The following is a 56,955-nucleotide window of genomic DNA, read 5'->3' as shown; positions in this document are numbered from 1 at the left end:
GCTGCGGAACATGGCGTCCACGAACAGCAGCGTGGCGGGCTTCTGGTCATTGGGCAGGTGGGTGTCGATGAGGCCGAAGGCCTCGCAGATGGCCTCCCCGGCGATAATGAGCGAGGCTCCCAGCAGAACCGGCAGCAGCGGGCGGAAGGAGTCCGAGAGGTACTCGAAGAAGGCGTCGACGAGGGCATTCTTGCCGCGGGTCTTCGCACGGGCCTCGGCCTTGACCTCGGCGTCGGTCTTCGCTCCGGAGCCGGAGGCTCCCCCCCCCGCCTTCATGGCCGGCAGGCTGTTGATCTGCTCGTAGACGCTGGCGACCGCTCCGCCGATGACGATCTGGTAGCGGTCGCCACCCTGCGGGACAGCGCCAAGAACACCGGGGATGGCCTCCACGGTCGCCTTGTCCACGACGGAGGCGTCGTGCAGTTCGAAACGGAGACGCGTCGCGCAGTGGGTGAAGCTGGTGATATTGCCAGGTCCACCGACCGCGGCGAGGATCGCCTCCGGGGTAGAGGTTGTTGTTGTCATCGAGGGCCTTTCGTAGGCCGCTGCACTCTCCGCGACGGTACGTAAGGAGCGCAGGACCAAGAGTTGGGACCGTCCCAGGCAGCTGGGACTAGCGAACAGGATAGCGCGTGGATCACAGCACGTGGTCAGATCGGGCGCCGGACCTGCGGTCGCGACCCCGTATCGGCCGCGCGGGGCGGCGGAGGAGCTGCGGGGCTCCACAGCCTTCACCTGTGACGGGCCGAAGAAACACACTCACAGGCGGTCAGCGGGGCGGGTGGCCGTGCCCCCACACTCGGATCAGGCGGCGACGGCGCCGCCGGCCGTAGCAGCAGCCGGAAGAGCCCGGCCGCACACTTCGAGGAGCCACCGCCATGACAGCGACGACAGAGACCATTCCCGACATCGACCGGATCAGCCAGATCGACCGGATCGACCAGGACCGACCCGACTGCGAGGCGGCCGACGTCGTCCCTGCCCCGGTCCCCCCGCCGGGGGAGGACCGCTGGGACCAGGAGGACGCGGGCCTGTACGGGCCGCGCGGCTGGAGCGTGCGGGCCGGCGTGTGGCACGAGCTCGCCCGCTGCCGCGACGACCTGCGCTCCACCGTCATCCCCGCCGAGTACGGCCACGGCCCGGAGGGCCTCATAGCCGCCGACGGCGCGCCCCAGGAGGACTACACGCCCTTCCACGACCTCGGCCCGCGCGTCGCGCGACGCCTCCTGGAGATCCTTCCGGCCGCCCAGCTCCAGGACCGCCAGAACCTCGCCCCCACCCTGGGCGCGCTCCTGCGGGCGTGCGCGCGGGCCGCAGGGCGCGTGCGCCTGTCCGGCTACGGCATCGGCCCGCAGCGCCCCGATGAGCGGGTCACCGTCGAGGGCCTGTGGATCGCGGATGCGGACCTGCTCGAGCTGGAGATCAGTGAGGCCCATGACGAGTACTGCGCGTGCCTCGCCCTGTGGGAGACCGTCCGGACCCGCTACGACCTGGACGCGGAGTCGGTACCCGATGAGGTCCGGTTCGTGCACCGGCACTGGGAGCACGGGCCCCTGGGGACCTGGCTCTGGTGGGACTGAGTCGGCGCCGGACGCCCCTCGGTGTGACCGATCACCGGGCGCTCCCCGCCGTCGGCGTGCGGGGGAGCGTCCCGGTGCCCGTACCATGGCGCGCGTGATCAACGTCCAGGACCTCACTATGCGCATCGGCGCCCGCCGGCTCGTCGCGGGAGCCACCTTCCAGGTGGGCAAGGGCATGCGCATCGGGCTGGTCGGGCGCAACGGGGCCGGCAAGACCACGATGACCAAGCTCCTGGCCGCCGCCTCGGTCTTCCAGGGCTCCGGCCAGGCCGTCGCCGACGCCGACGAGCGCCACGGCCTGGAGGCCGTCGAGCACGAGGGCACCATCGCCTGCAACGGCTCGGTCGGCTACCTGCCCCAGGACACCAAGGTCGGCGACCTCACCGAGATCGCCCGGGACAGGATCCTGTCCGCCCGCGGCATCGACGCCCTGCTCACCCGCATCCGCAGGGCCGAGGAGCGGATCGCCACCACCGAGGGGGCGGCCCAGGCCAAGGCCATGGACCGCTACGCGCGCCTGGACCACGAGTTCACCATGGCCGGCGGCTACGCCGCAGCCGGCGAGGCGGCCCGCATCGCCGCCGCGCTCGGCCTGCCCGACCGGGTGCTGGACCAGGCCATCGGCACGCTGTCGGGCGGCCAGCGCAGGCGCGTCGAGCTGGCCCGCATCCTGTTCCAGAAGCCCGACACGCTCCTGCTGGACGAGCCCACCAACCACCTCGACCACGACTCGGTCCTGTGGCTGCGCGACCACCTGCGCGCCTACTCCGGCGGCTTCATCGTCATCAGCCACGACGTCGACCTCCTGCGCGACACCGTCAACCAGGTCATGCACCTGGACGCCACCCGCGGCGTCCTGGACGTCTACCGCCTGGGCTGGGACGCCTACCTCAAGCAGCGCGCCGACGACGAGCACCGGCGTCGTCGAGAGCGCGCCAACGCCGAGAAGAAGGCCGCCGCCCTGCGCGCCCAGGGCGAGAAGATGCGGGCCAAGGCCACCAAGGCCGTGGCCGCCCAGCAGATGCTGAGGCGCGCCGACCGGCTCATGGAGGACCTGGAGGCCGAGCAGGTCGCCGACAAGGTCGCCCACCTGCGCTTCCCCGACCCCGCGCCGTGCGGCAGGACGCCGCTGCGCGCCACCGGGCTGTCCAAGGCCTACGGCTCCCTGGAGGTCTTCGCCGGCCTCGACCTGGCCGTCGACCGCGGCAGCCGCGTGGTCGTCCTGGGCCTCAACGGCGCTGGCAAGACGACCCTGCTGCGGCTCCTGGCCGGGGTCGAGGACCCCGACTCCGGGGAGGTCCTCAGCGGCCACGGCCTCAAGATCGGCTACTACGCCCAGGAGCACGAGACCATCGACACCGGGCGCACGGTCGTGGAGAACCTGCGCGCCGCCGCCCCCGGCATGAACGACACCGAGGTGCGCAGCGTGCTGGGCTCCTTCCTGTTCTCCGGGGCCGACGCCGACAAGCCGGCGCGCGTCCTGTCCGGCGGGGAGAAGACCCGCCTGGCGCTGGCCATCCTGGTGGTCTCCAGCGCCAACGTCCTGCTCCTGGACGAGCCCACCAACAACCTCGACCCGGCCAGCCGCGAGGAGATCCTGCGGGCGCTGGCGACCTTCGCCGGCGCCGTCGTCCTGGTCACCCACGACGAGGGCGCCGTCGAGGCGCTCGCGCCCGACCGGGTTCTCCTGCTGCCCGACGGCGACGAGGACCTGTGGAGCCCGGACTACCTCGAGCTGGTCACGCTCGCCTGACCGGGCCCGCCAGGGCCCGACACGCCCCTCCGGGAGGGAGCACGCCCGACCCGGGTGAGTGCCGTCACGCGGGCATCGCCGGGCGGACGACGTAGGGTGGGGGAACAAGACGTCCCACCGGGGCGTTCGGGACCATGAGTTCACATGAGCGCCCGATTGTCCCCTACGAGGAGAATGACATGGCAGAGACGACGCTGACCTCGACCGACACGACCGCCGAGGTCCCCGAGCACGAGGTCCTGCTCACCGAGACCGCCGCCGCCAAGGTCGCCAGCCTCCTGATCCAGGAGGGCCGCGACGACCTGCGCCTGCGCGTGGCCGTGCAGCCCGGCGGCTGCTCCGGGCTGGTCTACCAGCTCTACTTCGACGAGCGCCTGCTCGACGGCGACGCCGTCCGCTCCTTCTCGACCGGCGGCGGCGAGATGGACAGCGTGGAGGTCGTCGTGGACCGCATGAGCGTGCCCTACCTGTCGGGGGCCACCATCGACTTCGCCGACACGATCGAGAAGCAGGGCTTCACGATCGACAACCCCAACGCCGCCGGGACCTGCGCCTGCGGCGAGTCCTTCAGCTGACCCGCCCGCCAGAAGGAGCCCGCGCTCGCTGCCGGGAACGCGGCGCCTCCCACCGGGTGCCGGGCGCCCGCCGGCATCACCCACCCGCACCCAAGGAGACCCCGTGCGCCGCACCCCCTTCGTCGCCCTGACCTCGCTCATCCTCGCCGCTGCGCTCGCCCTCGCGGGCTGCACGGGGAGCCGGGCCGACTCAGAGATACTCCCCGGGGTCTCCGGTGACGCAGGCGCCCAGCCGACGCTCACCTGGAGCGGAAGCGACGCGCCCGCCGAGCTCACCGTGAAGACCCTGTCCGAGGGGCAGGGCGAGGAGGTCTCCGCCGACGACCTCGTCGCCGTGTCGTACACGGGCTGGCAGTGGGGCTCGGACCAGCCCTTCGACTCCTCCTACACCAGGGGCGTTCCCGCCCTGTTCCCGCTCTCCGGCGTCATCGACGGGTGGCGCCAGGGCCTTCCCGGGCACAGGGTCGGCGACCGGCTGGAGATGGCCATCCCCGCCGACCAGGCCTACGGCGACAACCCGGGCGAGGGCAAGCCCTCCGGGCCGCTCGTCTTCGTGGTCGAGATCAGGTACGCGGGCACGCTCGAGGAGATAGCGGCGGGGACCGCCGACGCGGCGCCCGAGGGCGGGCAGGCCGTGGCCGACCGGGGCGTGAGCGTGACCGGCGAGCTCGGCTCTGCGCCGTCCGTCGCGGTCGGCTCCGGCGCCGCCGAGCCGACCCAGACCGAGGTGATCGTCCTGGCCAGGGGCACGGGCGAGCCGATCACCAAGGACTCGACGCTGCTGGTCAACGTGGCCTTCTCATCCTGGGACGGCTCGGCCGGCGACTCCTCGTGGACCCGCAAGCAGCCTCAGCTCATCCCCATGTCCTCGGCCACCAACCTCGCCGGGCTCGTGGACGTGCCGGTGGGCTCGCGTGTCGTCGTCCTGGTTCCGGGGGGAGGCAAGGGCCAGAACGGCCAGCCGCTGCCCGCCTACGTCCACGTGATGGATATCGAGGCCGCCGTGTGAGCCCGGCCGTGTAGGCTCACGTGGGCCTCCGCGCGATCGCCCCGCAGCCGTGCGGCTGCGGGGCGATCCGCTGCGACGGGGCGGGCGGCGTCAGCGCACGATGAGGCCCTCGGCGCGGGCCACCGCCGCGGCCAGGCGCTCGGCCACGTCCTGCCAGTTGGCGATGCTCCAGACGGCCTTGACGTAGTCGGCCTTGACGTTGAGGTAGTCCAGGTAGAAGGCGTGCTCCCACATGTCGACCTGGAAGAGCGGGATAGTGCCGACCGGCACGTTGCCCTGCTGGTCGAAGAGCTGGAAGATGACGAGCCCGCCCGACACGGAGTCGTAGGCGAGCACCGCCCAGCCGGAGCCCTGGATGCCCAGGGCCGTGGCGGCGAAGTGCTTCTTGAAGGAGCCGAAGGAGCCGAAGGAGTCCTTGATGGCCTCGGCCAGGTCGCCCTCGGGCTCGCCGCCGGCGCCCGGGGCGAGGTTCTTCCAGAAGATCGAGTGGTTGATGTGGCCGCCCAGGTTGAAGGCCAGGTTCTTCTCCCACAGGTTCACTGCGGCGAAGTCGTCGGCGTCGCGGGCGGCCTGAAGCTTCTCCAGGGCGGCGTTGGCGCCGGCGACGTAGGCGGCGTGGTGCTTGTCGTGGTGGAGCTCCATGATCCGCCCGGAGATGTGGGGCTCAAGGGCTGCGTAGTCGTAGGGGAGCTCGGGGAGGGTGTACACGGCCATGGTAATGCCTTTCGTGGGTCGGTTCGTGGGTCGGTCGCGGTCCACTGCGCAGACGTTTCCATAGACAAGTACTGCAACAGTGTTCAGAATTCATTGTACAGACTGATCTCCGGCTCCAACAGGCGCTGTTCTGTGATTACACTGACCGTGGAACCGTCCCGCCCCATCATGGAGGACAGCATGGCCGACCAGGTCGCGACCGCCCGCCTCGAGCTCCTCGTCTTCTCCGACGACGCCGCGGTGCGCCGCCAGGTGAGGGAGGGGGTCGGCCGCCGCCCCGCCAAGGGCCTGCCGCTGGTGAGCTGGACGGAGGCCGCCACCGCCGAGGGTGTGCGCATGGCGCTGAAGGACCGGGCCAAGGAGGGCAGGGCCCCCTTCGACGCCCTGGTGCTCGACGCCGAGACGAAGAAGCTCGGCGGCATGGGGCTGGCCCACGAGCTGTTCACAGAGCTCGACAGACGCCCGCCGGTGGTTCTCCTGACCGCCCGCCCCCAGGACGACTGGCTCGCCGCCTGGTCCAAGGCCGAGGTCGTCGTGCCCCGTCCGCTCGATCCGATGGCCCTCCAGGAGGGCGTGACCAGGGCCCTTCAGGCGCGCCCCGGCACGGTCGTCCCCGCCGGCTGACCCGGCCCGACCGGGGCGGTTGCGCCAGGCGGGCCTCAGGTCGGCGTCCCGGACTGATCTCGACGCGGAGGTGAACCGATCTCGAGCCGGAACTCGACCGATCTCGGTACGGAATACGACCGATCTCGACGAGAGTCGCCTCAGGAGGAGTCGATGACCCGGCGGTACCGGGCGGCCGCACCGACAGGCCAGCTCAGGGCGGCGCAGACGTTCGGCCCCGTACCACTGACGCCGTCGGCGCCGTGCACCTCCACCAGGCGCGCTCCTGCCTCCAGTACCCAGTCCGACAGCAGCAGCGTCTCCTCCACGCTGGTGTCCGCCCCCACGCGCTCGGGCCGCTCCACCACCTGCGCCGTCGCCCGCAGCGTCTCGACGGCCGGGCGTGGATCGGCGCCCGCGGGCGTGGCCATACTGCCGGCCAGCCGCCCCCAGCGCACGGCCACCAGCTCCCAGCCGCCGCCCCGCCTGCGCCGCGCCGCGATCAGGTGCGGGCAGGCCAGCAGCGGGCGCGCCCGCTCCGCACGGCGCACCCCCAGCAAAAGGTGGCGCAGCCGGGCGGTCCACGCCCCGGCCTCCTCATAGCGCTCCTGGGCCGCGAGGGACGACACGCGCTCCAGCACCGGTGCGGCGACCAGATCCACCTGCCCCGACAGGGCGCGCACCGCGGTGGCGGCGTCGGCGGGCGCATCGTCGCGGGTGACCGCCCTCAGGCTTCCACCGTCCCAGGCGCGCAGCCGCAGCACCGACTCCGCCGCGCGTATTGCCTCCCGGGCGGCGGAGCGCGAGGGGAAGGGGCCGACGGCGGAGCCCACCTCGTCGGTCGGCAGCGCCGTCGTCGTCGCCAGGTGCGGCTCGGGGGAGTCCACCAGGCGGATCCAGGGCTGACGGCACGGCGCCCGGGAGCGGCGGTTCGCCGGAGGGTCGAGCTCGGCGATCAGCCGCAGCTCGCGCACCCGGGCCTCGACCTCGGTGGCCGTCTCAATGATCCGGACCCTCGCGGCGGCGTCGAGCATGCGCGCGACCGTCGTCCGCTTCTCCGCGGCGGTGAAGTAGGAGCGCACGCGGCGGCGCAGGTTGACCGCCGAGCCGACGTAGAGGACCTGACCGGCGGGAGAGAGGAACTGGTAGACGCCGCTGGCAGCGGGTAGGCCGTCGGCCATGCGGCTCTTGGCCCGGCGCCGCGGGGGCACCGGGTCGGCGGCGGTGGCCAGGTCCTCCAGGTGGGTGACGCCCAGCGGGGCCAGGGCCTCCAGGACGGCGTGCAGGACGTCGACGGTGGCGCGCGCGTCGTCCAGGGCGCGGTGCGTCGGCCTGGTGGGAGAGCCCACGAAGGACGCCAGCGTCCCCAGCCGGTGGTTGGGGACGTCCGAGCGCCCCCAGACCCTGCGCGCCAGGGCGAGGGTGTCCAGCACCAGCGGCTCCTCCCACCCCAGGGCCAGGGCGCGCGCCGCACCGCGCAGGTGGCCGACGTCGAAGCGCGCGTTGTGCGCCACCAGGACCGTCCCGGGAGCCGACAAGCCCGCCCACCGCAGGAAGGAGGCCATGGCCTCGCCCACCGGCGGGGCACCGGCCACCATCGCGTTGGTGATGCCCGTCAGGACCGTGATCTGCGCGGGAATGGCGGTGCCGGGATTGACCAGGGTGGAGAAGGCGCCGTCTGCCCCGTCAATGACGCCGCCCTGGACCCGTACTGCGCCGATCTCGGTGATCGCACGGGCGCCCGGTGCGCCGCCGGTGGTCTCCAGGTCGACCACGACGAAGGTCACCTCCCGCAGGGGCGTGCCCATGTCCTCGAAGGATGCCTGCAGTCCGGCGGGGGCGGCGGAGAGCGCCGGGGCGCCGGCCGGGGAAGGGCCGGATTCCTCACTCAGACGTCTCGCAGGTGCATGGTCGGCCACGGTGCGAGGCTAGACTTCATCACGGCGCCGATCCAGCCGTGCCCGTGCCTCCCCGCGCGGGCGGGGTGCGGATCCGGCGAGGAGCCCAGCCAGTCGCCGAGCACAGGAGGTCCCGTGGGGTACCGAGGCATCAAGACCGCTGTCGGGCCTGCGCTGGAGATGCTCTACCAGCCGTGGATCCGGGGGGAGGAGAACATCCCGGCCGAGGGTGCCGCGATCCTCGCCTCCAACCACCTGGCCGTCATCGACTCCTTCTTCCTGCCGCTGCTGGTGGACCGCGAGGTCGCCTTCATCGGCAAGTCCGACTACTTCACCGGCAAGGGCGTCAAGGGCTGGGTCGTCAAGAACTTCATGACGGCCGTGGGTACCATCCCGGTGGACCGCTCCGGCGGACAGGCCTCACTGGCCGCCCTGCAGGCGGGAATAGCCCGCCTGAGCTCCGGCGAGCTCTTCGGCATCTACCCCGAGGGCACCCGCAGCCCCGACGGCCGCCTCTACCGCGGCAAGACCGGAGTGGCGCGCATCGCCCTGGCCACGGGCGCCCCGGTCATCCCGGTGGCCATGATCGGCTCGAACCTGGCCCAGCCCATCGGCCAGGCCATCCCCTCCACACGCCACCGGGTGGGCATCGTCGTCGGCGAGCCGCTCGACTTCTCCCGGTACAAGGGGCTGGAGAACGACCGCTTCGTGCTGCGCTCCATCACCGACGAGATCATGTACTCCCTCATGTGCCTGTCCGGCCAGGAGTACGTGGACCTCTACGCCGCCGACGTCAAGAAGGCCATGGACGCCGACAAGAAGTCCGCCGACGAGGTCGTGACCGAGATGCTCCAGGCCCAGGCGCTGCGCCGCCCCGCCGCCGCTCCGGTCGCGGCCCCCGGCGGCCGGCCCGCTCCCGACGTGAGCGTCCCCGAGCCGCCCGACGAGGACGGCGACGGCGAGGACGCCGCGGAGGATGCGTCGGCCGGTGACGACGGCGTGGGGACGGATCAGCGGGGCTGAGCGTCCGGGCTCGGCGATCGGCTAGTGCTCTGCGACATTATCGCCCCTGCACCTCGGGTCCTCCCGAGACCGCAGTAGTCCTGTGCGTGGACGAGAGGTCCCGGATCCAGGCCCTGTCGCGCTGCCGGCCGGCCTTCCCCGTGACGCCCGGCGCCCCGAGCGGCGCTCCCACGACTACGCGCGCCACACCACCGCCAGCCAGTGGGTCTATCACGAGTGGGAGAGGAGCCTCGATGCCGTCCTCGTGCTCGACGTGATCTTCCCGGTCGGCCGCCTGGCGGTCATCGGCCTCGTCCTGGCCTCAAGGCGGGTGCGGGTGGGTCGCGGCGCCCGGCGGGCCCTGCGGGCCGGCTCCGGCATTGACGGCCCGACCCGCGCCCCGCCCGGAGTCAATCATCTAGGATGATGCCTGTCACTTCTCGCATTCAACGAAAGGTCCACGATGTCGATCCGTCGTGTCGCCCTGCTCACCGCGGGCGGCTTCGCCCCCTGCCTGTCCGCCGCCGTCGGCGACCTCATCGAGCGCTACACCGAGGTCGCCCCCGACGTCGAGATCATCGCCTACCAGTACGGCTACCACGGCCTGCTGACCGGGAACTACGTCGTCATCGACGACGAAGCCCGCAAGAACGCAGGCATCCTGCGCGACTTCGGCGGCTCCCCGATCGGCAACTCGCGCGTCAAGCTCACCAACGCCAAGAACCTGGTCGAGCGCGGCCTGGTCGCCGAGGGCGTCAACCCCCTGGAGTTCGCCGCCGAGCAGCTGCGCAAGGACGGCGTGGACGTCCTGCACACCATCGGCGGGGACGACACCAACACCACCGCCGCCGACCTGGCCGCCTACCTGCACGAGAACGACTACGAGCTCACCGTCGTCGGCCTGCCCAAGACCATCGACAACGACATCATCCCCATCCGCCAGTCGCTGGGCGCCTGGACCGCGGCCGAGCAGGGCGCCGGGTTCGCCTTCAACGTCATCGGCGAGCACCGCTCCAACCCGCGCATGCTCATCGTCCACGAGTGCATGGGCCGCAACTGCGGCTACCTCACCGCCGAGACGGCCCGCCGCTATCACGAGCTGCTGGCCACCAGGCAGTGGGCCCCTTCGCTCGGCCTGACCCGCGAGCGCTGGGACGTCCACGCCGTCTTCCTGCCCGAGATGAAGCTGGACCTGGCCGCCGAGGCCGAGCGCCTCAAGGCCCTGATGGACTCCCAGGGCAACGTCAACATCTTCCTGTCCGAGGGCGCCGGCGTCCCCGAGATCATCGCCGAGCTGGAGGCGGCCGGCCAGGAGGTCCAGCGCGACCCCTTCGGCCACGTCAAGCTCGACACCATCAACCCCGGCCAGTGGTTCGCCAAGCAGTTCGCCGAGCTGATCGGCGCCGAGAAGGTCATGGTCCAGAAGTCCGGCTACTACTCGCGCGCCTCGGCTGCCAACGCCGAGGACCTGGCCCTGATCAAGAGGATGTGCGACTACGGCGTCGAGTGCGCCCTGCGCGGGGAGTCCGGCGTCATCGGCCAGGACGAGGAGAACGACGACGCGCTCGCCGCGATCGCCTTCCCGCGCATCGCCGGCGGCAAGCCCTTCGACATCACCCAGCCCTGGTTCACCGCCCTCATGGGCGAGCTCGGCCAGAGCGTCGAGCCCGCCGCGCCCGAGCACTGAGCGCACTGAGCGCCTCAGGGAGCCCCGGGCCCGGCGTTCGCCGTCTGCGCGCCGGGCCCCGGCGCCACGCCTTCCACACCTTGAGGCGTGGCACCGGGGCCCGGCGCGCGACTCTATGCTGACCCATGTGATGACCGACCCGACCGCCCCCCGCGACGCCGTCGGCTGGCGCTCGCGCCGCGCAGCCCAGCAGCCGGCCTACCCGGACGCGGCCGCTCTGCGGGCGGTGACCGCGGACCTGCGCACCCGGCCCCCGCTCGTCTTCGCCGGCGAGGTCGACTCCCTGCGCACCAAGCTGGCCGCGGCCGCCGGAGGGCGCGCCTTCGTGCTCATGGGCGGCGACTGCGCCGAGTCCTTCGCGGACAACACGGCCGACAACATCCGCCTCAAGCTCCAGACCATCCTGCAGATGGCGGCCGTGCTGACCTACGGCGCCTCGACCCCCGTGGTCAAGATGGGGCGGATGGCCGGCCAGTACGCCAAGCCGCGCAGCGCGGACGTCGAGACCCGCGACGGCGTCACCCTGCCCTCCTACCGCGGCGACTCCGTCAACGACCACGCCTTCACCCGGGCCGCCCGCGCCCCCGACCCCGGGCGCATGCTCGACGCCTACCTGCGCGCCGGCACCACCCTCAACCTCATCCGCTCCTTCACCATGGGCGGGTACGCGGACCTGCGCGAGGTCCACTCCTGGAACCGCGGCTTCACCGCCAACCCGGCCTACGCGCGCTTCGAGTCCTTCGCCGGGGAGATCGACCGCGCCATGCGCTTCATGGAGGCCGCCGGGGTCGACTTCGAGGCCCTGCGGCAGGTCGACTTCTACGCCGCCCACGAGGCCCTGCTCCTGGAGTACGAGGACGCCATGATCCGCGAGGACTCGCGCTCGGGCCGCCTGTACGACACCTCCGCCCACTTCCTGTGGGTGGGGGAGCGCACCCGCGGGGCGGAGGACGCCCACGTCGCCCTCCTGGAGGGCGTCCACAACCCGGTGGGCGTCAAGGTGGGCCCGACGACGACGCCCGCAGAGCTCCTGGCGCTCATCGACCACCTCAACCCCCACGGCGACGCCGGGCGCCTGACGGTCATCACCCGTATGGGCGCCGACCGGGTCCACGAGGCCCTGCCCGCCCTCATCGAGGCCGTCGCCGAGGACGGCCGCCCGGTCACCTGGGTCACCGACCCCATGCACGGCAACACCATCACCTCCGACAACGGCTACAAGACCCGCCGCTTCGACACCGTCATGGACGAGCTCCGCGGCTTCTTCGAGGTCCACCGCGCGTTCGGCACGGTGCCCGGCGGCATCCACGTCGAGCTCACCGGCGACGACGTCACCGAGGTCCTCGGCGGGGGGGAGCACATCGACGAGGCCGCCCTGGCCCGGCGCTACGAGACGCTGGTCGACCCGCGCCTGAACCACCAGCAGTCCCTGGAGATGGCCTTCGAGGTCGCCGAGATGCTGCGCGGCTGAGCCCGGTCCGCCCCGGAGGGCCGGCCCCGGCAGGCCCGCCCGCGCCGTCGGCGATCGGTAGCACTGGCGCATGATCCTGCCGACGCACCAGAGATCGCCGCCCGGCTGCCGGACCTGCCTCACGCCGGGCGCATCCGCCTGGTGGTGCGCGCGGCCCGCGAGCATGCCGCCGCCCCCGGGCTGCCGTCCCTGCTGGACGAGCCGGCCGCCCTGTCCGCCCACCACGCCGGCCTCGTCGTCGGGGCCGCCCGGGCCGTCGGCGACCACGGGCGGCTGGCGGCCCTGGCCCGCCAGCCGAGCGCCGGGGTGAGGATCCGGGCCCGGGCCGCCCTGCCTCTTCAGGCGCGGTCGCGCGAGAGGCTGTCTGCCGCCTACCTGGCCATGCCGTTGGACGAGCGCCGCCTCTTTGAGGCCAGGCTCCACCGGGAGCGGCGCACCGACGTCGTCGGCGTCCTGCTCGGCCTGCCCCTGGCCGACCGGGACCGGGCCCGCTTGCTGAAGAGCGCCGACGAGGCGAGGGCCGCCGAGCTCCTCGACGCCCTGCCCACCGCGCCATCGCCCCCGACTGGGGCCCCACCTGCGCCTGGCGAGCCTGCTGGCGGACGCGGCCGCCTCGCCGGCCGAGCGCGCCCGCATCCTGCCGTCGGGCGGTCCCGGGGCCGGGCCGGTCGCCTCCTTGCTGGAGCGCGGGGACGCCGCCGCCGGGGCCCTGGCACTGGCGATCGTCGGCCACCAGGGCGCCGCCAGCGGATGGACCGAGCCGTGGCGGGATCGGCTGCGCGCCCTGCGCAGGCACCGGGCCGGCCTCCGCCTCGGCGGGCAGCCGTCAGAAGATATTGATCTTGACGGTGGAGCCCGTCTTGACGCTGGTGCCGGCGGCCGGCTCGGTGGAGCGGACGGTGCCGAAGGGGGCGCCCAGGCGCTTGTTGACCTCCACCTTGAGCCCCAGGTCCTCCAGGGCCTTCTTGGCCTCCTCCTCGCTCTTCCCGTTCACGTCGGGGACCGTGACGTTCTCCGGCCCCTTGGAGACCGTCACGGCGACCGTGTCCCCGTTATAGACGCCGCTGGCGCCCGCCGCCGGGCTGGTGGAGATGATCTGGCCGGAGGCCACGGTGTCGGAGAACGCCTGCGTCTGGGTGCCGAGCTTGAGGCCGGCGGCCTCCAGGGTCGTCTTGGCCTGGTCCACGGTCATGCCGGTCACGTCGGGCACGGTCGCGCTCTGACGCCCCCTGGAGACGGCGATCGCCACCGCCGAGGAGTGGTTGATGCTCGTCCCCGCCTTCGGATCGGTGGAGACGACCCTGCCGGACTCCACGGTGCCGGAGTACTCCTGGGTGATCGGGCCCACGGTCAGGCCGGCGTCCGTGATGGCCTTGGTGGCCTCGTCCTGGGTCTTGCCCGCGACGTCGGGGACCTTCTTCTGCTCCACGCCGCGCGAGACGACGGCGGTGACCGCCTGCTTGAGGCGCGCGCCGTCGCCCGGCCCCGGCCTGCAGGAGATGACGGAGCCCTCGGGGATTGTGTCGGAGAAGTCGCGGCTGGGCGTCCCCCAGGTCAGTCCCGCGTCCTCGACCGCCTTCTGGGCATCCTCGGCGCTCTGGCCGATGATCTCGGGGACGGGGACGGAGCGCCCGGGCCCCTTGAGGACGTACCAGGCGTACCAGCCGCCGGCGGCGCCGCCCACCAGGAGCGCGGCCGCGGCCCCGATGACGACGGTGCGGCGCCGGACGGGCCGCAGGCCCTTGCGCGGTACCGCGGTCGTGGCCTGGTCGTCGGCGCGCAGCAGCTCCTCGCGCGCCAGGTGCTGGGTGCGGCCGTCGCCGGCGTCCTGGGCGTCCGGCCCGATCGAGCCGATCGGCAGCGAGACCGTGCGCAGGCCTGCCCCCGGCGCGGACCTGGAGCTCTCCGCGACGGGCTCCTCGGGGGACTGGGCGCCCATGGCCGCCCGGGCGGCCTCGGCGTTGGCGGCGAGGACCTCCTGCGTGCGCACCGAGCCGGTCCCGCCGCCGCGCTTGACCAGCAGATCGGCCTCGGGCAGGGAGGCGGCGGTCCTGCGCAGCAGGGCCAGCGCCTCGTCGGCGTTGCGGGGACGCAGCTCCGGATCGCGCTGCGTCAGGGCGGACACGAGCTCGTCGACCTCGGCGGGCAGGTCCGGGACCAGGGCCGAGGGAGAAGGGATGTCCTCGTGCACGTTGCGGAAGGCGATCTGGATGGGGGCGTCGGCTGCGAAGGGCTGCTCGCCGGTGAGCAGCTCGTAGACGATGATGCCCACGGAGAACAGGTCGGCGCGGGGACTGGACGTGCCCGAGGTGATGAGCTCGGGCGCGAGGTAGGCCACGGTCCCCAGGACGTTGCCGGTCGTGGTCTGCGTCGCCTCGGTGACGGCGCGGGCCAGCCCGAAGTCGGCGACCTTGGCGACCGAGCCGTCCGCGGGCAGCAGGACGTTCTCGGGCTTGATGTCCCGGTGGACCAGGCCCGCGCGGTGCGCAGCGCCCAGCGGACGCAGGATCTGGGCGGTCAGCCCCAGGGCCTCGCGCACCGACAGGGGGCCGGCGGCCATGAGGTCGCGCAGGTTCGGCCCCTCGACGTACTCCATGACCAGGTAGGCGATGCCGTCGAGGCTGCCCTGGTCGTAGACGGCCACCACCCCCGGGTTCGACAGGCGCGCCGCCGCGCGCGCCTCGCGCCGGAAGCGGGCGACGAAGTCGGGGGAGTCGGCCAGGTGGGCGTGCATGAGCTTGAGGCCGACGACGCGGTCGAGCCGGCGATCGAACGCCCGGTAGACGGTTGCCATGCCGCCGCGCGCCACGAGGTCGACGATCTCGTAGCGAGAGTCGACCAGGCGACCGGTGAGGGGATCCTTGACCACGGCCAGATTCTAAGGCGCGGAAGGGGCGCGGGGGACCAGCATCGGCCGGCATTGCGCAGGGCGGTGCGGATCGGCTCCTCCCGCCGGGGGGCGCCTCAGGCGCTGCGCGCCGTCAGCGCCTGGGCCAGGGCCAGAAGGTCGCTGCGGCCGGCCTCGTCGAGCGACCCCGGAGGGGCGCCGCCCAGGGCGCGGATCCCGGCCCGGGCGTGAGCGGCGATCTCCTCCTCGTGCTCGGCCAGGGCGCCGCAGTCGCGGATGAGGGCGGACGCGACGGCGATCAGGCCGGCATCCGCGCCCCGGTTCGCCAGGACCCGGGACAGCAGGGTCCGGCCGGCCCGGTCGGTCCGCCGCCACGCCATGGCCAGCAGGACGGTCCGCTTGCCCTCGCGCAGGTCGTCGCCGGCCGGCTTGCCGGTCAGGTCGGGGTCCCCGTAGACGCCGAGGACGTCGTCGCGCAGCTGGAAGGCGATGCCGACCTGCTCGCCGAAGACCCGCAGCGCCGCGTACAGGGGCGCGTCCATCGCCACACCCCCGAGGAGAGCGCCGATGAGCAGGGGGTGCATGACCGAGTAGCGCGCGGACTTGCACCGCACTACGGCCAGTGCCGAGTCGAGCATCGCCCGGCCCGCGGCGGTGGGATCGGCGTCGGGGGCGGGCAGGGCGGTCACCCCGCCGCGCACGTCGAGGAACTGCCCGACGGCGACCTCCGCGGTCATAGCGTCGAAGGCGGCCCGGGCAGACGCGGCGTGCGCGCCGTCGACGGGCGGGGCGACGGCGGCGCCCATCTCGGCGCCGGCTAGCGACATGAGCAGGTCGCCCAGCAGTATCGCAGCGCTGCTCCCGTAGGTCGCGGCGTCGCCGAGCCAGTGCGAGGCGGCGTGCTGGGCGGCGTACCGGCGGTGGGCCGTGGGACGGCCTCGGCGGGTCAGGGCGGCGTCGATGACGTCGTCGTGGACCAGGGCGCTGGCCTGGTACAGCTCGAGCGCCGTTCCGAGGCGGGCGGCGGTGGCGCCGGTCATGAGCCGGCTGCGCTCCTCGGGCGCCGCGCCCGGTGCGCCCAGCGCGAGCCCGACGGCGCCGAGCACCGCGCGCATCCGCTTTCCCGAGGACGTCAGTGCCTCGGCGGCGTCGAGCAGCTCCCCGCAGGCGGGTGCCGGGCCGGCCCACCGGGTCCGGTGGGCGTCCAGTACCTGAGCGAGTCTGGCGTCGACGGCGGCGCGCACAGCTCGGAGCGCGGGGGGAAGAGCAGTCATGCGAATCAGCGTAATGGGGCGGAACCCGGCCTACCTGCGTGCCGCCCCCGGCCGCCGTGCTGAGGCAGCGGGAATAAACGCTATAGTCGGAGGGTTGTCTGCTGCGTCGGCCGTGAGCATGCCGCCAGCAGGCCCTGCCCCACCCCGATCAGTCCGCCCACGCGAAAGGAACTCCGTGGCTACTTCCACAGCTACGCGGAAGCGCATCCAGCGCGCTGATGACATCGACGAGACCCCTGAGGATAGCGAGGCTCTCGATCTCAACGATCTCGATGATGGCGCAGAGGACGACGACTCAGGCGACTCGGGCGATGCGGAGGAGGACGCCCCCCTCGATGAGGGCTCGGACGACTCCGGGGAGCAGGAGGACGAGCCCGCTCCCGAGCTGCGCGACTACTACCTCGATGTGAGCCTGGAGGAGAACGGCGACGGGACCAAGCGCAAGCCCTTCAACACCACCGCCGCCCTCAAGGGGGTCAGGCTCGCCCCCGGCGCAACCCTGTACGTGCGCAGCCGCACCGTCGTCGAGGGGCTCGAGCTCACGGGCAACGGCACGCTCGAGAACCCGATCACCCTGGCCCCCTACGGCCACGGCCCGGTGCCCCGCTTCGTGATCCCCGAGGAGGAGCGTCCCGTCGTCGCCCGCGAGTTCCTGACGAGCAACGGCTTCATCTTCCGCGGCTGGATCATCAAGGGCATCAAGATGCAGCCCTCCATCGCGGCCCTGACCGGCGAGCTCGACCGCATCCGGCGCGAGCAGGCGGAGAAGGCGGCGGGCAAGCGGTCCGGGCGCAAGTCCCGCTCCGAGAAGGGCAAGGACGGCTCCTTCACGGTCTCCGACTCCGATGAGGCCGATGAGCCGGCCCAGAAGGTCGTCACCGCCGGTGCCACGGCGGACCCGGTCAAGGACTACCTCAAGCAGATCGGCAAGGTGGCGCTGCTCAACGCCGCCCAGGAGGTCGAGCTCGCCAAGCGCATCGAGGCCGGCCTGTACGCCGAGCACCTGCTGGGCACGCGGGGCAACGACCTGGAGGCAAAGTACCGCCGCGAGCTGCACTGGATCGCCCAGGACGGCCAGCGCGCCAAGAACCACCTCCTGGAGGCCAACCTGCGCCTGGTGGTCTCCCTGGCCAAGCGCTACACCGGGCGCGGCATGCTCTTCCTGGACCTCATCCAGGAGGGCAACCTGGGGCTGATCCGCGCGGTGGAGAAGTTCGACTACACCAAGGGGTACAAGTTCTCCACCTACGCGACCTGGTGGATCCGCCAGGCCATCACCCGCGCCATGGCGGACCAGGCCCGCACCATCCGCATCCCCGTCCACATGGTCGAGGTCATCAACAAGCTCGCCCGGGTCCAGCGCCAGATGCTTCAGGACCTGGGCCGCGAGCCCACTCCTGAGGAGCTGGCGGTCGAGCTGGACATGACCCCGGAGAAGGTCGTCGAGGTCCAGAAGTACGGTCGAGAGCCCATCAGCCTGCACACGCCGCTGGGCGAGGACGGGGACAGCGAGTTCGGCGACCTCATTGAGGACTCCGAGGCCGTGGTCCCGGCCGACGCGGTGAGCTTCACCCTCCTGCAGGAGCAGCTCCACGCCGTGCTGGACACGCTCTCCGAGCGCGAGGCCGGCGTGGTCTCCATGCGCTTCGGCCTGACCGACGGCCAGCCCAAGACCCTCGACGAGATCGGGAAGGTCTACGGGGTCACCCGTGAGCGCATACGGCAGATAGAGTCCAAGACCATGTCCAAGCTGCGCCACCCCTCACGCTCCCAGGTGCTGCGCGACTACCTGGACTGACCGGCCTGCGGGGCGCTGTGCGCGCCGACGGCGGCCACGGGATCGCCTGGGCGGCGCGACGACATGGCCCGGGGCTGGCCCGGGGCCGGCTCAGACCGGCTCAGTCGGTGACGACCTCCAGGCCGGTGCCGGCCGCGGCGTCCTCGATTCCCCCCAGGTCGGTGACGTTGGTGAACCCGGCGTCGCGCATGGTGGCGACGGCCCTCGCGGAGCGGTTCCCCGACCTGCAGTACACCCGGTAGGGGGCGTTCGGGTCGAGGCCGCCGATCTGCTCGGCGAAGCTCCCGGAGGAGGCGTCCATGTTGACGGCGCCCCTGAGGTGCCCCTGCTGGTACTCCCGGGGGGTGCGCACGTCAATGGTGACCGGGGCCGCTGCGCTCTCAGTGCTCCCGTCGCCGGCCTGGGAGGCACGCGCCGGGCCGGCCGTGGCGCCGGCCTGCGGCGAGGGGCCCGAGCAGGCGGCCAGCGCCAGGGCGCAGGCCGCGAGGACCGGCAGGGCCCGGATGGGCCTCGGAGGACGGGAGGGGCGGCTCACGACGGCTCCGCCTGTGACATCGCAGCGCCTGCGCGTCAGTCGCCCGCTGTCAGGGTCGCGGTCTCGTCCTGGAAGAGCAGGGCGACCTCCCTGAGCCTGCTGCCGTGCTCGCGCGCGTGGTGGGCGCAGAAGAAGAGCTCTCCGGTCAGCAGCACCACGCGGACGTAGGCCTGCGCCGCGCACACGTCGCAGCGGTCGGCGGCGGTCAGGGGCCGCTCGGTGGAGGCGCCGGCGCCGGGGGCGCGCTGCTCGCCCAGGGATGTCGCCGTCTGGGGGGCGGCGGATGTGCTGATGGTGCTCATGACCCGCATTCCACCACGCCCCGGAGCACCTCATCCTTCTCGGGCGCCCGTTTCCGCCCCAGGCGCACGCGCTTTCGCCCAGGGCGCACCGGGGGCCGTCGTGCACCGGTCGCGGGCCGCCGTCGCCCGACGACGAAGACCACAGGCTCGGCCGCGGCGCGCAGGAACACCTGTTCGATCCCGATCCGGTAAAGTCCGGTCGTGCCCGCTTCTGAGAACAAGACCAGCCGCGGCGACTACTCCGCCCGCCACCTCTCCGTGCTGGAGGGGCTGGAAGCGGTGCGCAAGCGCCCCGGCATGTACATCGGCTCCACCGACCAGCGGGGCCTCATGCACTGCGTGTGGGAGATCGTGGACAACGGCGTGGACGAGGCCCTCGAGGGATACGGGGACCGCATCGACGTCCTCGTCCACGCCGACGGCTCCATCGAGGTGCGCGACACCGGCCGCGGCGTGCCCGTCGACGTCGAGCCGTCCTCCGGGCTGACCGGCGTCGAGCTCGTCTACACCAAGCTCCACGCCGGGGGGAAGTTCGGCGGGGGATCCTATGGCGCGGCCGGCGGCCTGCACGGGGTGGGCGCGAGCGTCGTCAACGCCCTGAGCGCCCGCATGGACGTCGAGGTCGACCGGGCGGGGCGGACCTACGCCATGAGCTTCCGCCGCGGCGTGCCCGGCGTCTTCACCGACCCGCCCGGCGGCCCGGGCCCGGCCTCGCCCTTCGAGGAGTACACCGAGGCCTCCGAGCTGCGGGTGATCGGCAGGGTCGGGCGGGGCGTGACCGGCACGCGCGTGCGCTACTGGGCCGACCCCCAGATCTTCCCCTCCCCGGCCGACTACGACGCCGCGGCCCTGCGCGCCCGCCTGCGGCAGACGAGCTTCCTCGTGCCCGGGCTGGCCCTGTCCCTGACCGACGAGCGCAGCGCCGAGGAGGCCGCGCGATCCGAGCGCGCGGCCTCCTCGGGCTCGAGGACCACCGATGATCTGGCGATGCGGGCGGCGGCCAGGAGCGCCACCGAGACCGCAGGGACCGCGGGGGACCTGCTGGAGGCCGCGGCCCCGGGCGGGGAGACGGCCGGGGGCGCCGAGGTGTTCCGGGCCAGGGGCGGCACCGCGGACTTCGTCGACTTCCTGGCCACCGACGGCTCGGTGACCGACACCTTCCGCCTGACCGGCCAGGGCGCTTACACCGAGACCATCCAGCAGCTCGATCGCGCCAGCGGGCACCTGCGGCCTGTCGAGGTGGAGCGCACCTGCGCCGTCGACGTCGCCCTGCGCTGGGGCATCGGCTACGACACCACCGAGCGCTCCTTCGTCAACATTATCGCCACCCCCATGGGCGGCACCCATCTGGCCGGCTTCGAGCAGGCCGTCACCAGGGTCCTGCGCAGGCAGATCGACTCCAACGCGCGCGCCCTGAAGGTTACCAGCCGCGACGGGCGCATCGAGAAGGACGACATCCTGGCGGGCATGACCGCGGTGGTCAGCGTGCGCGTGCCCGAGCCCCAGTTCGAGGGGCAGACCAAGGAGGTCCTGGGCACCGCCCCCGTGCGCCAGATCGTCGCCAGGGTCGTGGACACCGAGCTCACCGCCCTGCTGACCTCCTCCAAGCGCGACCTCAAGACCCAGTCGCGGGCCCTGCAGGAGAAGATCGTCGGCGAGATGCGCGCCCGCGTCAGCGCGCGCATGCACAAGGAGATCACCCGACGCAAGACCGCCCTGGAGTCCTCGACCCTGCCGGCCAAGCTCGCCGACTGCCGCAGCGACGACGTGCGCGCCTCCGAGCTGTTCATCGTCGAGGGCGACTCGGCCCTGGGCACCGCCAAGAACGCCCGCAACTCCGAGTTCCAGGCGCTGCTGCCCATCCGCGGCAAGATCCTCAACGTCCAGAAGGCCTCCCAGGCCGACATGCTGCGCAACGCCGAGTGCTCCGCCATCATCCAGGTGGTGGGGGCCGGCAGCGGGCGCACCTTCGACCTCCAGGCGGCCCGCTACGGCAAGGTCATCCTCATGACCGATGCCGACGTCGACGGCGCCCACATCCGCACCCTCCTGCTGACCCTCTTCTTCCGCTACATGCGGCCCATGATCGAGGCCGGTCGCGTCTTCGCCGCCGTCCCCCCGCTGCACCGCATCGAGGTCTCCGGCTCTGGGCGGCGCAGGAAGGAGGTCATCTACACCTACTCCGACGACGAGCTGGTGCGCACCCTGCGCAGGCTGGAGAGGGCCGGGCGCGGCTTCAAGGAGCCCCAGCGCTACAAGGGCCTGGGGGAGATGGATGCCCACCAGCTCGCCGAGACCACCATGGAGCCCGAGCACCGCACCCTGCGGCGCATCACCCTGGGCGACGAGGCCGAGCTGCTGGAGGCTGAGAACGTCTTCGAGCTCCTCATGGGCGCGGCCGTCGAGCCGCGCCGCGGCTTCATCATCGAGGGCGCCGCCGACGTCGACCGGGAGCGCATCGACGCCTGATGTCAGACGCATCGGGTATGGTGCCGCATAGTCCGCTCGTCACCGCCGGGGCGCCCTCCCGGTAACCGCGCAAGGAGGCGCCTATGGCCCCCGTCTACGGATCCTCGCGTCGCGCAGGAGTCACCGGCCCCTGGTCCATGCTGCGCCCCGGCCCGCGCTCGGCGCTTCCCCGGGACCTGTTCTGGGCCCCGCTGAGCCCCCTGGACAACGGGGCGCTGGCGGCGCTCATCGCCCGCGCAGAGTCCGTGGACGACCCGCCCTACCGGACCACCGCCGAGGAGACGGCGGAGTACTTCGTCGACCCGACCTACTCCGGCGTGGCCGGGAGGGACGCCCTGGGCGTCATGCGCGCCTTCGCCCTGGTGCGCCTGCGGCCCGCCGGGGAGATCTACGCCTCGCTGATCGGCGTCGTCGACCCCGACTTCCGCAGGCGCGGCATCGGTGGGGCGCTCCTGCACTGGCAGACCGAGCGCGCCCGCCACCTCATCGGCACCGAGCGCGCCGGGGCGGCACCGGGATCGAAGGCCGCCACGACACCGGCCCATGTCGTGACCACCGTCCTGGAGGACGACGAGCGCATGAAGGAGCACCTGGGCGACCTGGGCTTCGAGCCCAGCCGGTGGTTCCGCGAGGTGCGCCGCAGCCTGAGCGACGACATCCCGGATGTGGACACCGACGGCTTCATCGCCATTGAGCCGTGGAGCGAGGAGCTCGACGAGCTCGTCCGCATCGCGCACAACCGGGTCGCCGACGGCGAGTACGAGGCGAGCGAGATGACGCGGGAGGAGTGGAGGGCCGGCCGCGCCTACTTCGCCCCCGGGTGGAGCTTCGTCGCCATGGACCGCTCGGGGGACCGGGCGCGCGTCGCCGGCTTCCTGCGCTCGGGCCGCTACGAGCAGGACTGGGCGGCGCTGGGGTGGCGCGAGGGGTACACGGACATGCTGGGGGTGCTCGCCGAGTACCGGACCCGGCGGGTGGCCCCGGCGCTCCTGACCGCCGCCATGCGAGCCTACCGGCGCGACGGCATGGACTACGCCGCGGCCGGCGTCGACTCCGACAACCCCACCGGCGTCGTCGACCTGTACCGCAACCTGGGGTACACGCCCACCCGGGGCACCATCCTCTACGCCCTGGATGTGTGAGGGCCGCGCCCTCAGCCGGTGTGCGCGACCGCGCCCGCCACGACGGTCGCCACGGGCCGCAGACGCCCCAGCTCCTTAGCGCCCAGCGTCAGCGGGTCGGCCGGCAGCAACGCCAGGTCGGCGCGCGAGCCGACCGCCACCGGCCCGGCGCCGTCGAGGGAGGCCGCCAGGGCCTCCTCGGCGCTCAGCCGCTGGGAGGGCGACCACGCTCCGCCGTCGGGCGTGCGCCTGCCGACCGCCGCCGACATGGCCAGCCACGGGTCCAGCGGCGCGACCGGCGCGTCCGAGCCCAGGTGCAGCAGGGCGCCGGCGGTCACCATGTCCGCGAAGGCGTAGGCGCGCCCCTCCAGGCCCGGCCACACCCTCCCCACAGCCTCCCAGTCGTCCAGGAGATGGGCCGGCTGGACCGACAGCTCCACGCCGCAGGACACCAGGGTCGCCAGCGCGCTGTCGGCCCGGGTCAGCGAGTCGCGGGGGAGCAGCTGGGCGTGCTCGAGGCGCCCGGCGGCCCCGGAGGCGGCGAAGGCCGCCGCGACGTCCTCCACCGCGGCGTCCCCGATGGCGTGGATCGCCGCCTCGTAGCCGGCGCCGCGGGCGCGCACCATGAGGGCGGTGAGCTCCGCCCGCCCGATATTGGCCACGCCGAAAGGGTGCTCCGCGCCGAGCCCGGGAGGGTAGGGCTCGCGCATGTGGGCGCTGGCCGTGCCCATGGAGCCGTCGGCGATCACCTTGAGCGGCCCCTGCGTGAGCACGGCGGCGCCGTCGCCGCCGACCGGCGAGCCCGGCAGCGCCTCCCCGGTGCGCAGGCCCGCGGCGATCCACCGCTCCAGCTTGTCGCGGTAGACGGCCGCCCGGATGCGGGGGAGGACCCCGGGCAGGGCGCCCCGCGCCCCCATGGCCGCCAGGCGCCGGGGCCAGTCCTCGGGATCATCGCCCCAGGCCATGTCCACCACCCCGGTCACGCCGCGGGCGAGCATGTCGGCGAGGACCTCGCCGTAGCCCGCCTCCCGTCGCTCGCGGGTCCCCGGGATCTCGTCGAGCCGGTCCAGGACGGCGAACCAGGGGTCCTCCCGCATGGGCGCGCCCGGTTCGCCCGCGCTCGCGGCGCTCAGCCCCAGGGCGGCCAGCGCCGCCGAGTTGAGCCACCCGGAGTGGACGTCGCCCGAGATCAGGACGGTGGGGACCGCGCCGGTGACGGCGTCGAGCTCGGCCACGGTGGGGACGCGCGGCCAGTTCGACAGCCGGTGCCCGAAGCCCTGCACCGTGGGGGCCGCGGGGCCGGAGCCGCCCGCGGGCAGGGCGGCGACGGCCTCGGCGACCAGGGCCAGGGCGTCCTCGGCGCACCGGGTCCCCGCCGTGTCAATCCGCGAGCGCCGCGCCGCCTCCAGGTCCAGGTGGGCGTGGGCGTCCCACAGGCCGGGGATGACGAAGGCGCCCTTGGCGTCCAGGACGTGCTCGCCCCTCGGCTCCAGGCCGGGGCCGATCTCCGTGACCACGCCGTCGTCCACCCGGATGTCGACGGGCTCGGGCGCAGGCCGCGCCCGGCCGCGCCCGGGCGCGGGCAGTCCCCGCGCGCTCGCGCGCAGGCGGCCGAGCCGGCGGCGGCTGCGGAAGCGGACGGGGCGGACGTGACGCAGGAGGAGCGAGGCCATGGGCGATTATGGGCCTCGACGGATGGACGTGTCCCGCCCGGAGGCGGAAGGAACCGGAGCGCCTACTTATCATATAAGTATGGTTACTTGTATGATATGCTGTGGACTGACTGCCGCGGAACGTCGAAGGAGCCATTCCATGTCAGACCAGAGCCCAGGCCGGAGCTCGGACCGGATCACGAGCATCGCGCTGTCCCACGTCGTGCTCCCGCTCGCGCACGAGATCTCCGACGCCAAGGTCTTCACCGGCCGCCAGAAGCCCATGACCGAGGTCAATTTCCTCTTCTGCGAGCTGGAGACCGCCGACGGCCTCTCCGGCGTCGGCTTCAGCTACTCCAAGCGCGCCGGCGGCCCCGCCCAGTTCGCGCACGCCAGAGAGGTCGCGGACAACCTCCTCGGCGAGGACCCCAGCGACATCGACCGCCTGCGCGTCAAGCTGCTGTGGGCCGGCGCCTCCGTGGGCCGCTCCGGCGTCGCCGTCCAGGCGATCGCCGCCATCGACGTCGCCCTGTGGGACCTGAAGTCCAAGCGCGCCGGGCTGCCGCTGTCCAAGCTGATCGGCGCCCACCGCGACTCCATCCGCTGCTACAACACCTCCGGCGGCTTCCTCAGCTCCCCGCTGCCCGAGGTCCTGGACAACGCCACCAGGTCGGTCGAGGCCGGCATCGGGGGCATCAAGATCAAGGTGGGCCACCCCGACCACAGGGTCGACTTCGAGCGCCTGACCGCCATGCGCGAGCACCTCGGCGAGGACTTCCCGCTCATGGTCGACGCCAACCAGCAGTGGGACCGCCCCACCGCCATGCGCATGTGCAGGGCCATGGAGGAGTTCAACCTCGTGTGGATCGAGGAGCCCCTGGACGCCTACGACAACGCCGGCCACGCCGAGCTCGCGCGCGAGATCGCCACGCCCATCGCCACCGGCGAGATGCTCGCCTCCGTCGCCGAGCACAAGCGGCTCATCGAGTGCCGCTCCTGCGACGTCATCCAGCCCGACGCCCCGCGCATCGGCGGGATCTCGCAGTTCCGCAGGCTCGCCATCCTCGCCGAGGACGCCGGCCTGCAGCTGGCGCCCCACTTCGCCATGGAGATCCACTCGCACCTGGCCGCCACCTACCCCATCGAGCCCTGGGTCGAGCACTTCGACTGGCTCGACCCGCTGTTCAACGAGCACATGGAGATCGCCGACGGCCGCATGCTGGTCTCCGGGCGCCCCGGGCTGGGGGTCACGCCCTCAGACCAGCTGCGCGCCTGGACCGTGGACGCCTGCCGGCTCTCCGGCCGGCCCTGAGCCCCCGCGGCGCGGCCGGACGGGGGCCGGCCGTCCCGATTCGCTACGATGCACCGGTGAGAGCCAGCAGCTCCCGTCCAGGGCCGGGCGACGGACGGGCGGGCGAGAGATGAGCCCGGCGCCGGACGCCTGGGAGCCGGGCGGCCCCCTCCGCCGCGACGACCCGCGCGGACTGGCCCACGCCGTCGCCGCGCGCCTGAGGACCGCCATCGCCGACGGGGCCCTGACCCCGGGGACCAAGGTGCCCTCCGAGGCGCAGCTGTCCCGCGGCTACGAGGTCTCCCGCACCGTCGTGCGCGAGGCCGTCTCCCAGCTGCGCGCCGAGGGCCTGGTGGAGACCTTCCAGGGGCGCGGCTCCTTCATCGCGGCCACGCCCGGGGCGGCGGGCGGGCGGGCCGACGACGGCGGGATCGTCCTGCCGGCCCGCCGCAGCGCTCGCGACGTCATGGAGCTCAGGCTCGCCATCGAGTGCGAGGCGGCGGCGCTCGCCGCCCGGCGGCGCACCCGCGCCCAGATCGAGGTCCTCGACCGGGCGCTGGCCGACCTGCGGCGGGCCGTTCGCACCGGGGGCAGCGTCGTCGGCCCCGACTGGGCGATCCACATGGCGGTCACGGTCGCCAGCGGCAACCCGCTGCTGATCGGGGTCATGGAGGGCCTGGGCGCGCAGTCGGTGCTGCGCCACCGGGCCAGCCTCGACGACGTCGACCTGGTCGACCCCGAGCACGGGGCGCTGCTGGTCCACGAGCACGCGGCGATCCGCGACGCCGTCGTGCGCGGCGACGCCGACGCGGCCCGCTCCGCCGTGAGGGTCCACCTGGGGCGCTCCCTCGCCTCGCTGCCACGCCCCTGAGCGGCGCCTCCGACCCCGCGGGTCCGGCGACGGCGCCGGGCCGCGGGCCCTAGCGGACGGCGTCCACGGGCGCCGACCACTCAATGCGCTCGCGGACGGCGAGGAGCGTGTCGATGATGGTCTTCTCCCGGGCGGGCGCCAGGCGCTCGATCGGGATCGAGCAGCTGATGGAGTCCCGCACCGGGGTCGAGTAGCGCAGGGCGACGCCGAAGCACCGCAGGCCGGGGGTGTTCTCCTCATTGTCGACGGCGTAGCCGCGCGTGCGCGTCAGATCCAGGTCGGCCCGGGCCGCCTTGAGGGAGGTCAGCGAGCCGGGGGTCAGCGGGTCGGGAAGCGAGTCGAGGACGGTGCCCGGCCGGGCGGCGAGCACCGCCTTGCCCAGCGCGGTGTGGATGGCCTCCAGGCGCCGGCCCACCCGGTGGTTGGAGCGGCGGTACTCGTGGGACTCGACGGTGAGCAGGTAGACGATCTGGGTGCCGTCCAGGCGTCCCATGTGCATGGTCTCGCGCAGCTCGTGGGCGGCGTCCGCGAGGACGGGCTGGACCAGGCGGACGCAGGGGTCCCGGTCGATGTAGCTGGTTCCGGCCAGCAGGGCGCGAATGCCGATCGAGTAGTCGGCGCCGGTGGGATCGGTCTCCACCCAGCCGCGCGCGACGAGGGTCTGCAGCAGGGCGTAGGCCGACGAGCGCGGAGTCCCCAGCCCCTCGGCGACGTCGCGGAGCCTCGTCGCGGTGCCGTACCGCGCGGCGAGGAACTCCAGCAGCTCGATCGTGCGGGCCGCGGACTTGACCTCGCGCACTCCGGCGCCCAACGCGCCCATGACCACTCCTGACCACTCCCTCGCCGCTCGCCGTCAAGGGTCCGAGCATACCCGGACGCGCCGTCACGAAGCCGGGCGACGACAATGCTGTCTTCTATAGCGTACAGCCGTCTAAGTATGTAGACTTCATGACAGTGGTGGAGACGAGGCTGTCTTCGCCCGGACCGATGGAGGTACCCGATGCTCACTCCCCGCGGCGTCATCCCGGCGCTCGTCACCCCCTTGTCCCGTGAAGGCGACCTGCTGGAGCAGGGACTGCGCGACGTCATCGACTACACGATCGCCGCAGGCGTGCACGGCGTGTTCGTGCTCGGCAGCGCCGGCGAGTTCTACGGCCTGTCGAAGGAGACCAAGCGCCGCGTCATCGAGATCGCGGTCGAGCACGCCGCGGGCCGGGTGCCCGTCTACGCGGGTGCCTCGGAGATCACCACCCGCAGCGCGGTCGAGGTCGCGCGCACGGCCCAGGAGATCGGCGGGGTGAGCGCGCTGTCCGTGCTCACCCCCTACTTCATGTCGCCCACCCAGAGCGAGCTGGTGCGCCACTTCACCGCCGTCGCCGCCGGCACCGAGCTGCCGATCATCCTCTACACCAACCCCGCGCGCGCCCATGTCGAGCTCACCCTGGAGACCATCGTGGCGCTGTCCAAGGTCGACAACATCATCGGCCTGAAGGACTCCGCCGGCGACCTGGCGTTCACCCGCAGGGTCATCCAGGAGACGCCGGAGGACTTCAGCGTCCTCATCGGCCGGGACAACCTCATCCTCGACGCGCTCCGGGCGGGCGCCGCGGGGGCCATCGCCTCGACCGCGAACATCGCGCCGGCGATCTCGGTGGGGATCTACAGCGCCTTCGCCGCCGGCGACCTGGATGAGGCCCGGCGCCGTCAGGAGGAGCTGGTGCCGCTGCGCGCCCTGCTGGACAAGGCGACCTTCCCGGTGGTCCTCAAGGAGGGGCTGCGCATGGCCGGCGTGGAGGCCGGCTACTGCCTCCAGCCCGCCAGCGAGCTCACCGAGCCGTACCGCACCCGGCTCGCCGAGTACGTGGCCGAGCACGTTGCGGGCGCTGCGGGCGCCTGACCGGGGCATCACGCGGAAAGGAACGGAACAATGCCTCTCGTCGTCGTCGCGCTCGCTGTCGCGCTGCTGATCCTCCTCATGACCAAGACGAAGCTCAACGGCTTCCTCGCGCTGCTCACCGTCGCCGCGCTCGTCGGCGTGTGGGCCGCCGCCGCCGGCGTCCTGACCTACAAGGACGAGCCGGCGGGGCTGCCGGCCGTCCCCGAGCTCATGGAGAAGGGGATCGGCGGGCAGATGTCGTCCACGCTCGTCGTGATCGGCCTGGGCGCCATGATCGGCCGCGTCATGGGCGACGCCGGCGCCGCCCAGCGCATCGCCCTCAAGATCGTCGAGAAGTTCGGCGAGAGGGGCGTCCAGTGGGCCATGGTCATCACCTCGGTGGTCATCGGCATCACCATGTTCTACGAGGTCGCCTTCGTCATTATCGTCCCGGTCGCCTTCACCCTTGTGCGGGCCACGAGGAACTCGCTGCTGTGGATCGGCCTGCCCATGTCCATCACGCTGTCGACGATGCACTCCTTCCTGCCGCCGCACCCGGGACCCACCGCCGTCGCCGGCCTCTACGACGCCTCCATCGGTCACACACTGGCCCTCGGCCTCATTATCGCCGTCCCCGTCGGCATCCTCGTGTCCATGACCTGGCCGTGGCTCCGCTTCGTCAGGACCGTGACCCCCGAGATCCCCGCGGGCCTCGTCTCCGAGCGGGAGTTCAGCGACGACGAGCTCCCGGGCATGGGCATCTCGCTGACGGTCGCGCTCCTGCCCGTCGTCCTGATCGCCGGGGCCGCCGTCTACGACATGACCGAGCCGGCCGACAACGCCCTGACCGGCGTGATCGGCTTCGTCGGGTCCCCCGCCATCGCCCTGCTCATCGCCCTGCTCGTATCCGTGTGCGTCTTCGGACCCTTCAACGGGCGGCCGATGCGCGAGGTGGCCGACTCCATGGCCGGCGGTGCGAGGTCCATGGCCATGATCCTGCTCGTCATCGCCGCCGGCGGAGCCTTCAAGGAGGTCCTCACCGCCGCGGGCATCGCCGACTACATCAAGGCGATGACCTCCGGCTGGGACGTCAGCCCGATCATCCTCGCCTGGCTCATCGCGGTCATCCTGCGCATCGCCCTGGGCTCGGCGTCCGTCGCCGTCGCCACCGCCGCGGGCATCGCCGCACCGCTCGTCGCCGACAGCGGCGTCTCGCCCGAGGTCATGGTGCTGGCGACCGCATGCGGCTCGGTCGCCTTCAGCCACGTCAACGACCCGGGCTTCTGGATGTTCAAGGAGTACTTCAACCTCACCGTCACCGAGGCGATCAAGGTCCGCACCACCTACACCACGGTGCTCTCCGTCCTCGGCCTCGGCGGCTGCCTCATCCTGGGCGCCTTCGTCTGAGCGGCACCCCACCGTCCACCACGCACCCGCAACGACCACCGCACACCACACGCAACAGAAGGAAATATCATGAGGATCGGATTCATCGGCCTTGGGATCATGGGCAGGCCCATGGCCATCAACCTGCTCAAGGCGGGACACGAGCTCGTCGTGAGCAACCGCTCGCCCGAGCCCGTCGCCGAGCTCGTCTCCCACGGCGCCCGGGGGGCCGGCACCGCCCGCGAGGTCGCCGAGCAGGTCGAGCTCGTCCTGACCATGGTCCCCAACGGCCCGCAGGTCCTCGAGGTCGTCGAGGGCGACAACGGCGAGGACGGCGTGCTCGCGGGCGCCCACGAGGGCATGGCCTTCATCGACATGAGCTCCATCGCCCCGGGCGTGTCCCAGCACGTCGGCGAGCTCCTCGCCGCCAAGGGCGTGCCCATGCTCGACGCCCCCGTCTCCGGCGGGGAGCCCGGCGCCATCGAGGGCTCTCTCGCCTTCATGGTCGGCGGCCCCGAGGACGTCTTCAACACCTACAGGCCCGTGCTCGAGGTCATGGGCGGCTCGGTCACCCGCGTCGGCGACCTCGGCGCCGGCAACACCGCCAAGCTCGCGAACCAGGCCATTGTCGCCGTCAACATCGCCGTCCTGGGCGAGGCCCTCGTCCTGGCCAAGCGGGCCGGCGTCGACCCGCGCGGCGTCGTCGACGCCATCCGAGGCGGCCTGGCCGGATCCAAGGTCCTGGAGCAGAAGGCCGAGAAGATGCTCGCCGACGAGTTTGCCCCCGGCTTCCGCATCAACCTGCACATCAAGGACCTCAACAACGCCCTCGAGACCGGCCATGCGGTCGGGGCGAGCCTGCCCCTGACCGCCGCCGTGCGTGAGATGATGACCGCGATCGCCAACGACGGCCACCTCCTCCACGACCACTCGAGCCTGCTCGCCTTCTACGAGGGGCTCGCCGGCACCGCGCTGGCGGACTGAGGCGGACCGGGGCCGAGCTAAGGAGAGTCGCCGATGACTGCACCGAGGATCGAGAAGATCGAGGTCTACCCAGTCGCCGGGCGCGACTGCATGGAGCTCAACCTGTCCGGGGCCCACGGCCCCTACTTCACCCGCAACGTCGTGGTGCTCACCGACTCCACCGGGGCGACCGGCGTCGGCGAGGTCCCCGGAGGGGACAAGATCACCCGGACCCTCCGGGACGCCGGGCCCCTCGTGGTCGGCAGGTCGATCGCCGACCGCAAGAACGTGCTGCGCCGGGTGCGCACGGCCTTCGCCGACCGGGACGCGGGCGGGCGCGGGCTGCAGACCTTCGACCTGCGCACGACCGTCCACGCGGTGACCGCCATCGAGGCGGCCATGCTGGACCTGCTGGGCAAGTACGAGGACCTGCCGGTGTCGGCCCTGCTGGGCGACGGCCAGCAGCGGTCGCGGGTCAGGACCCTGGGCTACCTCTTCTTCGTGGGGGACCCGGGCAGGACCGACCTGGAGTACGTGCGTGAGCCCGGCTCCGACGTCGAGTGGTACCGCCTGCGCCACGAGGAGGCGCTGACCCCGGACGCCGTCGTGCGCCTGGCCGAGGCCGCCTACGAGCGCTACGGCTTCCAGGACTTCAAGCTCAAGGGCGGGGTCCTGCCCGGCGCCGAGGAGATGAGGTCGGTCCTCGCGCTCAAGCGGCGCTTCCCCGACGCCCGCATCACGCTCGACCCCAACGGCGCCTGGTCACTGGCCGAGGCCGTCGAGCTGTGCAGGGACAAGGTGGGCGTCCTGGCCTACGCCGAGGACCCCTGCGGCGCGGAGCAGGGCTACTCCGGCCGGGAGATCCTCGCGGAGTTCCGCCGCGCCACGGGGCTGCCGACGGCCACCAACATGGTCGCCACGGACTGGCGGCAGATGACCCACTCCCTGGCCCTGGGCTCGGTCAGCATCCCCCTGGCAGACCCGCACTTCTGGACGATGGAGGGCTCGGTGCGCGTGGCCCAGCTCTGCCACGACATGGGCCTGACCTGGGGCTGCCACTCCAACAACCACTTCGACATCAGCCTGGCGATGATCGCCCACTGCGGCGCCTCGGCGCCGGGGGAGTACAACGCCCTGGACACCCACTGGATCTGGCAGGAGGGCCTCGAGCGCCTGACCACCAGGAGCCCGCAGATCATCGACGGCGAGGTCGCCGTGGACCCGGACGTCCCGGGCCTGGGCGTCGAGGTCGACCGCGACCGGCTGGAGGCGGCCCACGCGCTGTTCCTGGAGAAGATCGGTGGAGGCGGCGCCCGGGACGACTCGATCGGCATGCAGTACCTCATCCCCGGGTGGGCCTTCGACCCCAAGCGGCCCGCGCTCGTGCGCGAGCCCGCCGCCGGGGGGCGGCCGTGAAGGTCGTCCTCGCCCCCGACTCCTTCAAGGAGGCCATGACGGCCGCTGAGGCGGCAGCCGCCATGGCCCGCGGCGTGCTCGCCGTCGTCCCGGACGCCGAGGTCGTCCAGGTGCCCATGTCCGACGGCGGCGAGGGATTCACCGACGCCGTGGCGGCGGCGCTGGGCGCCCGGGTCCGCACGGTCGAGACCGTCGACGCCCTGGGCCGCCCGGTCGAGGGCCGCCTGGCGGTCGGCGGCGGCACCGCCGTGCTCGAGATGGCCACGGCCGCAGGACTCGAGCTGGTCCCCGAGGAGGAGCGCGACGTGCTCGGCTCGGACACCCGGGGCGTGGGCCGGATGATCCGCGCGGCCCTGGACGCCGGCGCCGACCGCCTGCTCCTGGGCATCGGCGGCTCGGCCACCAACGACGGGGGCGCCGGCATGCTGGCCGAGCTCGGCGTCCGCTTCCTCGACGGCGAGGGGCAGGCCGTCGGGACGACGCCCAGGGAGGTGGAGGGGCTCGCGTCCGTCGACGCCTCCGGCCTCGATGCGAGGCTGGCCGGCCTGAGGATCGAGGCCGCCTGCGACGTCGACAACCCCCTGCTGGGGGAGCGCGGCGCCAGCGCCGTCTTCGGCCCGCAGAAGGGTGCGAGCCCGGAGGACGTCGACTACCTCGACTCGGTGCTGGCCCGCTGGGCCCGCCTGAGCGGGCGCGCCGAGCTCGCGGACCTGCCGGGGGCCGGGGCGGCCGGGGGTCTGGGCTTCGCCCTCATGGCCTTCCTGGGGGCCAGGCTCGAGCCCGGGGTCGAGCTGGTCGCCCGCGCGGTCGGCCTGGCCGAGGCGGTCAGCGGGGCGGACCTCGTCCTGACCGGCGAGGGCTCGGTCGACGCCCAGACCCTGGCCGGCAAGACCCCCGCCGGCGTCGCCCGGGTCGCCGCCGCCCAGGGAGTGCCCACCGTCATCGTGGCGGGGCGGGTGCGCCCCGGCGCGGAGGTGCTGCTGACCACCGGCTGCGTGGCCCTCATGTCGAGCTCGCAGGGGGATGTCGTCCCGCTCGCCGAGGTGCTCCGCGCCGCGCCGCAGAGCACCGAGCGGGCGACCGCCACGGTCATGCGGCTGTGGACCCACCGGAGCGGGCCGGCGGGCTCAGTGGTGGACCCAGCGGATCCAGCGGCGTAGCGCGCGGTCCGCCCACCGTTCGGGCCGGGAGCGCGTCACCCGATCCCGGCCACCGGGGCGGACAGCGGCGAGCCGGAGCCGTCGCGGCGCTCGTCGGTCTCGGGCAGCCCTACGCTCTGGCCGCCCGGCCCGACCGCCCGGGCCGGGCCCACCCCGACCCAGGCGAGGACGAGCTCGTCCTCCCCGCGCAGGAAGCGCTGGGCGCGCACACCCCCGGTGGCCCGCCCCTTGGCGGGGTAGCGGTCCAGCGGGGTCACCTTGACCGAGCCCGTCCCGGTGCCCGGCAGCGCCCCCTCGGCGTCGGCGATCGTGACGACGACGGCCTCGGCCAGCAGGTCGGCGGGCACCGCGGAGCCGGCGATGACGCGCGCCCCCTCGTGCAGGGAGATGCCCGCCATGCCGCCCGCGCCCCGCCCCTGGGGGCGCACCCTGGACGCCTCGAAGCGCAGCAGCTGGGCGTCCGAGGTCACCAGGGCGAGGATGTCGGAGTCGGCGGCGGTGCCGGCGAAGACGACGCGGTCGCCGTCGGCCAGCGCGATCACCTCCCAGGAGTCGCCGCGGCCGGGCTCGTCGCCCGGTCTGACGCGCTTGATGACGCCCGCGGCGGTGGCCAGCACGATCGGCGGAGTCGTCTGCGAGCCGATGGGTACCAGGCCGACGACCCTCTCCTCCGGCTCGATGTCGACCAGCAGGCGCGCGGGCTGCCCTCCGGCGAGCGAGGGCGCCCCCTCCGGGCGCGGGATCTCCGGGGTCGCCACGACGTCCAGGCGCACCAGGCGGCCCGTGTCGGTGACGGCCCCGACCCGGCCGCGCGCGGTCGCGGCGACCTGGCTCGTGATCGCGTCGTGGCGCCGGCGCCCGCCCGCGCGCGAGACGGGCTCCGCCCCGGCCGTGCGCGCCACCAGGCCCGTGGCCGACAGGAGCACCCGGCACGGGTCGTCCGGGACGGTCAGCGGGACGTCGGAGGCGCCGGCCATGAGGCTCATGGCCGCCTGCTTCGTGGCGCCCGGGGCGTTCGCTCCCGCGCCGTCGGGCGCCTGCGGTCCCGAGCCCGGGGCCCCGGCCCCGGGGGCCTCGAGGAGCACCGTTCGCCGCGGCGTGCCGAACTCCTCGGCCACCGCGGCCAGCTCGCGGGAGACCACGCCCCGCAGCAGCGCCTCGTCGTTCAGGACGGCCTCGAGCTCGGCGATCTCCCGGGCCAGGGAGTCGCGCTCCTTCTCCAGCTCGATGACCGAGAACTTGGTCAGGCGCCGCAGCTGCAGCTCCAGGATGTAGCTCGCCTGCGGCTCGGTGAGGTCGAAGACCCGCATGAGACGGGTGCGGGCGGTGGCGGCGTCCTCGCTGGAGCGCACCACCTGGATGACCTCATCGATGTCGAGGATCGCGATGAGCAGGCCCTCGACCAGGTGCCGGCGCTCCCTGCGCCTGCCCAGGCGGAAGCGGGTGCGGCGCTCCACGACCGTCAGGCGGTGGCGGACGAAGACCTCGAGCAGCTCGCGCAGGCCCAGCGTGCGCGGCTGGCCGTCCACCAGGCACACGTTGTTGATCCCGAAGGAGTCCTCCAGCGGCGTGTGCTTGTAGAGCTGGGCGAGCACCGCCTCGGGGTTGTAGCCGTTCTTGACCGTGATGACCAGGCGCGTGCCGTTCTTGCGGTCGGTGAGGTCGGCGACGTCGGTGATGCCCTGGAGCTTCTTGGAGGCCACCGTCTCCTTGATGCGGGTGATGACCTTCTCCGGGCCGACCAGGTAGGGCAGCTCGGTGATCACGATGCCCTTCTTGCGGGCGGTCACGTTCTCGATGCGGGCGGTCGCACGGGTGAGGAACTTGCCGCGCCCGGTGCGGTAGGCCTCGCGGATGCCGTTCAGGCCGACGATCATGCCGCCGGCCGGCAGGTCCGGGCCGGGCACGAAGGCCATGAGGTCCTCCAGGGTGGCCTGGGGGTGCTCGATGAGGTGGCGGGCGGCGGCAGCGACCTCGACGAGGTTGTGCGGCGGCATATTGGTCGCCATCCCCACCGCGATGCCCGAGGCGCCGTTGACCAGCAGGTTGGGGAAGGCCGCCGGCAGGACACCCGGCTCGGTGAGGGTGTAGTCGTAGTTGGGGGAGAAGTCGACGGTGTCCTCGTCGATGTCCGCCGTCAGCGCCAGGGCGCTGCTGGCCAGCCTCGCCTCGGTGTAGCGGGCCGCGGCCGGGCCGTCGTCCAGGGAGCCGAAGTTGCCGTGCCCGTCGACCAGCGGCAGGCGCATGGTGAAGGGCTGGGCCAGGCGCACCAGGGCCTCGTAGATGGCGACGTCGCCGTGCGGGTGGAGCCGCCCCATGACGTCGCCGACGACGCGCGAGCACTTCACGTGCGGCCGGTCGGGGCGCAGCCCCATGCGGTCCATCTGGAACAGGATGCGGCGCTGGACGGGCTTGAGGCCGTCGCGGGCGTCCGGCAGGGCGCGGGCGTAGATCACGGAGTAGGCGTACTCCAGGAAGGACGTGCGCATCTCCGTGGGCAGGTCCTGGTCGACAATGAGGCCGTCAGCGGGAGGCGTCTGCGTAGCGGGCTTCGGCATGCCCCGCATCATGCGCGATGAGGGCCCGGAATGGGAAGACGACACCCGGAGGCGGCCGCATCGGCCGTCGAGTGCGGGACCGGCCGCGCCCAGTGGCCCCGGCCCGCGGGCCTGTCGCAGGTTGGTGGCATGATCGGCCCATGAAGTGGACTGCGCAGGGCCGACCCGACGACGCCGCATCCTCGACGCCCCTGGCCGAGGAGGTGCGGCACGCCGGCTACTACCCCGAGCTCGTTCTGGGCACGCTCGACGTCGCCGTGGCGGGCGAGGAGATCGTCGTCGACCTCGTCCAGGCCGAGACCACCTTCGATGACGCGGTGCACCGCCACCTGACCGTGCTCGCCCTGACCACCAGCCGGCTCATTATCGTCCACGTCGATGACGTCCCGCGCGAGGACGGCAGGCCGGGCGCGGTGGCCACCAGCGAGGCCGTGCCCATCGCCCGCATCTCCTCGGTGTCGCTGACCCGGGGCGTGCGCGAGCCCGCCGCCGGCGGCGGACAGCTGACCGAGGTGACGATCTCGGTCTGCTGGGGCGCGGTGCGCCGCCTGGAGCTCGAGCCGGCGACCTGCGGCGACCCGTCCTGCGAGGCCGAGCACGGGCTGACGGGGATCTCCATGCCCGACGACATCGTCATACGGGTCGCCGCCGGGGTTGAGGGCGACGCCGCGCTGGCCCGCGCCGACCGCTTCGCCCGGGCGCTGTCCGAGGCGACCGTCCGGGCCGCGGCGCGCGCATGAGCGCGCCGCACCTGCGCCAGGTCCTGGGCGCCGCCGCGGCCGGAGCGGGGCTGCGCCTGCGCGACGTCGATCTGCCCGACGTGCTCTCCGACGCGCAGGCGCGCGAGGCCGCCGCCGCCTGGAGCCTGCTGGCCGAGGACTCCGGGACCACCCCGACCGTCGTCGTGCTCGTCGACGGGCTGGGCCTGGAGATGCTGCGCGAGCGCCTGGGGCACGCGCCCACGCTGCGGTCCTGGCTGTCCGCCTCGTCCTCGTCCACGGGGCCGGCGGCCCGAGCGGCCTCCGGTCCCGGGCCTGCCGCGCGGACCTGCACCCCCTCGACGACGGCGGCCGCGCTGACGACCCTGGGCACCGGCGCCCTGCCCGGAGTCACCGGCATGGTCGGCTACAGCGTGCTCAACCCGCTGCTGGACCGGACCCTGCTCGTGGACACGGCCCCGCACCCCGAGCAGAACCTGTGCCTGATCACCTGGGAGGGGCGCGCCCCCGACCCGCGGGCCTGGCAGGACGTGCCCACCATCTTCGAGCGGCTCGAGCGCGACCCGGGCCGTCCCCGCCCCCGCGGCGAGCCCGGCGCGCCCCTGGCCGTGACGATCGGCCCCGCCCGCTTCGCCGGCTCGGGGCTGACCGTGGCCGGCCTGCGCGGCGCACCCCACCTGGGCGCCGACTGCCTCGAGGCCCGTCCGGGACTCGCCGTCGAGGCGCTGCGGCGGGGCATCCCCCTGGTCTACCTCTACGTCGGCGAGCTCGATCACACCGGCCACGCCCACGGCTGGCGGTCCGTGCGGTGGCTCGAGCAGCTCGAGCGCCTCGACGCCGCCCTGGCAGGGCTCGCGCGCCGCGTCCCCGCCGGCACCCGCATCATCCTCACCGCCGACCACGGCATGGTCGACACCGGGCCCGACCGGCGCATCGACGTCTCGGCGCGCCCCGCCCTGAGCCGCGACGTCGTCGCCGTGGCGGGCGAGCCGCGCTTCACCCACCTCTACGTGCCCGGGTCGGACCAGGACGTCGCCTCCGAGGTCGCCCAGCGGTGGCGCGACGAGCTGGGGGAGCGGGCCCTGTGGATCGGCACCCGGGCCGAGGCGGACCGGCACCTGGGCCCGGTCGGGCAGCGGGCGGCCGGCGTCGTGGGCGATGTCCTGGTGGCGATGAGCCGGGAGTGGGTGGCGGTCGACCCGCGCGTCCACAGCGAGTCCGCCATGGCCATGCCCGGCGTGCACGGGTCCCTCACGCGGGCCGAGACGACCGTCCCCCTGCTGACGGTCCTGACCTGACTGGTCGCCCCGGGACCTGGGGCGGCGGGGCCAAGCCCGAGTAGCCCTCCGGAGGGCTACTCGGGCTTGGCCCCGAAGACGATCTCGTCCCAGGAGGGGACGGAGCGGCGCGAGCGCCGCTTGGGCCTGGGGGCGGGCACGGCCGGTGCCCGATCGGACTCGTCCTGCTCGGTCCGCCTCTCCACCTGGGCCAGCGGCACGGTCGGAGCGCTGTGGGCCGAGGCCGCGGCCTGGGGCGAGGCCGACGCCGGAGCGGGCGGTGCGGGGGACGGCGCGCTGGGGGCCGAGGCGCGGCGCCTCGCAGCGGCCGGATAGTGCCCGCCCTGGCCCACGGCGACCCTGCGGCGGTCGGACATCGAGACGATCTGGGCCTGCCCGCGCGGCGAGGTCATCGGCTCCGCGGGCTCCTCCTCGTCCGCCGGGGGCTCGACCTCCAGCCTGCGCCCGCGGCTGGAGGCCAGGTCCGCCAGCAGCGCGTCGGTCGAGGAGTCCTCGAGGCCCGCCCGCACCTCGTTCCACGCGGACTGCTCCGGCTCTCCCGCCTCCGCGGCCGCGGGAGGGGAGACGGGGGAGGCCGCCGACTCCGCGGCCGGCGCCACCGGGCTCGCCGCCGTCGGCGCCGAGGACGCCGAGGCGCCGGAGACGGGGGAGTCCTGGTCGAAGACCGGCGGGCGCTGAGCAGCGGCGGCGGCCTCCGTGAGCCAGCGGGCCTCCTCGTCCAGCGCGCTGACGGAGCGGGCGGTCATGTCCAGCTCCCAGCGGGCGAGCTTGGCCTGCGCCCCCTGGACGAAGGCGAGGGTCACCTGCCAGGGGTCGCGGCCCTCGCGCAGCGCGTCCCACTGCAGGCTCGTCGGCTCCACCCCGCGAGTGGCCAGGCGGTCCACGACGAGCTCGCCCAGAACGGGGGAGTCCTTCTCCCAGCCGATGCGGCACGCCTGAGCCTGGCGGACCGCCCACGCCCGCTCCGCCAGGACCGGGCCCTCGAAGCGGCGCACGTGCTCGACGTCCATGCCGGTAGTGGTGGCGACCTCCTCGGCGCTGGCGCCGGCGCGCATGAAGGCCTGCAGCTCGCGGGGGCGGACGGCCGAGCCGGGGGTCGGCGGCGCGATGGCCCGTGACAGCGCGGCCGGACGTGCGCGGCGCACCGCGGCGCGCAGGGCATCATCGACGACGATGCTGTAGCGTTCACCCTTGCCGTCGGTCATGACGACGGTGTCACCGTTGGCGCCCAGCAGCTCGAGCTCGATCATGGGGGATATGCCTCCTCGTATCCGTCGTACAGGCTCAGCGTGCCATCCCGGCCGCTCGGGCCGCGGGATGTCGCCCGGTGTGCCATGCGGCCGGCGTGTGAGTCTGTTCGCCCTGAGCCCTATTGCATCGCCGTTGAGCATGGTTCACGTGACCAGTTCGTGGTGCTATGGTGCGCGTGCCCTGCTCGGAGGGGTCGACAGCAGCTGGTCTTCGGTGTTATAGCCGGTTCCGGCGGAGCTGCGGACCGCCCGAGAGTCCGATCGAGTGCCGTCGACGAGAGAGAGTGACAGGCCATGGCGACCGACTACGACGCCCCGCGCAAGAACGACGACGAGCCCGAGTCCGACTCCATCGAGGAGCTTACCGCCCGGCAGAAGGACCAGTCCTCGGAGGCCATCGAGGAGGACGAGAACGAGGTCGCCGAGGGCTTCGAGCTGCCGGGGGCGGATCTGTCCCGCGAGGAGCTGAGCGTTCACGTCGTCCCCCAGCTGGAGGACGAGTTCACCTGCTCCGAGTGCTTCCTGGTCCACCACCGCGGCTCGTTGGCCTATATCGACGAGGCCACCGGACAGCCGGTGTGCACCGACTGCGCGGGCTGACCACAGGCTCGAGCACCCGCTCCCCCGTGGAGCACCACACCCCGACAAGGAGACCCTCATGGGACTGTTCTCCCGTCGTCGAGACGACGACGCGAGCGAATCGAGCACCAACTCCGATGACGTCGCACCCCGGGCGTCCGCCGAGACCGGCACCGGCCCCTGGGACGCCGCCGATGCGCCCGACCGCCCGGGATCCGTGGGCCGGATCGACCTGGGCTCCCTGCGCATACCGGCCGTGGACGGGATGCAGATACGCCTGGAGAACCCAGGAGGGGCGGGCCAGGAGATATCGGCCGCCGTCCTGGTCCTGTCCGGCTCCACGCTCGAGCTCCGCGCCTTCGCGGCGCCGCGCACCATCGGCATCTGGGACGAGCTGCGCGAGGACATCACCGCCGAGCTGACCCGTGCCGGCGCCCGCTTCGAGGTCGAGGACGGCGAGCACGGCCCGGAGCTCCTCGCGCACGTGCCCGTGCGCACCCCGGACGGCCGGGAGGGGACGGTCGCGGCCCGCTTCATTGGGGTGGACGGCCCCCGCTGGTTCCTGCGCGGCGTGCTCCAGGGCCCCGCCGCCACCGACGAGGCGGCCTCACAGGTGCTGCGCGGCGTCTTCGCCGACATCGTCGTCGTGCGCGACGGCGCCGCCAGGCCGCCGCGGGAGATCCTCCCGCTTCACGCCCCCGGGATCGTCAACGCCCCGGCCGCCGAGGACCTGCCTGGCCTCGACCCCCTCGAGCCCGGGCCGACCATCGCCGAGGTGCGATGAGCCGTGCACTGCGCGCTCTGAGGGACCGCTTCTCCCGGCTGCGCTCCAGCCGCGAGGACATCGACGCCCTCGACGAGGCGACCTCCGCGCGCAGGCGGGGGACCATGCCCGTCGGCGAGCTGCGGGCGCGCCGACGCTCGGAGGTCTCCGGCGTGCTGCGCGCCGTCACCTTCAGGCCGTCCACGGACAAGCCCGTCCTGGTCGGCCAGCTCTACGACGGCACCGGCTCGGTGGACCTGGTGTGGATCGGGCGCCGGGCGATCGTCGGGATCCGCCCCGGCGTGCACCTGCGGGCCGAGGGCATGGTCGTCGCCGGCCGGCCCCGCCCTACGATCTACAACCCGAGCTACGAGATCCTCGCCCCCGGAGACTGACTGGAGACCGACACCGTGAGAACCACTGACGCCCCCCGCACGGCCACAGGGCTGGGCGCCCTCGACGCCGACCGCTTCGACGTCGCGGCCGCGGTCGGGGGCTGGCGCGGCGTGCTGGAGTCCGCCGTCCCCACGCTCGTCTTCGTCATCATTATGGCGGTGGCGCCGACCGCGCTGGCCGTGGCCCTGGTCGCCTCGCTGGCCGTGAGCGCCGTCGCCCTCATCGCGCGGCTCGCCCAGCGTCAGGGCCTCAGGCAGGTGGCCGGCGGCGCACTGGTGGCCCTGGTGAGCGCCGCGTGGGCCTGGCACAGCGGGCGGGCGTCCAACTTCTACGCCACCGGCCTGGCCGTCAACGCCGCGTGGCTGGCCGCCTGCCTGGGCTCCCTGCTGGCGCGCCGGCCGGTCGTCGGGGTGCTCATGGAGCTGTGGCGCCCCACGGGCCCGGGCGGCGCGACGTCGGCCGAGGACGGCGGGAGCCCCGCGGCCCGGGGCTCCTGGCGCACCGACCCGGCCCGGGCCGGGATCCGGCGCCGCTACGTCACCGGCACCGGGGTGCTCACGGCCATGTTCGCCCTGCGCCTGCTCGTGGAGGCGCCGCTCTACCTGGCGGGGGAGGCCTCCGTCGGGGCCCTGGGGGTGGCCCGGATCGTGCTGGGGCTGCCGCTGTTCGCCCTGTGCGTCTGGTTCGTGTGGCTGATCGTGCGGCCCGCCTCCCGGCGCCCCGGCCGCTGAGGCCGCTGGGCGGCGGGCCGGGAGGCGGGCTCAGCCCAGCATGGGCGCCGGGTCGGTGTCGGGCGTGAGCTCGGGCCCGGGGCCCTCCGCGGAGGTGAACAGCTCGGGTATCTCGGACAGCGACTCCTCCCCCTCGCGGGCGGTGAGGAACAGCAGCTCGTCCCCGCGCTCGAAGCGCTCGTCCCGGTCGGGGTTGATCGGACGGTAGTCGCGCAGGATGGCCGCCAGGACCGTGTGGGGAGGCAGCTCCACCTCGCTGACGAGCTCTCCGATGACCGGGGAGTCGTCGGGCAGGGTGAGCTCGTGCATGAAGGCGCCGGACTGGTGGAAGGTGAACACGGACACCAGCGAGCCGACGCTGACCGCCTCCTCCACCAGCGCCGTCATAATGCGGGGCGTCGAGACGGCCACGTCCACCCCCCAGGTCTCGTCGAAGAGCCACTCGTTCTTCGGGTTGTTGACGCGCGCCACGGTCCGGGGCACGCCGTACTCGGTCTTGGACAGCAGCGAGGTCACGAGGTTGGACTTGTCGTCACCGGTCGCGGCGACGACGACGTCGCACTCGCCCGCCCCCGCCTCGGCCAGGGCGTCGACGTCGCACGCGTCGGCCAGCTGCCAGTCGGCCTCGGGCACCGAGGCGATGCGCATGGCGTCGGGGGAGCGGTCCACGAGCGTGACCTCATGGCCGTGGCTGATGAGCTCGCGGGCGATGGAACGACCCACGGAACCGGCGCCGGTGATGACGATCTTCACTGCTCAGACCTCCTCGACGGGTGCACGGGACAGTGCGCGCTGGACTGTGACGAGCCTCTCGGTGGCGACCGCGAGGTGAAGGCGGTCGTGCTCCTGGAGCACCGTGGTGGACCGCGGCACGAGCGCCGTCGACCCGCGGGAGATCCACGCGACCCGCACATCCAGGCGCTCCTCGATCGCGCTGGTGGTCATGCCGACCCAGGCGTTGGACACGTCGGGCTGAACCAGGCCCACGGCCCCGGAGACGTCGACGATCTCCCGCGCCGTGCCGCCGGGCAGGATCCGCCGCATCATCTGCTCGGCGGTCTGCCGCACCGTCGCCACCGTGGGGATGCCCAGGCGCTCGTAGACGTCGGCGCGACGGGCGTCATAGATGCGGGCCACGACGTGCTCGACGCCGTACAGCTCCCGAGCCACCCGCGCGGCCACGATGTTGGAGTTGTCGCCATTGGACACCGCGGCGAAGGCGTAGGCCTCGTCGATGCCCGCCTGCTCCAGGGCGTCCCGGTCGAAGCCCACGCCCTTGACCTTGCGGCCGTTGAACTCGGCGGGCAGGCGGCGGAAGGCGTCGGAGAGCTGGTCGATAATGGACACGGAGTGGCCCATGCGGTCGAGCTGGGTGGCCATGGAGGCCCCCACGCGGCCGCAGCCCATAATGACGAAGTGCACGGGAAAACCGTACCCCGGACCTTGGACGCCGGGGAACGCGGACGTACGATTCGGTGTCGTGCGTGATTTCGCAGACCGTGTCAAGCGGCTTCTCGTCGGGCGCCCGGTGCCCAGCCGAGCGCTTGGCGAGACCCTCCTGCCCAAACGGATCGCCCTGCCGGTCTTCGCCTCCGACGCCCTGTCCTCGGTCGGGTACGCGCCCGACGAGGTGCTCATCACCCTGGCGGTGGCGGGGGTCGCGGCCACGGCGATCGCGCCGTGGGTCGCGCTGGCGGTCGTCGGCGTGCTCGTGGTGGTGGTCGCCTCCTACCGGCAGACCGTTCACGCCTATCCCTCCGGCGGCGGCGACTACGAGGTCGTCTCGACCAACCTGGGGCCGCACGCCGGCCTGCTGGTGGCCTCCGCGCTGCTGAGCGACTACGTCCTGACCGTTGCCGTCTCGGTGTCCTCGGGGACCTCCTACCTGGCCACGGCCGTGCCCTGGGCGGAGGACCACAAGGTTGGGATCGCCGTCGGCATCGCCACCGGCCTGGCGCTGCTCAACCTGCGCGGGAGCCGCGAGTCGGGCGGCGCCTTCGCCATCCCCACCTACCTGTACATGGCGGCCATCGGGGCCCTCGCCGTCGTCGGCCTCATACAGGAGGCCACCGGCGCGCTCGGGCGGGCCGAGAGCGCCTCCTACGAGGTCGTCACCCACAGCGGGTGGGAGCAGGGCCTGACCGGCCTGGCCGGAGCCTTCCTCATCCTGCGGGCCTTCTCCTCGGGGTGCGCGGCCCTGACCGGCGTCGAGGCGATCTCCAACGGCGTGCCCAGCTTCCAGCGCCCCAAGTCCCGCAACGCCGCCACCACCCTGCTCATGCTGGGCACGATCGCCGCGCTCATGCTCATGAGCATCATCCACCTGGCTGGCGCCGTCGGCGTCCGCATGGTCGAGGACCCGGCCACCGAGCTGCTCAGCCACGGCCGGCCGCTGGGCGCGGGCTACCACCAGGCCCCGGTCATCGGGCAGATCGCCGCAGCAGTGTTCGCCGGCTTCAAGCCGATGTTCTACCTCATTACCGCGGTGACCGGGCTCATCCTGGTGCTGGCCGCCAACACCGCCTTCAGCGGCTTCCCGGTCCTGGCCAGCGTGCTCGGCCGCGACGAGTTCCTGCCCCGCCAGCTCTCCCAGCGCGGCGACCGCCTGGCCTACTCCAACGGCATTATCGTGCTGTGGCTGGGTGCGGTCGCCTTCATCGTCGGCTTCGACGCCAGCACCAACCGGCTCATCCAGCTCTACATCGTCGGCGTGTTCATCTCCTTCACGCTCTCCCAGATCGGCATGGTCCGCCACTGGACGCGCGAGCTGACCACCGCCACCGACCCCGGGGCGCGCCGCCGCATGCACCGCTCCCGGGTCATCAACGCCATCGGCGTGGCGGGCACCGGCCTGGTGCTGCTCATCGTGCTGGCGACCAAGCTCACCCGCGGCGCCTGGATCACCCTGACCATTATGGCGCTCCTGTGCCTGGTGATGAGCCGGATCCGGCGCCACTACCGGCGCGTGAGCGAGGAGCTGGCGATCTCCGACCTGCACGACGCGCGCGTGCTGCCCGCCCACGTCCACGCCATCGTCCTGGCCTCGCGCCTCCACCAGCCCACCTTGCGGGCCCTGACCTACGCCCAGTCCACCCACCCGACCTCCATCGAGGCCGTCACCGTGGACACCGGCGACGGCGGTGCCGACAGGCTCCTGGACGCCTGGGAGGAGGCGGAGCTGGCTGTGCCCCTGACCGTCCTGGACTCGCCCTTCCGCGACATCACCCGCCCCATCGTCAGCTACGTGCGCTCCGTGCGCCGTGAGTCCCCGCGAGACCTGGTCGTCGTCTTCCTGCCCGAGTACCTCGTGCGCCGCTGGTGGGAGCAGATCCTTCACAATCAGACCGCGCTGCGGCTCAAGACCGCGCTGCTGTTCACGCCCGGGGTCGTCATGGCGTCGGTGCCCTGGCAGCTCGGACTGCCCGGGGAGACCCACATCCACCACGGCCTGCGCGCCCGCACCGCCAAGGGCATCGCCGATGCCGACGCCGCCGTCCGCAGGGAAGACCGCTACCGCCGCCGGCCCGCCGGCGCGCCCGGCCCAGGAGAGACCGTATGAGCACCCGCAGTCCGCACTCCAGCGCGCCCGGCAGGCCGCAGGCCTCCGGGGCCGTCGAGACGATGATCCTGCGGGTGGGCCCGCCCGCTCACGGCGGGCACTGCGTGGCCCGCCCCGACGACGACCCCGCCGGCCATGTCGTCTTCGTGCGCCACGCCCTGCCCGGTGAGACGGTGCGCGCCGTGCTGACCGAGAAGAACGCCAAGATCTGGCGCGCCGACGCCGTCGAGATCCTGTCGGCCTCGCCGGACCGGGTGCGGCCCGTGTGGCCCGAGGCCGGCCCAGGGGGAGTGGGCGGCGGGGAGCTCTGCCACGTCGCCCTGCCCGCCCAGCGCACCTGGAAGCGGTGGGTGCTGGCCGACTGCCTGCGGCGCATCGGCGGCGAGGAGGTCGCGGCCGCGGCCGCCTCCCTGCCCGAGGCCCGGGGGGCCGCCACGGTGCCCGTCGAGCCCATGCCGGGCGACGCGGAGGCGGGCGGCGAGCCGCGGGCGAGCCGCTGGGCCGGCGCCGGCACCCGGACCAGGGTCGCCCTGAGCGTCACCGACGACGGCCTGGCCGGCATGCACGGCTTCCGCTCGGGACGGGTCCTGCCGGTGACGTCCCTGCCGCTGGCCGTCTCGGCGATCCGGGACCTCGGCCTGACCGAGCGCGCCCTGTGGCGCAGGCGCTACCGACCGGGCATGCGTGTGCGGGCCGTCGCCCCCAGCGCCGGCGAGCCGGTGGTGCTCCTGTCGGACGGGGACCGTCACCAGGTCCTGACCGCATCGGGGCGCCCCACGGGGCGCCGGCGCGTGGAGGAGACCGTCGACGCCGCTGGCCTCGGGCTGGGACGGCTGCGCTACAGCGTGCACGCCGGCGGCTTCTGGCAGGTGCACCGCGACGCGCCGGGGGTGCTCGTGGACCGGGTGGTGCGCGCCGCCCTGTCCGGTGCGCCGACGGCGGCCGGCACGCGGGCCGGCGACGGCCCCCTGGACCCCGCCGGGACGGCGGGCGTGCGCGTGGTCGAGCTGTACGCCGGTGCGGGCCTGTTCACGCTGCCGCTGGCGGTGCTGACCGGGGCGGTGCGCTCACTGGAGGGCAGGGAGCAGGCGGTGGGCGACGCCCGCCGGACCCTTCACTCCCTGGAGGGGGCCCGCCTCCTCACCGGCAGGGTCACCGCCGCCTCCGTGGCGAGGCTGGGCCGCTTCGCGCCCGACGGCGAGCCGGGGGCCGACGTCGTCGTCCTCGACCCGCCGCGCCAGGGGGCCGGGCGCGAGGTCGTGGAGGCCGTCGCCGCTCTCGGCGCGGGGCGCGTGGTCATGGTGGCCTGCGATCCCGCGGCCCTGGCGCGGGACCTGAGGACCTTCATGGGGGCCGGCTACCGGCTGGCGGCCATGAGCGCCCTGGACATGTTCCCCCACACCCATCACCTCGAGACGATCGTCGTGCTCGACAGGCCCTGAGGAGGACGGGCCGAACCCGGTGCGGCCGGACGGGCGCCGCGCTCGGCGTCGGGGCGCCCGTCCGGGCTCGGCGTCGAAGGGCGCGGTACCCATGGCCCCGGCCGCCTTGAGGTGCGAGTCCGGCACCATGAGAGCAATGAGGCCCCGTCACCACCCCCTGACGCCGATCCGCGGGTTCGCCCTGCTCGCCGCGGTCGCGCTGGCCCTGGGCGGCTGCTCGGGCCGAGGCTCCTCCGCCGTCTCCCCGCCGCCCGCCTCCAGCGCCTGGGAGCGGGGCGTCACACAGGCGTGGAGCATCGACCTGACCGCAGGGCAGGTCGGCGACCCGCCCGCCCGGCACGGCTCCTAACATCTGCGCACGGGCGACCAGCACCGGCGTCCTCGTCGTCTCCCAAGGGGACGGCGACGACTACGTGACCGGGTAGGACCCGGTCAGCGGAGCGGGGCAGTGGAGCGGCCGCTCCGACACGAGGCCGATGGGGCTCTCGCCGCTCACGAACCTCGTCGTGTCCGGCAACCGGGTCCTCGAGGCGGCCACCGGCACGCGGCTGTCCACCTTCACGGCGCCGGACGCGGACCCGGGCGCCAGCCTCAGCCCGGTCCTGTCGCCCCTCGCCGACGGCTCCGTGGCGGTGATATTCGAGCCGTCCTTCACCGGCGGCACGGCCCCCGGCACCATCAGCATCCCGGCCATGGTGCTCGGTCCGGACGGGAGCGTCCTCAAGGACGTCACCACGAGCACCGCGCGGCCCGACTTCGTGCACCGCGCCGACGGCGGCAAGGCGGTCGCGGTCGCCTCCGCCCCGGCCGGCAAGCGGCGCCTGCCGGAGGCCTGGAGCCAGGACCTGGGGAGGCCCCCGTCGACGACGACTCCACCGGCTCCGCCGATCGCAGCGCGCCCACGGGCACCGTCGTCGTCTCACCCGCAGAGGGGCTCTCCTCGCTCCTGTCGAAGAACCACCTCACCACGGTCACCTGCTCCGAGGACTCCATGACCCTGACCCTTTATGACCCTGACCCTTTGGAGGGCCGGGGGCTGACGGTGGGCGCCCTCAGGGGGCGGGCTCCTGGCCCGCCGGCCGAATGCACGCGGGCCGTCTTGCGTAAAGCGGGCGCCAGAAGCGCCATGTTGACGCGAGATAACGCGGTGGCGGATACGGTGTGCGCCGTAACCGTCGCGCATCCCCAGTAAGACGACGGGAGCCGCAGAACAGGAGTGACGTCTTGGCCAGTATCGACACCTTCGACTCGCGCGCCACCCTCGACGTGGACGGCCGCTCCTACGAGATCTTCCGCCTGGACGCCGTCCCCGGCCTGGAGCGCCTGCCCTACAGCCTCAAGGTCCTGGCCGAGAACCTGCTGCGCACCGAGGACGGGGCCAACGTCACCGCCGACCACGTGAGGGCGCTGGCGGCCTGGGACCCCGCGGCCGAGCCGGACACGGAGATCCAGTTCACCCCCGCCCGCGTCATTATGCAGGACTTCACCGGGGTGCCCTGCATCGTGGACCTGGCCACCATGCGCGAGGCCGTGGCGGACCTGGGCGGCGACCCCGAGAGGATCAACCCCCTGGCCCCCGCCGAGATGGTCATCGACCACTCCGTCCAGATCGACTCCTTCGGCCTGTCCTCCTCCCTGGAGCGCAACAAGGAGCTGGAGTACCGGCGCAACGCCGAGCGCTACCAGTTCCTGCGCTGGGGCCAGGGCGCCTTCTCCAACTTCCGGGTGGTGCCGCCCGGCACAGGTATCGTCCACCAGGTCAATATCGAGTACCTGGCCCGCACCGTGTTCACCAGGCAGGTCGCCGGGCCCGGCGGGACGGTCGTCACCCAGGCCTACCCGGACACCTGCGTGGGCACCGACTCCCACACGACCACGGTCAACGGCATGGGCGTGCTGGGCTGGGGCGTGGGCGGCATCGAGGCCGAGGCGGCCATGCTGGGCCAGAGCGTGTCCATGCTCATCCCGCGCGTGGTCGGCTTCAAGCTCACCGGCTCCATCCCGGCCGGCGCCACCGCCACCGACGTCGTGCTCACCATCACCCAGATGCTGCGCGCCCACGGGGCGGTGGGCAAGTTCGTCGAGTTCTACGGGGAGGGCGTGGCCGCCGTGCCGCTGGCCAACCGCGCCACCATCGGCAATATGAGCCCCGAGTTCGGCTCCACCGCCGCCATCTTCCCCATCGACGACGTCACCGTGGACTACCTGCGCCTGACCGGCCGGGACGAGGAGCGGATCGCCCTGGTCGAGGCCTACGCCAGGGCCCAGGGGCTGTGGCACGACCCGGCCCGCGAGCCGGTCTACTCCGAGTACCTGGAGCTGGACCTCGCCACGGTCGTGCCCTCCATCGCCGGCCCCAAGCGCCCCCAGGACCGCATCGAGCTCTCCCGCGCCAGGGAGGCCTTCGAGGCCGCCCTGCCCGCCTACGCCGCCGAGGCATCCAAGCCCACCCCGGTCACCCTGGCCGACGGCACCGGTACCGTCCTCGACCACGGGCACGTGGCCATCGCCTCGATCACCTCGTGCACCAACACCTCCAACCCGTCGGTCATGGTGGCCGCCGGCCTCCTGGCCCGCAACGCCGTCGCCAGGGGGCTGCGGAGCAAGCCGTGGGTCAAGACCTCCACGGCCCCCGGCAGCCAGGTGGTCACCGACTACTACGCCAAGGCGGGGCTGTGGCCCGCCCTCGACGAGCTCGGCTTCAACGTCGTCGGCTACGGCTGCGCCACCTGCATCGGCAACTCCGGGCCGCTGCCCGCCGAGGTCTCGGCGGTCGTCAACGACGCCGACCTGGCGGTCGTCTCGGTGCTCAGCGGCAACCGCAACTTCGAGGGGCGCATCAACCCCGACGTCAAGATGAACTACCTGGCCTCCCCGCCGCTGGTCATCGCCTACGCCCTGGCCGGCACCATGGACTTCGACTTCGACACCCAGCCGCTCGGGCGCGACGCCCAGGGCCGCGACGTCTTCCTGGCCGACATCTGGCCCGACCCCGCCGAGGTGCAGGCCACCATCGACGCCACCGTCGACCGGGACATGTTCGTGTCCGACTACGCCGACGTCTTCGCCGGGGACGAGCGCTGGCGGGGCCTGCCCACCCCCGAGGGCAAGACCTTCGCCTGGGACGAGGAGTCCACCTACGTGCGCAAGGCCCCCTTCTTCGACGGTCTCACCATGGAGCTCACCCCCGTGACGGACATCGCCGGCGCCCGCGTGCTGGCGCTGCTGGGCGACTCGGTGACCACCGACCACATCTCCCCGGCCGGCGCCATCAAGGCCGACTCCCCGGCCGGCCGGTACCTGGCCGACCACGGGGTGGCCCGCCGCGACTTCAACTCCTACGGCTCGCGCCGCGGCAACCACGAGGTCATGATCCGCGGCACCTTCGCCAACATCCGGCTGCGCAACCAGCTCCTCGACGGCGTGGAGGGCGGATACACCCGCAACTTCCTCACCGGCGGGCAGGAGTCGATCTTCGACGCCTCCCGGGCCTACCGGGCGGCCGGCGTCCCGCTGGTGGTGCTCGGCGGCAAGGAGTACGGGTCCGGCTCCTCGCGCGACTGGGCCGCCAAGGGCACCGCCCTGCTGGGCGTGCGCGCCGTCATCACCGAGTCCTTCGAGCGCATCCACCGCTCCAACCTCATCGGCATGGGGGTCGCCCCCCTGCAGTTCCCGGCCGGCGAGTCGGCGGCGAGCCTGGGCCTGGACGGCACCGAGACCTTCTCCATCACGGGCCTGACGGCCCTCAACGACGGCGTCACGCCGCGCACGGTCGCGGTCGAGGCGGTCAGGCCCGATGGGAGCGCGGTCTCCTTCGACGCCGTCGTGCGCATCGACACCCCCGGGGAGGCCGACTACTTCCGCAACGGCGGCATCCTGCAGTACGTGCTGCGCCAGCTGGCCGTCAGGGGCTGAGCGGGGCGCGGACGGGCCGGGAGGCGGCGCGGGTCGGAGTCGCGCGGGCGGGCCCGGCGCAGGTCCTGGGAGTCTCGCGTCACAGGCGCTGAGCCTTTGCGGCCGGGTCGCGCGGATCCCGCCGGCTGGACGCCTTCGCCCCCCTCCGTGGGCTGCGCGCGCCCTGCTCGCATCGCGCGAGGAGGCGCGGCATGCCGAAGAACACATGCCCAGGGGCCAGTCGTTGCCGAGGGGGCGGGGTGCGCCCCGGGTCAGGCCGGGGTGACGCCGAGCCCCCGGATCACCTCCGCGCCTGGCAGCGCCGCCAGCAGCGCCCCGGGCACGAGGAGCTTGGAGCGGCGCACGCCGGAGCCGATGAGCACCGTGGCGCGCGCCGCGACCCCGGCGTCGATAAGGAGCCGCCAGGCGGCGGGCACGCCCACCGGCGTGATGCCGCCGTACTCCATGCCGCTCATCTCCACGGCCCGCTCCACCGGCAGGAAGGAGGCCTTGTGGACGTCGATGAGCCTCTTCACCACGTGGTTGACGTCGGCGAAGTCGGTCGCGCGCACGACGCAGGCGGCGACCCGCTGCTCGCCGGCGCGCTTGCCCGCCACCAGGACGCAGTTGCCGGTGGCCGCGGGATCCAGGCGGTAGCGCTCGTTGAGAGCACCGGTGTCGGAGTACCGCGGGTCGATCTGAACCACCTGGGCCCGGCGGGCCAGTCGCGCGCCCTCGGGGGAGCCTCCCAGCGCCTTCAGGGCCGCGGCCACCGGGTGGGCGAGCAGGTCGGTGCGCTCCAGCGCCGGCTGCCAGCCGGTCTCCTCGGCGAGGACCTCGGCGGGATCGAGCAGCTCACTCATCATGCATCCTTCCGACGACGCGACCGGTGGCGCGGGCCGGCCGCCGGCGTGACGGGCAGGAGTCTATGGGGCCGGGACGACGACGGCGCGCCGGTCCGTTCAGCGGGCGCGGGCCAGGCGCCGGGCGACGCGCTCCTCCAGATGGGCCCTCACCCGGGGCCAGTCGTCCGCCGTCACGCAGAACATGGCCGTGTCGCGCACGCGCCCCTCCTCGCCGGGCGCCAGGGAGGGCTGCCAGGCGTGCAGAACGGCCTCGAAGCGGGCGCCGGTGCCGGCGATGGCGCGCCGGGCGACGTCGTTGCGGGCGTCGGTCTTGATGTCGAGGCGGTCCACGCCCCAGTCCTCGAAGGCCCGGGTCATGAGCAGGAGCTTGGCGGCCGGGTTGACCGCCGTGCCGCGGGCGGCGGGGGACAGCCACGAGGAGCCGACCTCGACGGCGAAGAGCCGCCCGCCCGGCATCCACCGCGGCGTCAGGTAGGCGGTGTGCCCGACGACGCGGCCGGTGGCGGCCTCGACCTGCGCGAAAGGCGCGTAGGAGCCGGCCTGGCGGCGCGCGATCGAGCCGGTCACGTAGGCCGCAACGTCCTCGGGGGCGGGCACGGTCGCGAAGGCGCTCGTCCCCGCGCCGACGGCGGCCTCGCGCAGCCCGGGCACGTGCCCGGGCTCCAGGGGCTCGAGCCGGACGACGTCGCCGGTCAGCGGGCCCGACGACAGGGCGGGCGCTGAGCCCGGGGCTGCTGCGGGGGTCATGGGGAGATCCTCGCACCAATGGCGCCGGTGTCCGGGGTGCATCTTGACGCGCACGGTGCGTGACGGCGCGAGCGACCGGGAGTCAATAAAGACCACATGCGCGCGGGAGCGGAAAGATAAGCGGATGGAATAGAAGTCGGTCGCGGCCTGTTCGCCCTGCCGACAGCGGCCGCCCGGCCGTCCGTCCAGTGCCGGCCGACACCGAGTCCGCCGGCCGCAGCCCTGCGTGAGGAGACGCATCCATGACCCACACCATCACAACCGGCTTCACCGGCAGCGCGCCGACCGAGGACGTCGACCTGCTCGTCGTCGGCGGGGGCAAGGCGGGAAAGTCCCTGGCCATGCTGCGCGCCAAGAAGGGCGACCGCGTCGTCATGGTCGAGCGCGACAAGGTCGGCGGCACCTGCATCAACGTGGCCTGCATCCCCACCAAGACCCTCATCTCCGCCGCCCGCGTCCTGAGAGAGGTCCAGGGCTCGGCCGCCCACGGCGTCGCCCTGCCCGAGAGCGACGGCGGCGCCCCCGCCCTGGGGCGGGCCCGCATCGACCTGGCCGCCCTGCGGGCGCGCAAGGAGGGCGTCGTGGGCGCCATGGTGGCCGCCCACGAGACGATGTTCCCCGCCTCCGGCATGGACTTCGTCAAGGGCACGGCCCGCTTCGTCGCCGAGCGCACCGTGGAGATCGCCCTGGCCGACGGCACCGCCCGGCGCGTGCGCGGCGCCAAGGTGCTCATCAACACTGGCACCACGCCGTCCCTCCCCCCGATTGAGGGGCTGGCCGACGTGCCCCGCTGGACCAGCGAGGACCTGCTGGCCCTGCCCGGGCTGCCCGACCGCCTGGTGGTGCTCGGCGGCGGGGTCATCGGCGTCGAGATGGCCTCGCTCATGGGGCTGCTCGGCGTCCCGGTCACGCTCCTGCACGCGGGCGAGCACATCCTGGACCGCGAGGACGACGATGTCGCCGCCGAGGTCGCCGCCGGCCTGGAGGCCCTCGGCGTCACGATCCTCACCGGAGCCCGCGCCGCGCGGGTGGGCGCCGGCGAGGACGGAGGCGTCGTCGTGACCGCCCGGGACGGTCGCGAGGCGGCCGGCTCCCACCTGCTCGTCGCCCTGGGGCGCACCCCCGTGACCGCGGGCCTCGGCCTGGAGGCCGCCGGGGTGGAGACCACCGAGCGCGGCTTTATCAAGGTGGACGACCACCTGCGCACCAGCGCCGAGGGCGTCTACGCCGCCGGCGACGTGGCCGGGAGCCCGCAGTTCACCCACGCCTCCTGGAACGACTTCCGCGTCCTGCGCGACCTGCTGGCGGGCGAGGAGGCCTCCACCTCCGGGCGCCTGATCCCCTGGGCCGTGTTCACCACCCCCGAGCTCGGGCACGTCGGGCTCACCGAGGCGCAGGCCCGCGCGGCCGGCCACAGCATCCGCATCGCCAAGACCCCCACAGCCGCGGTGCCGCGAGCCAAGACTCTGGGACGAACCGAGGGCTTCTACAAGATCGTGATCGACGCCGACACCGACGAGATCCTCGGCGCCGCCATTATCGGCGCCGAGGCCAGTGAGGTCGTCACCAGCGTGCAGATGGCGATGCTGGGCGGCCTGACCTGGCGCCAGGTGCGCGACGCCGTCATCACCCACCCCACCATGGGCGAGGGCCTCAACATCGTCCTGGACTCCCTGGGCTGAGGCGACCGGCGGAGGGCCTCGACTCCTCCGAGTCCCGTGCGGCACGACGGGCGAGGCACCGGGGAAGGCAGCCAGGGACCGGGCCCGTGCGGCGCGGGCGGCCCCGGACGCGCCGCACGGGGCCGCCCGGCGCGCTCGGAGACCCCGCGCGTCCGCTGATGGGCGCCGCCCGCTGAGCGCCTCCGCGGGCGGCGCGCGGTGGCAGGATGTGCCTGTGCTGCACGTCATCTTCTTCTCCCCCCGGATCCCCGGCAACACCGGGGCCGCCATCCGCCTGAGCGCCAACACCGGCTCGATGCTGCACCTGGTCGACCCCCTGTTCGACATGGACGACGCCAAGCTGCGCCGCGCCGGCCTGGACTACCACGACCTGGCCAGCACCCGCGTCCACGCCGACTTCGAGGAGTGCCTGGAGCAGGTGCCCGGGCGCGTACTCGCCTTCACCTCCCGCGCCGAGCGCCTCTACACCGACGTCAGCTGGCGCGGCGACGACGCCCTCCTGCTCGGGCCCGAGCCCACCGGCCTGCCCGAGGGGGTCATGTCCCACCCCCGCGTCACCGAGCGGGTCCGCATCCCCATGGTCGAGGGCAGCCGCTCCCTGAACCTGGCGAACTCCGCCGCCGTCGGCCTGTACGAGGCGTGGCGCGCACTCGGCTTCCCCGGCGCCCGCTGAAAGGCTCCGAGGAGCGCGAGGGGGAGCCGCGGCGGGAGGGCCCCGGGCTAGAGCATGTCCGCGGGCCTGATCGACAGGTCCTCGACCACCGCGTCGATCGGCGTGTCCACCGCCAGCCGGACCGCGGCCGCCACCGATGTCGTCGCCATGTGGTCCGCCGCCCGGTAGCGGCGGGACGCCGACCCCTCGGCGCGCAGACGACGGGCCCTGTCCCGCTGAAGGCGCTTCTGCATGGGCGTGTCCACCCGTCCGGGGTAGATCGACGTCACCCGCACCCGGCTGCGCTCCTCCTCGCGCAGCGCGTCCGCCAGCGCCTTGAGCCCGGCCTTCGCCGCGCAGTACAGCGCCTGCCGCGGCCAGGTCCGCAGCCCCGAGCCGGAGTTGATCATCACGACCAGCCCGCGCGTCTCGCGCAGCGCGGGCAGCAGCAGGCCGGTCAGGTGGGCGACGGCGACCAGGTCCAGGTCCAGCACGCTGCGCCACCGCGCGGGGGAGAGCTCCTCCAGGGTGCCGGAGGCCTCGACGCCCGCGGAGTTGACCAGAACGTCGAGCTGGGTGAGGTTGAGCTCGCCGACGGCGACGGCCAGCGCCTCGTCGTCGGTGAGATCCACGGCGCAGGTGCGCACCCGCGCGCCGGTCTCCTCCCCCAGGACCGAGGCGAGCTCGTCCAGATCCGTGGTCGTGCGCGCCAGGAGGACGAGGTCGTGGTCGGCGGCGAGGTCCCGCGCCACCGCCAGCCCGATGCCCGAGGTTGCGCCGGTGATCAGTGCCACAGGGCGGCGCTGGTGCCGGCCGGACTCATTGCGGGCGACGCCAGCAGGGCTCACTGGGACTCCTGCAGGAAGGGCGCCGCGCCGGGGGCGCCGGGCAGCGAGTAGGTCGCGGTGAGCGTGGCGCGGGCGATGCTGTGCGCCGCGCAGTGGAAGGCGACCGCCGCCGCGGTGGCCTCGTCGTCCAGGCCCAGGGTGTCCACGTCCAGGGCGTGCACGGCGAAGACGTAGCGGTGGTCGCCGTCTCCCCCGGGCGGGTAGGGGCCGAACCAGGCGTGCGAGCCCGAGTCATTGGCGGCGTGGAAGGCGGCGCCCTCGAGCCGGAGGTCGGACTCTCCCACCCCCCGGGGCAGGGAGGTGACCGAGGCGTCGAGGTCCTGCACCGTCCAGTGCCACCACCCCGAGGGCGTCGGGGCGTCGGGGTCGAAGCAGGACACGACGAAGGAGCGCGTGGCCTGCGGGAAGCCCGACCAGTGCAGCTCGGGGGAGATGTTCTCGCCAGGCGCGGTGAAACGATCCGCGATGCGCTCGCCCTCGGCGATGTCCTCGGACTCCAGCGTGAAGGCCGGCAGGGGCGGCAGCAGATCGTAGGGGAAGGGCGGACGCGGACGTGTCAGGTCGGTACTCACAGCGGACCTCCGGTGTCTGTTCAGGATCGTGATGGGGCACGAGAAGTAGAGCATGGTCACTCTATCCGCCGCACCTGGCAGGAACCCGAGAGTCCCCGGAGAGACCCGCGCCCGGGCTGCGTGTCGGAGGGCGGCGCTATCCTTGCCCATGAGTCGAACGCGCGTTCGAGTGCGCTCGAGAGCAGGAACCAGGAGGAGCTGCCATGCAGGCACCGCAGACGCCGCGGACGCCGCAGGCACCGCGGACGCCGGCCGCCAGCCGGCTCGCCGCGGCCCGCGCCGCCCTAAGGCGCGCCGAGCAGCGCACCGGCCTGGCGGACCAGGTCTCCCGGGGCGTCCGGCGCACCATGGTCCGGGCCCGCGCGCTCCGTCAGGAGGACGCCCGGTCGGACCCCTGGCCCGCTGCGATCGCGGATGCGCCGGGGGCGCTCAGCATTACCGGCTCGACGAGCGTCCTGCTGGCCGCCGCCGCCCACCGGCAGGGGCCTCACGGCTGGTGCGCCGTCGTCGGCGCCGAGGGCATCGGCTGGTGCGCCGCCGCGGAGAGCGGGCTCGCCCTCGACCGCGTCCTGGCCGTCTCGGCCTCCGACATCGACTCCCGCACCCTCCTCGCCGTCGTCGAGGCCCTTCTCGACGGCGTCGACGTCCTTCTCGTCTCCCCGCGGTGCTCCGCCGCCCTGCGCGCCCGGGACCGCCGCCACCTGACCGCCCGCGCCCGCGAGCGCGGCGCCCTCCTCCTCGCCCCGACCCCCTGGGAGGGGGCGCGGGTCCTGGACGCCGTGCCGCAGACGGGCCCGCCGCCGGGCGGGCCCGGCGCCGTCGTCGCCCTGCACCCCCGCTGTCGGGCCGCCGACCCGGCCCTCCCGGGGCGGCCCGCCAGCGAGATGCCCGAAGGCTACCTGCACCGCCTCGCCTGGTCGCTGCGGGACCCCGCCGGAGCGGGCTCCTTCCAGCTCCTCCTCGACGCCGCGGGGGCCGGCCCGCGGGCCGCGGGCGCGGAGCCCCGCCCCGGGCCCGCCGTCGTGTCCGGGCGGGGCGCATGACTCCCCGGGCCCCGCGCCTTGTCGCCGTCTGGGTCCCCGACTGGCCCGTCGTCGCCCTCGCCCTCGAGGCGCGCGGGCGTCGGCGGGCTCCGGCAGACCGGG

The 56,955-nt window shown here is 73.5% G+C and carries 51 protein-coding genes and 1 pseudogene (2 of these 52 running past the window's edge); 35 read left to right on the top strand and 17 right to left on the bottom strand.

The genetic code is table 11. The features are described 5' to 3' along the window. On the bottom strand, positions 1-525 hold the 5' portion of the coding sequence (locus O145_RS00500) for a glucose PTS transporter subunit IIA (protein ID WP_043558176.1). 1,578 nt of this gene lie to the left of the window's left edge; 525 of the gene's 2,103 nt are visible here — the first part of the coding sequence; it begins with the start codon at positions 523-525; its stop codon lies off the left edge, out of view. A 353-nt stretch (positions 526-878) separates the two neighbouring features. Between O145_RS00500 and O145_RS00495 the strand changes: the two genes are divergently transcribed. The 4 genes from O145_RS00495 (at position 879) to O145_RS00480 (ending at position 4,917) form a co-directional block, all read left to right on the top strand. After that, a complete protein-coding gene (locus O145_RS00495; protein ID WP_052374437.1) occupies positions 879-1,580 on the top strand; it encodes a hypothetical protein in 702 nt (233 codons plus the stop codon). Between the two features lie 85 nt (positions 1,581-1,665). Beyond that, complete coding sequence (locus O145_RS00490; RefSeq protein WP_043558172.1) at positions 1,666-3,333, top strand: ABC-F family ATP-binding cassette domain-containing protein; 1,668 nt, start codon at positions 1,666-1,668, stop codon at positions 3,331-3,333. Between the two features lie 179 nt (positions 3,334-3,512). After that, on the top strand, positions 3,513-3,908 hold the full coding sequence (locus O145_RS00485; RefSeq protein ID WP_043558169.1) for a HesB/IscA family protein: 396 nt from the start codon (positions 3,513-3,515) through the stop codon (positions 3,906-3,908). Between the two features lie 103 nt (positions 3,909-4,011). Next, positions 4,012-4,917 (top strand): FKBP-type peptidyl-prolyl cis-trans isomerase, encoded by a 906-nt coding sequence (locus tag O145_RS00480; protein WP_043558167.1) that lies wholly within the window; start codon positions 4,012-4,014, stop codon positions 4,915-4,917. A gap of 90 nt (positions 4,918-5,007) precedes the next feature. Here O145_RS00480 and O145_RS00475 read toward each other — a convergent pair whose 3' ends face one another. After that, positions 5,008-5,631, bottom strand: coding sequence for a superoxide dismutase (locus tag O145_RS00475; protein ID WP_043558165.1), 624 nt, complete (start codon positions 5,629-5,631; stop codon positions 5,008-5,010). A gap of 180 nt (positions 5,632-5,811) precedes the next feature. Between O145_RS00475 and O145_RS00470 the strand changes: the two genes are divergently transcribed. Beyond that, positions 5,812-6,255, top strand: coding sequence for a DNA-binding transcriptional response regulator (locus tag O145_RS00470; protein ID WP_043558163.1), 444 nt, complete (start codon positions 5,812-5,814; stop codon positions 6,253-6,255). Between the two features lie 140 nt (positions 6,256-6,395). Here O145_RS00470 and O145_RS00465 read toward each other — a convergent pair whose 3' ends face one another. Then, positions 6,396-8,153, bottom strand: a complete 1,758-nt coding sequence (locus O145_RS00465) for a DEDD exonuclease domain-containing protein (protein ID WP_267489896.1) — start codon at positions 8,151-8,153, stop codon at positions 6,396-6,398. A 114-nt stretch (positions 8,154-8,267) separates the two neighbouring features. Between O145_RS00465 and O145_RS00460 the strand changes: the two genes are divergently transcribed. From O145_RS00460 to O145_RS17865, 5 genes and pseudogenes are all read left to right on the top strand, one after another. After that, entirely contained in the window at positions 8,268-9,155 is an 888-nt protein-coding gene (locus O145_RS00460; RefSeq protein ID WP_043558160.1) for a lysophospholipid acyltransferase family protein, read from the top strand. A 59-nt stretch (positions 9,156-9,214) separates the two neighbouring features. Further along, positions 9,215-9,354: pseudogene (locus O145_RS17870) on the top strand (IS630 family transposase); the annotation flags it as partial. 243 nt (positions 9,355-9,597) lie between these two features. Beyond that, on the top strand, positions 9,598-10,821 hold the full coding sequence (locus O145_RS00450; RefSeq protein WP_043558154.1) for a pyrophosphate--fructose-6-phosphate 1-phosphotransferase: 1,224 nt from the start codon (positions 9,598-9,600) through the stop codon (positions 10,819-10,821). 115 nt (positions 10,822-10,936) lie between these two features. Next, positions 10,937-12,292 carry a class II 3-deoxy-7-phosphoheptulonate synthase gene (locus O145_RS00445; RefSeq protein ID WP_043558151.1) on the top strand — a complete coding sequence of 452 codons (1,356 nt, stop codon included), beginning with the start codon at positions 10,937-10,939 and terminating at the stop codon, positions 12,290-12,292. Between the two features lie 141 nt (positions 12,293-12,433). After that, positions 12,434-13,132, top strand: a complete 699-nt coding sequence (locus O145_RS17865; protein ID WP_156966555.1) for a hypothetical protein — start codon at positions 12,434-12,436, stop codon at positions 13,130-13,132. On the opposite strand, the gene pknB is transcribed toward O145_RS17865, so the two are convergent. Next, positions 13,119-15,161 (bottom strand): Stk1 family PASTA domain-containing Ser/Thr kinase, encoded by a 2,043-nt coding sequence (gene pknB, locus O145_RS00440; protein ID WP_043558148.1) that lies wholly within the window; start codon positions 15,159-15,161, stop codon positions 13,119-13,121. The genes O145_RS17865 and pknB overlap by 14 nt on opposite strands. Before the next feature lie 95 nt (positions 15,162-15,256). After that, entirely contained in the window at positions 15,257-16,414 is a 1,158-nt protein-coding gene (locus O145_RS00435; RefSeq protein WP_043558145.1) for a polyprenyl synthetase family protein, read from the bottom strand. A gap of 175 nt (positions 16,415-16,589) precedes the next feature. Here O145_RS00435 and O145_RS00430 point away from each other — a divergent pair, with 175 nt between their 5' ends. Then, positions 16,590-18,212 carry an RNA polymerase sigma factor gene (locus tag O145_RS00430; protein WP_043558143.1) on the top strand — a complete coding sequence of 541 codons (1,623 nt, stop codon included), beginning with the start codon at positions 16,590-16,592 and terminating at the stop codon, positions 18,210-18,212. Between the two features lie 100 nt (positions 18,213-18,312). On the opposite strand, the gene O145_RS00425 is transcribed toward O145_RS00430, so the two are convergent. Then, positions 18,313-18,747, bottom strand: a complete 435-nt coding sequence (locus tag O145_RS00425) for a rhodanese-like domain-containing protein (RefSeq protein ID WP_052374435.1) — start codon at positions 18,745-18,747, stop codon at positions 18,313-18,315. A gap of 35 nt (positions 18,748-18,782) precedes the next feature. Further along, a complete protein-coding gene (locus tag O145_RS00420) occupies positions 18,783-19,058 on the bottom strand; it encodes a DUF7455 domain-containing protein (RefSeq protein WP_229118259.1) in 276 nt (91 codons plus the stop codon). 192 nt (positions 19,059-19,250) lie between these two features. On the opposite strand from O145_RS00420, the gene O145_RS00415 reads away from it, so the two are divergent. Beyond that, positions 19,251-21,518 carry a DNA gyrase/topoisomerase IV subunit B gene (locus O145_RS00415; RefSeq protein WP_043558140.1) on the top strand — a complete coding sequence of 756 codons (2,268 nt, stop codon included), beginning with the start codon at positions 19,251-19,253 and terminating at the stop codon, positions 21,516-21,518. Positions 21,519-21,601: 83 nt separating this feature from the next. Next, positions 21,602-22,660: a GNAT family N-acetyltransferase gene (locus O145_RS00410; RefSeq protein WP_043558136.1), complete on the top strand. Its 1,059-nt coding sequence runs from the start codon at positions 21,602-21,604 to the stop codon at positions 22,658-22,660. 11 nt (positions 22,661-22,671) lie between these two features. On the opposite strand, the gene O145_RS00405 is transcribed toward O145_RS00410, so the two are convergent. Then, on the bottom strand, positions 22,672-24,312 hold the full coding sequence (locus O145_RS00405; protein WP_084682264.1) for an amidohydrolase: 1,641 nt from the start codon (positions 24,310-24,312) through the stop codon (positions 22,672-22,674). Positions 24,313-24,451: 139 nt separating this feature from the next. On the opposite strand from O145_RS00405, the gene O145_RS00400 reads away from it, so the two are divergent. After that, positions 24,452-25,603 carry an L-talarate/galactarate dehydratase gene (locus O145_RS00400; protein ID WP_043558133.1) on the top strand — a complete coding sequence of 384 codons (1,152 nt, stop codon included), beginning with the start codon at positions 24,452-24,454 and terminating at the stop codon, positions 25,601-25,603. A gap of 109 nt (positions 25,604-25,712) precedes the next feature. Then, a complete protein-coding gene (locus O145_RS00395; protein WP_043558130.1) occupies positions 25,713-26,453 on the top strand; it encodes a FadR/GntR family transcriptional regulator in 741 nt (246 codons plus the stop codon). Positions 26,454-26,502: 49 nt separating this feature from the next. Here O145_RS00395 and O145_RS00390 read toward each other — a convergent pair whose 3' ends face one another. After that, a complete protein-coding gene (locus tag O145_RS00390; RefSeq protein ID WP_043558126.1) occupies positions 26,503-27,273 on the bottom strand; it encodes an IclR family transcriptional regulator in 771 nt (256 codons plus the stop codon). A gap of 180 nt (positions 27,274-27,453) precedes the next feature. Between O145_RS00390 and dapA the strand changes: the two genes are divergently transcribed. From dapA to O145_RS00365, 5 genes are all read left to right on the top strand, one after another. Further along, a complete protein-coding gene (gene dapA, locus O145_RS00385; RefSeq protein ID WP_043558123.1) occupies positions 27,454-28,350 on the top strand; it encodes a 4-hydroxy-tetrahydrodipicolinate synthase in 897 nt (298 codons plus the stop codon). A gap of 30 nt (positions 28,351-28,380) precedes the next feature. After that, positions 28,381-29,736 carry a gluconate:H+ symporter gene (locus O145_RS00380; protein ID WP_043558121.1) on the top strand — a complete coding sequence of 452 codons (1,356 nt, stop codon included), beginning with the start codon at positions 28,381-28,383 and terminating at the stop codon, positions 29,734-29,736. Positions 29,737-29,805: 69 nt separating this feature from the next. Beyond that, positions 29,806-30,699, top strand: coding sequence for a 2-hydroxy-3-oxopropionate reductase (gene garR / locus O145_RS00375; RefSeq protein WP_043558119.1), 894 nt, complete (start codon positions 29,806-29,808; stop codon positions 30,697-30,699). A 33-nt stretch (positions 30,700-30,732) separates the two neighbouring features. Continuing rightward, the gene (locus O145_RS00370) at positions 30,733-32,094 is read left to right on the top strand and encodes an enolase C-terminal domain-like protein (RefSeq protein ID WP_043558116.1); all 1,362 of its coding nucleotides are present in this window, start codon (positions 30,733-30,735) and stop codon (positions 32,092-32,094) included. Continuing rightward, positions 32,091-33,254 (top strand): glycerate kinase, encoded by a 1,164-nt coding sequence (locus O145_RS00365; RefSeq protein WP_043558114.1) that lies wholly within the window; start codon positions 32,091-32,093, stop codon positions 33,252-33,254. The genes O145_RS00370 and O145_RS00365 overlap by 4 nt, the downstream gene beginning before the upstream one ends. Before the next feature lie 35 nt (positions 33,255-33,289). On the opposite strand, the gene O145_RS00360 is transcribed toward O145_RS00365, so the two are convergent. Then, positions 33,290-35,812, bottom strand: coding sequence for a DNA gyrase/topoisomerase IV subunit A (locus tag O145_RS00360; RefSeq protein ID WP_052374432.1), 2,523 nt, complete (start codon positions 35,810-35,812; stop codon positions 33,290-33,292). A 140-nt stretch (positions 35,813-35,952) separates the two neighbouring features. Here O145_RS00360 and O145_RS00355 point away from each other — a divergent pair, with 140 nt between their 5' ends. After that, on the top strand, positions 35,953-36,552 hold the full coding sequence (locus tag O145_RS00355) for a DUF5998 family protein (RefSeq protein ID WP_043558108.1): 600 nt from the start codon (positions 35,953-35,955) through the stop codon (positions 36,550-36,552). Beyond that, complete coding sequence (locus O145_RS00350) at positions 36,549-37,829, top strand: alkaline phosphatase family protein (RefSeq protein ID WP_043558107.1); 1,281 nt, start codon at positions 36,549-36,551, stop codon at positions 37,827-37,829. Before O145_RS00355 ends, O145_RS00350 begins: the two co-directional genes overlap by 4 nt. Before the next feature lie 56 nt (positions 37,830-37,885). On the opposite strand, the gene sepH is transcribed toward O145_RS00350, so the two are convergent. Further along, positions 37,886-39,079 carry a septation protein SepH gene (gene sepH, locus O145_RS00345; protein WP_043558105.1) on the bottom strand — a complete coding sequence of 398 codons (1,194 nt, stop codon included), beginning with the start codon at positions 39,077-39,079 and terminating at the stop codon, positions 37,886-37,888. A gap of 294 nt (positions 39,080-39,373) precedes the next feature. On the opposite strand from sepH, the gene O145_RS00340 reads away from it, so the two are divergent. Genes O145_RS00340 through O145_RS00325 form a run of 4 tightly spaced genes read left to right on the top strand, consistent with a single transcriptional unit; the run spans position 39,374 to position 41,548 of the window. Continuing rightward, positions 39,374-39,679, top strand: a complete 306-nt coding sequence (locus O145_RS00340) for a DUF4193 domain-containing protein (protein WP_043558102.1) — start codon at positions 39,374-39,376, stop codon at positions 39,677-39,679. 58 nt (positions 39,680-39,737) lie between these two features. Further along, the gene (locus O145_RS00335; RefSeq protein WP_043558100.1) at positions 39,738-40,442 is read left to right on the top strand and encodes a DUF3710 domain-containing protein; all 705 of its coding nucleotides are present in this window, start codon (positions 39,738-39,740) and stop codon (positions 40,440-40,442) included. Then, entirely contained in the window at positions 40,439-40,816 is a 378-nt protein-coding gene (locus O145_RS00330) for an OB-fold nucleic acid binding domain-containing protein (protein WP_043558097.1), read from the top strand. The genes O145_RS00335 and O145_RS00330 overlap by 4 nt, the downstream gene beginning before the upstream one ends. A gap of 15 nt (positions 40,817-40,831) precedes the next feature. Then, entirely contained in the window at positions 40,832-41,548 is a 717-nt protein-coding gene (locus O145_RS00325; protein ID WP_043558095.1) for a DUF3159 domain-containing protein, read from the top strand. A 30-nt stretch (positions 41,549-41,578) separates the two neighbouring features. On the opposite strand, the gene O145_RS00320 is transcribed toward O145_RS00325, so the two are convergent. Next, positions 41,579-42,301, bottom strand: coding sequence for a potassium channel family protein (locus O145_RS00320; protein WP_043558092.1), 723 nt, complete (start codon positions 42,299-42,301; stop codon positions 41,579-41,581). Positions 42,302-42,304: 3 nt separating this feature from the next. Continuing rightward, entirely contained in the window at positions 42,305-42,970 is a 666-nt protein-coding gene (locus tag O145_RS00315; RefSeq protein ID WP_043558090.1) for a potassium channel family protein, read from the bottom strand. Between the two features lie 58 nt (positions 42,971-43,028). Between O145_RS00315 and O145_RS00310 the strand changes: the two genes are divergently transcribed. From O145_RS00310 to acnA, 5 genes are all read left to right on the top strand, one after another. Beyond that, on the top strand, positions 43,029-45,107 hold the full coding sequence (locus O145_RS00310) for an APC family permease (protein WP_043558087.1): 2,079 nt from the start codon (positions 43,029-43,031) through the stop codon (positions 45,105-45,107). After that, the gene (locus O145_RS00305; RefSeq protein WP_043558085.1) at positions 45,104-46,549 is read left to right on the top strand and encodes a class I SAM-dependent RNA methyltransferase; all 1,446 of its coding nucleotides are present in this window, start codon (positions 45,104-45,106) and stop codon (positions 46,547-46,549) included. The genes O145_RS00310 and O145_RS00305 overlap by 4 nt, the downstream gene beginning before the upstream one ends. Positions 46,550-46,685: 136 nt before the next feature. Next, positions 46,686-46,898: a hypothetical protein gene (locus O145_RS00300; protein ID WP_043558083.1), complete on the top strand. Its 213-nt coding sequence runs from the start codon at positions 46,686-46,688 to the stop codon at positions 46,896-46,898. A gap of 127 nt (positions 46,899-47,025) precedes the next feature. Continuing rightward, complete coding sequence (locus O145_RS17860) at positions 47,026-47,544, top strand: hypothetical protein (RefSeq protein ID WP_156966554.1); 519 nt, start codon at positions 47,026-47,028, stop codon at positions 47,542-47,544. Between the two features lie 229 nt (positions 47,545-47,773). Then, on the top strand, positions 47,774-50,464 hold the full coding sequence (acnA, locus tag O145_RS00290) for an aconitate hydratase AcnA (protein WP_043558077.1): 2,691 nt from the start codon (positions 47,774-47,776) through the stop codon (positions 50,462-50,464). Positions 50,465-50,715: 251 nt separating this feature from the next. Here acnA and O145_RS00285 read toward each other — a convergent pair whose 3' ends face one another. Then, positions 50,716-51,306 carry a YbaK/EbsC family protein gene (locus tag O145_RS00285; protein ID WP_043558075.1) on the bottom strand — a complete coding sequence of 197 codons (591 nt, stop codon included), beginning with the start codon at positions 51,304-51,306 and terminating at the stop codon, positions 50,716-50,718. A 99-nt stretch (positions 51,307-51,405) separates the two neighbouring features. Continuing rightward, positions 51,406-52,056 (bottom strand): GNAT family N-acetyltransferase, encoded by a 651-nt coding sequence (locus tag O145_RS00280; RefSeq protein WP_043558073.1) that lies wholly within the window; start codon positions 52,054-52,056, stop codon positions 51,406-51,408. 242 nt (positions 52,057-52,298) lie between these two features. On the opposite strand from O145_RS00280, the gene O145_RS00275 reads away from it, so the two are divergent. Beyond that, positions 52,299-53,738: a dihydrolipoyl dehydrogenase family protein gene (locus tag O145_RS00275; protein ID WP_052374431.1), complete on the top strand. Its 1,440-nt coding sequence runs from the start codon at positions 52,299-52,301 to the stop codon at positions 53,736-53,738. 214 nt (positions 53,739-53,952) lie between these two features. Next, complete coding sequence (locus O145_RS00270; protein WP_043558070.1) at positions 53,953-54,411, top strand: tRNA (cytidine(34)-2'-O)-methyltransferase; 459 nt, start codon at positions 53,953-53,955, stop codon at positions 54,409-54,411. Positions 54,412-54,458: 47 nt separating this feature from the next. Here the strand turns inward: O145_RS00270 and O145_RS00265 are convergent, their stop codons facing one another. Together O145_RS00265 and O145_RS00260 are read right to left on the bottom strand one after the other, a co-directional pair. Continuing rightward, positions 54,459-55,238 (bottom strand): SDR family oxidoreductase, encoded by a 780-nt coding sequence (locus O145_RS00265; protein ID WP_043558068.1) that lies wholly within the window; start codon positions 55,236-55,238, stop codon positions 54,459-54,461. Further along, positions 55,235-55,810: a YbhB/YbcL family Raf kinase inhibitor-like protein gene (locus O145_RS00260; RefSeq protein ID WP_043558480.1), complete on the bottom strand. Its 576-nt coding sequence runs from the start codon at positions 55,808-55,810 to the stop codon at positions 55,235-55,237. The genes O145_RS00265 and O145_RS00260 overlap by 4 nt, the downstream gene beginning before the upstream one ends. A 203-nt stretch (positions 55,811-56,013) precedes the next feature. On the opposite strand from O145_RS00260, the gene O145_RS00255 reads away from it, so the two are divergent. Then, positions 56,014-56,853 (top strand): hypothetical protein, encoded by an 840-nt coding sequence (locus O145_RS00255; RefSeq protein ID WP_229118279.1) that lies wholly within the window; start codon positions 56,014-56,016, stop codon positions 56,851-56,853. After that, positions 56,850-56,955, top strand: the start of a protein-coding gene (locus O145_RS00250; RefSeq protein ID WP_043558065.1) for a Y-family DNA polymerase. 1,550 nt of this gene lie beyond the right edge of the window; 106 of the gene's 1,656 nt are visible here — the first part of the coding sequence; the start codon lies at positions 56,850-56,852; its stop codon lies off the right edge, out of view. Before O145_RS00255 ends, O145_RS00250 begins: the two co-directional genes overlap by 4 nt.

This window comes from Actinomyces israelii DSM 43320 (assembly GCF_000711965.1).
GTDB classification, from domain to species: Bacteria; Actinomycetota; Actinomycetes; order Actinomycetales; family Actinomycetaceae; genus Actinomyces; species Actinomyces israelii.
This window is presented reverse-complemented; position numbering and strand designations above follow the sequence as displayed.

Coding starts and splice junctions, on each gene's coding strand:
- O145_RS00405 (WP_084682264.1), bottom strand. CDS start 24,312: ATGGCCTCGCTCCTCCTGCGTCACGTCCGCCCCGTCCGCTTCCGCAGC.
- O145_RS00450 (WP_043558154.1), top strand. CDS start 9,598: ATGTCGATCCGTCGTGTCGCCCTGCTCACCGCGGGCGGCTTCGCCCCC.
- O145_RS00350 (WP_043558107.1), top strand. CDS start 36,549: ATGAGCGCGCCGCACCTGCGCCAGGTCCTGGGCGCCGCCGCGGCCGGA.
- O145_RS00305 (WP_043558085.1), top strand. CDS start 45,104: ATGAGCACCCGCAGTCCGCACTCCAGCGCGCCCGGCAGGCCGCAGGCC.
- O145_RS00400 (WP_043558133.1), top strand. CDS start 24,452: ATGTCAGACCAGAGCCCAGGCCGGAGCTCGGACCGGATCACGAGCATC.
- O145_RS00335 (WP_043558100.1), top strand. CDS start 39,738: ATGGGACTGTTCTCCCGTCGTCGAGACGACGACGCGAGCGAATCGAGC.
- garR (WP_043558119.1), top strand. CDS start 29,806: ATGAGGATCGGATTCATCGGCCTTGGGATCATGGGCAGGCCCATGGCC.
- O145_RS00255 (WP_229118279.1), top strand. CDS start 56,014: ATGCAGGCACCGCAGACGCCGCGGACGCCGCAGGCACCGCGGACGCCG.
- O145_RS00495 (WP_052374437.1), top strand. CDS start 879: ATGACAGCGACGACAGAGACCATTCCCGACATCGACCGGATCAGCCAG.
- O145_RS00340 (WP_043558102.1), top strand. CDS start 39,374: ATGGCGACCGACTACGACGCCCCGCGCAAGAACGACGACGAGCCCGAG.
- O145_RS00355 (WP_043558108.1), top strand. CDS start 35,953: ATGAAGTGGACTGCGCAGGGCCGACCCGACGACGCCGCATCCTCGACG.
- O145_RS00435 (WP_043558145.1), bottom strand. CDS start 16,414: ATGACTGCTCTTCCCCCCGCGCTCCGAGCTGTGCGCGCCGCCGTCGAC.
- O145_RS00275 (WP_052374431.1), top strand. CDS start 52,299: ATGACCCACACCATCACAACCGGCTTCACCGGCAGCGCGCCGACCGAG.
- O145_RS00420 (WP_229118259.1), bottom strand. CDS start 19,058: ATGCGGGTCATGAGCACCATCAGCACATCCGCCGCCCCCCAGACGGCG.
- O145_RS00490 (WP_043558172.1), top strand. CDS start 1,666: ATGGCGCGCGTGATCAACGTCCAGGACCTCACTATGCGCATCGGCGCC.
- sepH (WP_043558105.1), bottom strand. CDS start 39,079: ATGATCGAGCTCGAGCTGCTGGGCGCCAACGGTGACACCGTCGTCATG.
- O145_RS00360 (WP_052374432.1), bottom strand. CDS start 35,812: ATGCCGAAGCCCGCTACGCAGACGCCTCCCGCTGACGGCCTCATTGTC.
- O145_RS00370 (WP_043558116.1), top strand. CDS start 30,733: ATGACTGCACCGAGGATCGAGAAGATCGAGGTCTACCCAGTCGCCGGG.
- O145_RS17860 (WP_156966554.1), top strand. CDS start 47,026: ATGGGGCTCTCGCCGCTCACGAACCTCGTCGTGTCCGGCAACCGGGTC.
- dapA (WP_043558123.1), top strand. CDS start 27,454: ATGCTCACTCCCCGCGGCGTCATCCCGGCGCTCGTCACCCCCTTGTCC.
- O145_RS00445 (WP_043558151.1), top strand. CDS start 10,937: ATGCTGACCCATGTGATGACCGACCCGACCGCCCCCCGCGACGCCGTC.
- O145_RS00285 (WP_043558075.1), bottom strand. CDS start 51,306: ATGAGTGAGCTGCTCGATCCCGCCGAGGTCCTCGCCGAGGAGACCGGC.
- O145_RS00330 (WP_043558097.1), top strand. CDS start 40,439: ATGAGCCGTGCACTGCGCGCTCTGAGGGACCGCTTCTCCCGGCTGCGC.
- O145_RS00475 (WP_043558165.1), bottom strand. CDS start 5,631: ATGGCCGTGTACACCCTCCCCGAGCTCCCCTACGACTACGCAGCCCTT.
- O145_RS00395 (WP_043558130.1), top strand. CDS start 25,713: ATGAGCCCGGCGCCGGACGCCTGGGAGCCGGGCGGCCCCCTCCGCCGC.
- O145_RS00485 (WP_043558169.1), top strand. CDS start 3,513: ATGGCAGAGACGACGCTGACCTCGACCGACACGACCGCCGAGGTCCCC.
- O145_RS00410 (WP_043558136.1), top strand. CDS start 21,602: ATGGCCCCCGTCTACGGATCCTCGCGTCGCGCAGGAGTCACCGGCCCC.
- O145_RS00470 (WP_043558163.1), top strand. CDS start 5,812: ATGGCCGACCAGGTCGCGACCGCCCGCCTCGAGCTCCTCGTCTTCTCC.
- O145_RS00390 (WP_043558126.1), bottom strand. CDS start 27,273: ATGGGCGCGTTGGGCGCCGGAGTGCGCGAGGTCAAGTCCGCGGCCCGC.
- O145_RS00380 (WP_043558121.1), top strand. CDS start 28,381: ATGCCTCTCGTCGTCGTCGCGCTCGCTGTCGCGCTGCTGATCCTCCTC.
- O145_RS00280 (WP_043558073.1), bottom strand. CDS start 52,056: ATGACCCCCGCAGCAGCCCCGGGCTCAGCGCCCGCCCTGTCGTCGGGC.
- O145_RS00300 (WP_043558083.1), top strand. CDS start 46,686: ATGAGGCCCCGTCACCACCCCCTGACGCCGATCCGCGGGTTCGCCCTG.